A 57,671-nucleotide genomic window follows, 5' to 3' on the forward strand; every position below is an offset into this window, starting at 1 on the left:
GTGTGGGCGAAGCGCCACGACGTTAGTGGCCGCAGGCCATAAAGTACAAAAGTACAAAGCAAAAATAACACCTGGATTCCGGCTCAAAAGCATTGCCGGAATGACGCCGTATTTTGCCCGTGCAGGTTGGAACCTTGCGATCTTACTTCAAACGAAGTTTGAAAATTCTGGTGTGGGCGAAGCGCCACGACGTTAGTGGCCGTTGGCCATAAAAGGGTGACAATTCATATGATCAACTAAGATGGAATTGAACCTGCTATCTCAATCCAACGAAGTTTGGACATAAGGTTGACCTTTTTGCCAACCCACAGCAAATCCATCAACCTAAAGCAAATCTTTCATTCTGTGATACAACATGCCTGCTGCTAACAATGGCGAGCGCAACATTGGGCCGCCAGGGAAAGTCATGTGCTTAATGTTATTAAATACATCAATACGTTGTGATTGTTGGCTAATTGCTTCAGCTATTAATCTAGCAGCCATATGGGTGGCGTTTACACCATGACCTGCATAGGCTTGGGCGAAGTAGATGTTGGCTGCGTCGGGTAAACGACCGATTTGCGGCATGCGGTTGGCGCCAATGCCCATCATACCACCCCATTCATAATCAATTTTAATGCCTTTTAATTGTGGGAACACTTTTTCAAGATTAGGCCTTAACTCGGCTTCAATATCTTTTGGGTCTTTACCAGAATAAGTGCATAAACCGCCAAACAATAAACGGCGGTCTGCTGATAAGTGGAAGTAATCTAATGCCACGCGCATATCGGCAAATGCCATATTTTGCGGGATAATACTGGCACATTGTTGTTCGGTTAACGGCTCCGTAGCTAATAAGTAGGTGCCTGTGGGGAGTACTTTTCCGCCAAGAAAAGGGCTTAATTTATTGCCGATATAACCATTGCCAGCCAATACGAGATAGTTACAAGTCACTTCGCCTTCAGCGGTAATCACTTTGGGTTTATTGCCTTTAATGATTTTTTCTGCGGCGCTGTATTCAAATAATTGTGCGCCAAGCTCGCGAGCAATTTTTGCTTCACCCAAGGCTAGATTAAGTGGGTGCAAATGTCCGCTGCCCATATCAACTAATGCGCCTTGGTAAAAGTCTGAACCGATAACTTCACCTATTTGCGAACGATCCAGCAGTTTGATTGATTTTTGATAACCTTGGTCTTTTAGATCTTGGTATTCTGCAGCTAAATCATCCATATGTCGTGATTTTACGGCTAAATCGCAATAGCCCATATGCAAGTCGCAATCGATTTTATGATCGGTAATTCGCTGCGTGACGATATCAACCGCTTCAAAACCCATTTGCTGAATGGCTTTTACGCCTTCATCACCAATTTCATTGCGGAATTGAGTCGCGTCATGGCCTATGCCACGGATCAGTTCACCACCATTACGCCCAGATGCGCCCCAACCAATGCGTTTAGCTTCGAGTAATACCACACTGTAACCACGTTGTCTGAGTTCAATAGCGGTATTAATCCCGCTGAATCCACCCCCCACAATACACACATCTGCCGTTAGATTTTCGGTCAGTTTTGGGTGCTGATAAAGCTCTTTTGCTGTCGCGACATAAAAGGAATCTGGGTACTGTTGGCTATGAATCGGGGCATTACGTGGCATATACTCTCCAAGCTATTGATTGTATTATAATAATAGATTTTAAATAAATAGTTAGATGCAAGGTGACACATCTAGAGTGTGCATTTTATTTAACACTTATTTAGTGTAAAATACAATTGCTTTGATTTAAGTAAGTTATCATGCTTAATTAGTACAGATTTTTGGTAAAGTGTTAATAATCTGCAACACTTAGTCGCAGGCTATCAGTCAAGATTTAATAGGGGAATAAATTTGGATATTGGTACAAGCCTAAAAGCTGTTCGCAAATTGAAAGGGTTATCTCAACGCGAGTTGGCCAAGCGTGCAGGGGTGACCAACAGTACAATTTCAATGATTGAGAAAAACAGTGTCAGTCCTTCGGTGAGTTCACTGAAAAAGGTCTTATCTGGGATCCCGATGTCATTAGTCGATTTCTTCTCAATTGATGACGGTTCTGTTGGAGACCTGAAAGTGGTTTATCGCAGTAATGAGTTGCTCGATATTGGTACTGGTGAATTAGTCTATAAGCTAATTGGCCGAGATTACCCCAACCGAGCAATGTCAGTGATGAGTGAAACATACCCAGTGAACGCTGATACCGGCGCTGAAATGCTGCAGCACAAGGGTGAAGAAGGCGGTATCATTGTCTCTGGTAAACTTGAGCTTACTGTGGGTGAAGAAGTTTTTACTCTTGAAGAAGGTGACAGTTATTATTTTAACAGTGAACAACCACACCGTTTTCGTAACCCATTTGAGCAAGCTTGTAAGGTTGTAAGTGCAACGACCCCCGCTGATTTTTGATGGTTTATCATTCATTTCTTTCTGCTTATATCGACTGTTTTTGTTTAAGGGAATAGCGCAAGATCATCCATTAATCTAGCTATTCCCACCTATCAAAAGTAAATAATGAGTCTACTTTTTGCTGTTACAGACTCTCCTCCTAGCATGTGATTATTGTTTTGTGTAAAGAATATTAAGCAACAAATTCCCTTTTATTGTGCATTCATCTCCCCATTTTGGCGCATTTTATCGTGTTAACTCATCAATGTTGATGAGATGATTTTTTTATACATCTTGGTTAATTTAAAGTTAATGTGATGTATTTAAAGTGTTTTAATTTATTTTTATTAAAAGTTATTTTTATCCTCCGTTATCCTCTTGCCTAGCTAAAAAAATCCGTGTAGTGTGTGAAAAAATGAACACGTAAAACAATAAGTTCATCACATTCTTTGCTAAAGGTGAGATATGTCTCAGTCAGGTATTCCCCTCATAGGGGTAGTAGCGTGCAATCAGCAAATAGGTCTTCATCCATTTAACATAGTGGGCGAAAAATATTTGTTGAGTGTGGTCAATGGCGCAAAAGGTTTTCCCTTAGTTATCCCATCGCTTGGTGTCTATGCGCCTATTGACGCTATTCTTGCTCGTCTTGACGGCATCCTTTTCACTGGCTCACCATCAAATGTTGAACCTCACCACTACCTAGGGCTCCCTAGTGATGAGGGCACTCATCATGATCCTAAGCGTGACGCAATAACCTTACCCATGATAAAAGCTGCGATTGATGCCGGTATTCCGGTATTGGGTATTTGTCGTGGTTTTCAAGAAATGAATGTGGTGTATGGTGGCAGTTTGCATCAAAAGCTACATGAAGTTGGCACGTATATTGAACATCGTGAAGATAAGAAAGCCCCTTTAGATGAACAATATGGTATTTCGCATCAAGTAAATCTTGTTGCTGGCGGGCTTCTTCACGATGCATGGGGCTGTAACACCGCAGAGGTTAACTCTGTTCATACTCAAGGCGTTGATCGTCTTGGTGAGGGGTTACAGCCAGAAGCATTCGCTCCAGACGGATTAGTCGAAGCATTTTCTGTTAAAAATGCTAAAAATTTTGCATTAGGTGTTCAATGGCATCCAGAATGGAAAGTAACTGAAAATGCATTCTATACTGCTATTTTCGAAGCATTCGGACAAGCCTGTAGACATTATGCGGCAACACAAGTGAGATAAAAATGGATAAGTTAATCGCTTTTTTGAAAGACAAAAAAATTACCGAAGTTGAATGTGTTATCAGTGACATGACTGGGATTGCACGTGGCAAGATAGCCCCAGTAGATAAGTTTGTATCAGAAAAAGGCATGCGTTTACCTGAGAGTGTGTTGTTACAAACAGTGACTGGTGATTTCATCGATGATGAGATTTACTATCAACTTCTTGATGATGCCGATATCGATTTTGTTTGTGTGCCAGACGAAAACGCTGTTTTCATGCTGCCATGGACTGTTGAAGCTACCGCTCAGGTTATTCACGATTGTTATGATCGTATGGGCAACCCGATTGAACTGTCACCGCGTAATGTATTGAAGAAAGTACTAAAGCTTTATGAAGATAAAGGCTGGGAACCGGTTATTGCCCCAGAAATGGAATTCTACCTCACCAAACGCTCTGACGACCATGATTTACCGCTTAAGCCACCTATTGGTCGCTCTGGTCGCCCAGAAGCTGGACGTCAGTCTTTCTCTATCGACGCTGCTAACGAATATGATCCTTTGTTCGAAGACATGTATGACTGGTGTGAAGTTCAAGGCCTTGATATTGATACCTTGATCCATGAAGACGGTCCGGCACAAATGGAGATTAACTTCAGCCATGGCAATGCATTGTCATTAGCCGATCAAGTGTTCATTTTTAAGCGTACATTGAAAGAAGCTGCGTTAAAGCATGATGTGTGTGCCACATTTATGGCCAAGCCAGTTACCGATGAACCTGGTAGCGCAATGCACATTCACCAAAGCGTGCTTGATATTAAAACCGGTAAAAACATTTTCACTAAAGAAGATGGTACTCAAAGCAAATTATTCCTTAGCTACATTGCGGGCTTACAACAATACATTCCAGAATTGTTACCGTTAATGGCGCCAAGTGCTAACTCGTTCCGCCGTTTCTTGCCTGGTACATCTGCACCCGTAAACCTTGAATGGGGCGTTGAAAACCGTACTTGTGGCTTACGTATTCCAGAATCATCACCACAAAATCGTCGTATTGAAAACCGTATTCCAGGTGCCGATGCTAACTGTTATCTCGCGATTGCTGCCAGCTTATTATGTGGTTATATCGGTATGGTTGATGATTTAAAACCTTCTACGCCTGTGACCGGCAAGTCAAATGAAAGCCGTACTAATAATGACAACTGCTTACCTTTAACCTTAGAAGAAGCGTTAGTTGCGATGCAAACTAGTGATGCTTGTATTGAGTATCTAGGCCAATCATTTACCACAGGTTTTGTGGCGGTAAAGCAAGCTGAGCTTGAAAACTTTAGACGCGTTGTAAGTTCATGGGAACGTGAGTTCTTATTATTAACCGTGTAATGATAGTTGAGAACGTTAACTTAGATTACTAATGTTTGTGGATAACAACAGGTAGCAAATGGACATTAATTTGTTACCTGTTTGTAAGGATACCAGTATGCCAAACCCATTACCGACAGATGCGATGAGCCAGCAACATGAGCTTGAGCGTCTGCAAACTGCAGATAAACAACATTTTATTCATCCATTCACCGACTCAAAGGGGTTAGCCGAAAAAGGGACTCGGGTGATTGAACGTGCAGATGGCGTCTATTTGTGGGATGTAATGGGACATAAACTGCTCGATGCGATGGCAGGTTTATGGTGTGTCAATGTGGGATATGGTCGCCAGTCAATCGTTGACGCCGCCAGCCAGCAGATGCAGAAGCTACCTTTTTATAATAGTTTTTTTCAATGCTCTCATCCTCCAGCAATTGAGTTAGCTCAAAAAATTGCTTCTCTGGCTCCAGCGCACATGAATAATGTGTTTTTTACCGGGTCAGGCTCTGAGTCAAATGACACTAATTTGCGCATGGTGCGACGTTATTGGGATTTAAAAGGTAAGCCAAACAAGAAAACCATTATTAGTCGGGTGAATGCTTACCATGGTTCAACGGTTGCCGGGGCCAGTTTAGGTGGTATGTCTGGCATGCATGAACAAGGTGATTTACCTATTCCTGGTGTGGTGCATATTGCGCAACCGTATTGGTATGCCGAGGGCAAAGACTTGTCTGCTGAAGCATTTGGGTTACAAACCGCACAGGCATTAGAAGCCAAAATCATTGAGCTAGGCGAAGACAATGTTGCCGCGTTTATTGCTGAACCTTTTCAGGGCGCGGGTGGAGTGATTATTCCACCTTCAACATATTGGCCTGAAATAAAACGCATTTTAGCCAAATACGATATTTTATTTATTCTTGATGAAGTGATCAGCGGCTTTGGCCGCACCGGAAAGTGGTTTGCAGCAGAGTATTTTGATTTGCAGCCAGATCTCATCACTATCGCCAAAGGCATGACTTCGGGTTATGTGCCAATGGGCGGGGTGATTGTGTCAGACAAAGTGGCAGACGTTATTAAGCAAGAATGTGGCGAATTTACCCATGGTTTTACTTATTCCGGTCATCCGGTTGCCGCTGCCGCTGCATTAGAGAATATTCGTATTATTGAGCAAGAAAAATTAGTTGAACGTGTGGCAAATGATAGTTCGCCGTATTTACAGTCGCGCTTACAACAATTGGCCGAACATCCATTAGTGGGTGAGGTTCGCGGCATTGGTTTGGTTGCCGCCATAGAGTTAGTGAAAGATAAAGCATTACGGCAGCGATTTGACGCCAAGGTCGGTGTTGGAACATATTGCCGCGATGCGTGTATCACTCATGGTTTAGTTATGCGTTCGGTCGGCGACACTATGATTATTTCGCCACCATTAACCATTAGCCACGCAGAAATTGACGAGCTAGTGAGTAAAGCAACCCAAGCATTAAATGACACTTATCAACACCTAAATATGCTCAACTAATACATAATTACTGAATGATTATTGCGATATAGTGATTTTTTAACCAATTGCATTTAGCAGATCTAGTAATCGAAAATGTTTTTGATAGTATTCACAGTGAAAGGCGAAAGTGATGTTGCGTTAACCATACCGATGCATAGTTAAGTTGTAGCATTGGATAATTTCTTTCAATAGAAAGAAGATTTTACACGCTGTTAAGATCTAGCGAAAAAAACGAATGTCAGTACCATTCTGACCATTATCCAAAAGGGAGAAAGTATGAAGCTATTAAACAAACTATCCACAGTGGCCTTAATTACAGCAGGTGTGTTTGCTAGCACCGCTATTCAGGCTCAGGAAGTGGTTAAAATGTACAACTGGTCGGATTATATTGCCGAAGATACTTTAGCCAATTTTGAGAAAGAAACCGGTATTCATGTCATTTATGACGTGTTCGACAGCAATGAAGTACTTGAAGCAAAATTACTTTCTGGCCACAGCGGTTATGACATTGTTGTTCCGTCTAATCACTTTTTAGCTAAGCAAATTAAAGCGGGCGCTTTTCAAAAACTTGATCGCGCTAAGTTGACTAATTATGCCAACTTAAAGCCTGATTTAATGAAACAGCTTCAAAAAGCCGATCCCGATAACCAGTATGCAATCCCTTATTTATGGGGCACTAATGGTATCGGATACAATATCGATAAAGTCAAAGCGGTATTAGGTGAAGATGCGCCATTTGATTCTCTAGAGTTAATTTTTAACCCTAAGTACGCAGAAAAAATCGCATCATGTGGTTTTTCGATGTTAGATTCTGCTGACGATATGTTACCTCAAGCGCTGATTTATTTAGGCTTAGATCCTAACAGTAAAAATCCTGATGATTATGAAAAAGCCGCCGAAGTATTGGAAAAAGTACGTCCTTACGTCACGTATTTTCATTCATCACGCTACATCTCTGATTTAGCGAATGGCGATATTTGTGTCGCGTTTGGTTTCTCTGGTGATGTATTCCAAGCAGCTGCACGTGCAGATGAAGCCGGTAACGGTAATAAGATTGGCTATTCTATTCCAAAAGAAGGCGCCAACTTATGGTTTGATATGTTAGCTATTCCACAAGATGCCACTAACATTGATAACGCCCATAAGCTGATAAACTATTTACTTCGCCCTGAAGTGATTGCACCTATCAGTAACTATGTTGCTTACGCAAATCCTAACGCACCAGCACAAGCATTAGTTGACGAAGCTATCCGTAATGACCCAGCCATTTACCCACCTCAATCGGTAATTGATAAGTTATATATTGGTGATATTCGTCCATTAAAAATTCAACGTGTAGTCACACGTGCTTGGACTAAAGTGAAGTCAGGTCAATAACCTTTCTCGCTCATAACAGGGCGAGTTCCTCGCCCTGTTTTTTAAACATATTTATGTATTTATTGGCTAATTTAGCCATCTAACAGATTGTTACGTGTGCCCTGAAACAGACTTTTCTGTTGTGGTATGCACACTCCAAAAAGGCGGAGCAGTATTATGGTAAACACCTCGGGCGTCACCAATAAACCAATCACAAAGACGCAAGATAAAGTACTGCTTAAAATTGAGCGTGTGAGTAAAATTTTCGACGACGTCCGTGCAGTAGACGATGTGTCGTTAACCATTAATCGTGGCGAAATATTTGCGCTGCTGGGTGGTTCAGGTTCTGGTAAGTCAACTTTATTACGTATGTTAGCGGGCTTTGAAAAGCCAAGTGAAGGGCGTATTTTCCTTGATGGCGTCGACATAACTGATATGCCGCCATACGAGCGTCCTATTAATATGATGTTCCAATCATATGCATTATTTCCGCATATGACGGTTGAGCAAAATATCGCTTTTGGATTAAAGCAAGACAAAATGCCCAAGGCTGATATTGCCGTGCGGGTTAAAGAAATGCTTAAACTGGTGCACATGGAAAAGTACGGTAAACGTAAACCGCATCAGTTATCAGGTGGCCAGCGTCAGCGTGTGGCACTCGCTCGTTCGTTAGCGAAACGACCTAAATTATTATTACTTGATGAGCCAATGGGCGCATTAGATAAAAAGCTGCGTACGCAAATGCAGTTAGAAGTGGTCGATATTTTAGAAGCGGTAGGCGTGACTTGTGTGATGGTTACCCACGACCAAGAAGAAGCCATGACCATGGCTGGACGCATTTCTATTATGCATGAAGGGTGGATTGCACAAACTGGCAGCCCAATGGATATTTATGAGTCGCCGGCCAGTCGAATGGTGGCAGAGTTTATTGGTACGGTTAATTTATTTGATGGTGAGATCATCGAAGATGAAGTTGACCACGCAATCATTAAGTCTCCAACCTTATCGCAGCTGTTTTATATTGGTCACGGTATTTCAACCAGCCTTGAAAATAAACATGTATTTTTAGCTTTGCGCCCAGAAAAAACCATTATTAGCCGTCAAAAGCCCGAAAGTGATTACAACTGGGCTCATGGTGTAGTGCATGATATTGCTTATCTTGGTGGCTTATCAGTGTATTACATTAAGTTAAAAAACAATCAAATTGTCCAATGCTCAATGATTAATCGTGAACGCCGCGCCGATCATCCTACATGGGAAGAAGAGGTTTACATCAGTTGGGAAGACACCAGCGGGGTTGTATTAAACTCATGAAGAATCCATTGAAAATATTCAAAGGCCGACATCTCACCATGGGGATTCCATACCTATGGTTGTTATTGTTTTTTGCCTTACCGTTCGCCATTGTGCTAAAGATCAGTTTTTCTACTGCTGCGATTGCGATTCCACCTTACGAGGCAACATTTAATTATGTAGATGAGGCACTCAATATATTCGTTAACTTGGGTAACTATTTATTGTTATTGCAAGATTCGATGTATTACATGGCTTATCTAACTTCATTAAAAATGGCTTTCTTTGCCACGATAGGGTGTTTGGTACTCGGTTTTCCAATGGCTTATGCCATTGCCCGTGCTCCAGTAAAAATGCAGGCGGTATTACTGCTGTTGGTCATGTTGCCATCGTGGACTTCATTTTTGATCCGTATTTATGCCTGGATGGGTATTTTAAGCAATAACGGTCTAATTAATAATGCCTTGATGTGGTTAGGGGTTATTTCAGAACCGATACAAATGCTCAATACTAACTTTGCTGTGTACATAGGTATTATTTATGCCTACCTGCCGTTTATGATTTTGCCGCTGTACGCCACTTTGGTTAAATTGGATTTAAGCTTAATTGAAGCGGCATCAGATTTAGGCTCTAGCAGTCTTAATACCTTCTGGAAAATCACTCTGCCATTATCAAAGGGCGGTGTTATCGCTGGCTCTATGCTGGTATTTATCCCTGCAGTAGGTGAGTTTGTTATTCCTGAATTACTGGGCGGCCCAGACACATTAATGATTGGTAAGGTGTTGTGGCAAGAGTTCTTTAATAACCGCGACTGGCCTGTAGCGTCATCTTTAGCCATTGTGATGTTAGCGTTACTGATTATCCCGATTACCTTGTTCCATCGATATCAGTCACGCAACATGGAGAACGATCTATGAAGAATTTAAGTTTCTCTAAAGTGATGTTGTGGTTTGGATTGATATTTTTATATGCGCCAATGCTTATTTTGGTGATCTATTCATTTAATGAATCAAAATTGGTTACCGTATGGGGAGGTTTTTCACCTAAATGGTATGGCGAACTATTTCAAGATGAGCAAATATTAAATGCCGTCTGGACCAGTTTACGCATCGCCTTTTACAGTTCTACTATGGCGGTGATAATTGGTACGATGGCGGCATTTGTTATGACCCGTTTTAGACGCTCATGGGCTAAGTTAACCCTGTCTAATATGATTACTGCTCCTTTGGTTATGCCAGAAGTCATCACTGGTTTGTCGTTATTATTATTATTTGTACAGATATCAGAAACCTTTGGCTGGCCCACTGAGCGTGGCATGTTTACCGTGTGGATTGCTCACTCTACTTTCTGTGCGGCTTATGTTGCTGTGGTGGTGTCGTCAAGACTGCGTGAACTGGACTTATCAATTGAAGAAGCGGCGATGGATTTAGGTGCAACGCGATTAAAAACCTTCTTTTTGATTACCATACCCATGATAGCCCCATCTCTTATTGCTGGTTGGTTATTATCATTCAGTTTGTCATTAGATGATTTAGTGATTGCCAGCTTTACCTCTGGTCCGGGTTCTACAACCTTGCCAATGGTCGTGTTTTCGTCTGTGCGTTTAGGGGTATCACCTAAGATTAACGCGCTAGCGACAATTATTATTTTAGCTGTGTCCTTGGTTGCTTTCCTGTCTTGGTATTTAGCCCGCCGAGCAGAGAAAAAAGCCAAAGCTGCGATGGAATAACATCATTCAATAGACCAAGATTAAAAGCCATACTGACATCAGTATGGCTTTTTTATTCGCTATGTCTGTTACTCAAATGTTTTTACGCTATTCTGATTACGTGGGTGTTTAATATATTCTACAAAGTGTCAAAAATTTCATAGTAAATGCTAGTTTTTGAATTTGCTTAAGTGTAGGATGAATCAGTTGTTTTACGTTTTGAACCTATAAAGGAAGTGCTATGTCCGCCACACCTCATGCTAGTTCATATTATGCCGCGTCGGCTAATGATAAAGTTGAACGCCCTCGCTTAGAATCTATAATTGAAACAGATGTTTGTATCATTGGCGCGGGCTATACCGGGCTGTCTTCTGCGTTACATTTATTAGAAAGCGGCATGAAAGTTGTGGTGCTTGAAGCAGCAAGGATTGGCTGGGGAGCATCCGGTCGAAACGGTGGTCAAATCGTCAATTCTTTTAGTCGCGATATTGATTCTATTGAAGGTGTTGTCGGCAAAGAACAAGCTAAGTTATTTGGTAAAATGGCATTCGAAGGTGGCCAAATTATTCGTGATCGTATTGCCAAATACAACATTGATTGTGATCTAAAAGATGGCGGTGTATTTGCCGCCATGAACGCAAAACAAATGCGTCATTTAGAAGGTCAAAAATCCTTATGGGAAGCGCATGGTCATAACAACCATTTAGAGTTACTCGATCAAAATGGCATACGTAATGTCGTCAATACCGATTTATATGTTGGTGGTTTGCTCGATAAAAGCGGTGGTCATATTCACCCTCTAAACCTTGCTTTAGGCGAGGCTCGTGCGGTTGAATCTCTTGGTGGGCTAATTTTTGAAGACTCTGCTGTTATAAAGGTAGATGACGGTGCTTCACCGATTGTGCATACCGCGCTGGGCCAAGTTAAGTGTAAATACGTGGTAGTTGCAGGTAATGCATATTTAGGAAAGTTACTGCCAGAGCTGCAAGCTAAATCCATGCCGTGTGGTACTCAGGTGATCACCACTGAACCATTGTCTGACGAAATGGCCGCCAGTTTACTGCCACAAGATTATTGCGTAGAAGACTGTAATTACCTATTAGATTATTACCGCCTTACCGGAGATAAACGCCTGGTATTTGGTGGCGGCGTAGTTTACGGCGCACGCGATCCTGCTAACGTAGAAGCCTTAATTATGCCTAAGTTATTAAAGACCTTCCCGCAATTAAAAGGGACTAAGGTGGATTACGCTTGGACAGGTAATTTTTTAATGACCTTGTCGCGTTTGCCGCAAGTGGGACGTATTGGCGACAATATTTATTACTCACAAGGCTGTAGTGGCCATGGGGTTACCTACACTCATTTGGCGGGTAAGCTGATTGCTGAAATGCTTAATGGTCAAGCCACACGTTTTGATGCTTTTGCCGCATTACCTCATTATCCATTCCCTGGTGGTCATGCTATGCGTGTACCGTTTAGTGCCATAGGCGCTTGGTATTACACCCTTAGAGATAAGTTTGGAATTTAACCTGCTTTACGTACTGGTAGAGAGAGTGCGAGTAGGTTGAGTACAAACGTCAGTTTAGGAGAATATTGTGAAATTAATCGATCCAAGTTTATTACGTCAACAGTGCTACATTAATGGCCAGTGGTGCAATGCCGATAGTGGTAAAACGATTGCCATAGCGAATCCTGGCACGCATGAGGTTATTGGTCATGTTCCTGTGATGGGCAATGCCGAAACACTTGCGGCTATCGACGCTGCAAATGCGGCGCTACCAGCGTGGCGAGCATTAACCGCAAAAGAGCGCGGCCAAAAGCTGCGTCGTTGGTTTGAGCTCATGTTGCAACACAGTGATGATTTAGCACTATTGATGACCACAGAACAAGGTAAACCACTTGCCGAAGCCAAAGGTGAAGTGGCTTATGCCGCGTCCTTTATTGAATGGTTTGCAGAAGAAGCTAAGCGTGTGTATGGCGATACTATTCCTGGGCATCAAGCAGATAAACGTATTACGGTTATTAAGCAGCCTGTTGGCGTTACCGCGGCGATTACACCATGGAATTTCCCTGCGGCTATGATTACTCGTAAAGCCGCGCCAGCATTAGCTGCTGGTTGTACTATGGTCGTTAAGCCTGCGCCGCAAACGCCATTTACCGCATTAGCATTAGCCGAGTTAGCTGAGCGTGCTGGTATTCCTGCAGGTGTATTTAGTGTGGTTACCGGTGACTCAATCGCCATCGGTAAGGCCATGTGCGACAGCCCAATTGTGCGTAAGTTATCGTTTACTGGCTCAACACCAGTCGGCATTAAACTGATGGAGCAATGCGCACCAACACTGAAAAAACTATCACTTGAGCTAGGTGGCAATGCACCGTTTATCGTATTCAATGATGCAGATATTGATGCTGCCGTTGAAGGCGCAATGATTGCCAAATATCGTAATGCGGGTCAAACCTGTGTGTGTGCCAATCGTATTTATGTGCAATCGGGCGTTTACGATGAATTTGCGCAACGTCTCGCTGTCGCGGTGGCTAAGCTTAAAGTGGGACTAGGTACAGAAACGGGTGTAACCACTGGACCATTGATCAACGCCGATGCCGTAGCAAAAGTTCAGCTTCATTTAGATGATGCTGTAGCAAAAGGTGCGCAGATCCTTGCTGGTGGTAAACCTCATGATCTTGGTGGCTATTTCTTCGAACCGACAATTTTAACCGGCGTAACACGCCAGATGTTAGTGGCAACCGAAGAGACTTTTGGTCCTTTGGCTCCACTGTTTAAGTTTGATGATGTTGATGATGTGATCAAGCAAGCAAACGACACTGAGTTTGGTTTAGCGGCGTATTTTTACGGTCGTGATATTTCGTTAGTGTACAAGGTTGCTGAAGCGCTTGAATATGGCATGGTTGGCGTCAACACAGGATTAATCTCGACTGAAGTAGCACCTTTTGGTGGTATTAAATCGTCTGGGTTAGGCCGTGAAGGTTCAAAGTTTGGTATCGAAGAATACCTGGAAATGAAATATATCTGCATGTCAGTTTAAGAGAGTAGGCAATGACTAAAACAAATGATGGACTAATGGCACGTCGCCAAGCGGCAGTGGCTCAAGGTGTAGGACAGATCCACCCAATCTTTACTGAACGAGCGGAAAACGCCACAGTATGGGATGTTGAAGGCCGTGAATATATTGATTTTGCAGGTGGTATCGCCGTACTTAACACCGGCCATTTACACCCTAAAGTTAAAGCTGCAGTGGCAGCGCAGTTAGAGGCGTTTTCACATACTTGTTTTATGGTGCTTGGCTACGAAAGTTACATTGAAGTGTGTGAAAAACTCAATCATCTGGTACCTGGTGACTTTGCTAAAAAAACCGCGTTGTTCACCAGTGGTTCGGAAGCGGTCGAAAACGCCGTTAAAGTCGCGCGGGCTTATACCAAACGAGCGGGGGTTATTGCATTTACGTCTGGTTACCATGGTCGCACTATTGCTGCCCTGGCATTAACTGGCAAAGTCGCCCCCTACAGTAAAGGCATGGGCTTAATGTCAGCTAACGTGTTTAGAGCTGAATTTCCATGTGAAATGCATGGCGTGTCTGAAGACGATGCTATGGCATCGATAGAGCGCATTTTTAAAAATGATGCAGAGCCTGCTGATATTGCTGCCATCATTTTAGAACCCGTTCAAGGCGAAGGTGGTTTCTACGCTGTGACGCCATCATTTATGAAACGTCTACGTGAACTCTGTGACGCCCATGGCATTGTATTAATCGCTGATGAAGTGCAAACCGGTGCGGGTCGTACAGGCACGTTTTTTGCGATGGAGCAAATGGGCGTAGCAGCAGATATCACTACCTTTGCTAAGTCAATTGCCGGTGGTTTCCCATTATCAGGCATTACTGGTAAAACCGAAGTGATGGATGCCGTTACTGCAGGTGGTTTGGGCGGCACTTATGGTGGTAGCCCAATTGCTTGTGCTGCGGCATTAGCCGTTATCGAAGTGTTTGAAGAAGAGCAATTGTTAGCCCGTGCCAATCAAGTGGGTAACAAACTCAAATCAGCATTAACCGACATGCAGGCTAAATACCCGCAAATTGCTGATGTTCGAGGCTTAGGTGCAATGATCGCTATTGAGCTGATGGAAGACGGTGAGCCTGCGCCGCAGTATAGTGGCAAAATTTTAGCTGAAGCGCGAAGCCGTGGGCTTATTTTATTGTCATGTGGCACCTACGGTAACGTTATTCGTGTATTAGTTCCGTTAACAGCGCCTGATGCACAAATTGATGCCGGTCTGGCGATTATGGATAGCACATTTCAAGCGGTGTTTAAATAACCAGTCTTTTTATGATCTAGAATAAATAAAATCCTGCTTTTGTGGGATTTTTTTTGGATTAAACAAACTTAATTTTTAAAGCTGACTACACTTTATTTATATCTAAAAATCATACTAAAGCAGGAGCCCACTTGAATGAAGGAATTATCCATTAGGTCAAAGTTGTTATGGATCACCTCGACATTATTTATTGTCACAGTAATTTCACTTTCTCTAAGTCTCTGGCTGGGATTAAAAGAAAAAAATGCTGAGTTAGCCACACAAGTAGAGATAGCGCTAAAGCAAGAGATTAACGACAAACTGTCAGCAAGAGCCGGGGAATATGGCGAACGAGTGGCGGGATTTATTAATGAGGCCTATAGGATCCCTTTTTCATTTGCTGGCTTACTTGAGCAAAGCTCAAAAAAAGATCCTTTAAGTCGTGAACGTGTTGAGTTGTCTGTCGCTGCAATACTACAAAAAAATAGCCAATTGTCATCTATGTACGCGCAATTTGAACCAAATGGTTATGATGGTCTTGATAGTGAATACACTCAAGGTGCACCTCACAGTGTCGTGAGCTCGGGCACCATGGAAATATATTATACTCGCAATGATGATGGCACTGTTGAGCAGAACCAAGTTGATGATGCTGCTGAAAAATATATTACGACGTTAAATGAGTTTGGTATGCGCGAAGCAGAGTGGTACTTATGCGCTAAAGATACTAAGAAGCCTTGTTTAATGGAGCCTTATTTATACGAAATCACCCCAGGTAATACAGCGTTAATGACCTCGCTAACCGTGCCTGTGATTGTTGATAACCAATTTAAAGGTTTAGTTGGTGCAGATATTAATTTGCCGATATTTCAAACCATGATCATGGAATTATCTAAAAGCTTATATGGTGGAGAGGCCAAGGTGACCTTGGTGAGCCAAAAAGGATTTGTGGTCGCTGCCAGTCATTATAAAAAACTTGCTAGACCCTTGAGTGAGTCTGTAGGGCCAGAATTGGCCAAAAAACTGTTGGCGTTAAACAATTCATCGGGGTTTGTTAATGAGCCCAATACTATCGCTGTGGCTTATCCTATTAATATTCCTATCGCCAATGCGACTTGGTCATTGATTATTGAAGCGCCAAAAAGTAACGCATTTATGGCGGTTGATGATATGAACACTGCCATGAATGAGATGGCAACGTCGCTGGGAAGTTTACTGCTAACCATAGGCATCATAGTTACCGCTATTGCTGTATTGATTATCAGTCTGGTGATTAAGAGCATTATTTCGCCGCTTAATATGATCCAAGCTAGGGTTGAGAATCTTGCCAGTGCAGAAGGTGATTTAACCCAATCGATTGAAGTTGAATCTCATGCGGAATTAATTGCCCTTGGCAGTGGTATCAATGCCTTTATTGCGAAATTGCGTTATCTGATTTCCGAACTAAAAGTGCTTGCAGACCGCTCACAGCAAGAAAGTATTAAGTCGGCAGACATCGCTAAGCACACTCGCGAAAGTGTTAATCGTCAATATGGCGAAATTGAAAGTGTGGTTACCGCGGTCAATCAAATGAGTGCTACCGCGCTAGAAGTGGCAAAAGCTTCTGAGCAAACGGCAATGGAAACCGAGTCAATGACTGTCAATGTTAAAGATGGTCAGACGCGTTTAACCCAGGCTATGGTGTTTGTTGAAGGTATGTCGACAGATTCTGAGCAAGCTCAGAAAGCGGTGGGCATGGTGTCGCAAAGTAGCTCCAATATTAGCCGTATTTTAGAGGTGATCAGTTCGATTGCTGAACAAACTAATCTATTAGCACTAAACGCAGCGATTGAGGCGGCCCGTGCCGGAGAACAAGGTAGAGGTTTTGCTGTTGTTGCTGATGAAGTGAGGACTCTAGCATCTAGAACGCAAAAGTCGACTAATGAAATTAGTACCTTAATTGAATCGTTACAAAAAGAAGTTAAAAATGCTTCGAGTATTATTGATAAAGGCGCTCAAGGTGCACAAAAAGCCGTAGAGCAAACTCAGCTGGCATTGCAGTCGCTTAATGCCATTGTAGAACAAATTAACGAGGTGTCTGGTCAGGTGACGCATATTGCTACCGCCGCAGAGGAGCAGAGTGCGGTAACCGAAGAGGTTAATCGTAATATTACTGGTATTTCTGATTCTGCATCAGAATTGTCACAGCTTGCCGACAGTGCTCAGCAAAGCAGTGACAGTTTAGCCAAGCTCGTGGATGAGCAGCATCAGCAGTTGGCAAAATTACGAACTTAATTCAGTATGCTTTTGTGTGAATATGAAAAAAGGTGGCTTATTAGCCACCTTTTTTATTGTTATCCCGCTCAAGGTAGGACATCTGCTAAGATGTCACTCATTGGGTATGGCGACTACGATATGGTTATCACAAATATCATGTTACTAAGATATGATGGTTATTAAGATATGCTGACGAAATATTATGACTGAATTTATTGCGCCACCTTGTGATGGAATTATTGATGTTTTATACCAAGATGAACATCTACTGCTTATCAATAAGCCAACAGGTTTATTGAGTCTTTCGGGGAAAAATCCATTAAATAAGGATTCAGTACACTATCGTTTAGTGCAAGACTACCCTACGGCAACCTTAGTACATCGACTTGATTTTGGTACCTCTGGCATCATGCTGGTGGCATTAAACAAAGTCATCAATGGATTATTAACAAAACAGTTTCAGCAGCGCACTATTACTAAACAGTATACCGCTGTACTTTATGGCGATGTAGTTAACGACTTTGGTGATATTAGGTTACCGATAGCAAAAGACAGCGAGCATTTTCCGTTAATGAAAGTGTGTCACCACCATGGCAAGCTCGCTCACAGTCAATACCAAGTAATAAAGCGACATCAAGAGGGGATATCTACCCGAGTGGAATTTACCCCTATCACTGGACGTACACACCAGTTACGTTTGCACAGCCAACAAATCAGTCATCCTATTTTAGGGTGTGACTTGTACTATAATGAACATTCTCAGCAGATGTCGAGTCGCTTGATGTTACACGCTAGTGGATTATCTTTTACTCATCCAGTGACCGAACAAAGGATCGATTATGTTTGTCCAAGTCCCTTTTAATGAGTGAGCTATTTAACCGCTCAACAAACAAACTGATTTTAGCATGATGAAATCTAATGCATAATCAATCTATTATTTATTATTACGCGGGTTAATCAGTATGGTTATGTCTTGGTTAGATGCGCTAGCGTTAAGTGTATTTTTGGTCAGTTGGATCGGTTATACCAGTTTTGCCAAACGTAAAGCGAAAAACACCAACTGTATTGCGCGAGTGATGCATCAGCAGCGCATACATTGGATGTCACAAGTTATCGCCAAAGAAATACGTGTGGCCGAAGCGGCATTGTTGGCTAATTTAGAGCGTAATATTGCATTTTTTGCTTCCACAACCTTACTGATCATTGCGGGGGTATTAACGCTTTTTTCTCAAGTGGAAAAGCTTGAAACTGTTATTGGTTCTATTCCTTTTACCTCATCGCCTAACCATGCCTTGGTGCAAGTCAAACTGGCTCTTTTAGCTGGTATCTTCGTGCTAGCTTTTTTCCAATTTACTTGGTCTATGCGTCAATATGGTTTTGTGAATATCATGATTGGTGCTGCGCCATTAGATAAAACTGGCACCGATAAAAATGCGCTCGGTTACGCAAGGCAAATGGCTGTTGTGCAAGATCAAGCAGCACATTCATATAACTATGGCCTACGATCTTATTATTATTCCATGGCCGCATTGTGCTGGTTTATGCATCCTGGGATATTTATTTTGGCCAGTTTATTTGTGGTATACACTTTGTACCAACGCGAATTTAATTCTAAAGCCGTGGTAGCCATTACCGCCGCCCAAGCCTTCCTAGAAAAAAATCCGGCCTATATCCGTCGAGACTAGGGCAGCAATGTCAACTTAGCCACTCTCGTGAGACGCTCATGCAAATGAGTAAATGCTATTGTGGCTTAGATATATTCTAAATAACCTCAACGTGGGATAACAAACGCCCTCAAACAGCCCTTTGCCTTGCCAGCAGCGTTGAATGAACCTGCAATAAAGTCGCTATTGACGCGACTATATCGCTTTGTGAATAACATAAATGACAAGTGTGAGAGTGGTTAACTTCTAAGCTTTGATTCTTATCATCATACCTCTATCCCTTATCCCTTATCCCTAGTTCAGAATAAATAGAATCAGGTGACTCATCAATCATGGCTGTTTCTATACATGGGTCTTTGCAATAGGAAGCGTTATAGCTGCAATATTGCTGTTATCAAATACTTTATCTCGGTAGTTTATTCTTGCTTAAATTCACAAGTATAACGGGTACCTTTACAGTAGCAGTGCGAGTCAGTGGAGTTAGACGTTAAGGAGTAGACTATTTGAAACCAGTGCTAGAATGTACTGGTTTTTTTATGTTGGTTCTATTTACTATTTTTTGTAGCCAATGATATGTACTCACTCGCTTTGTAAATACCACACAGCCACATAGAAGACAGTACAAATAGAGAAATCTGAATATAGCCTGTAATCTCGTTATGTTTAGCGATAGCATAGGCATAAACCCCTAAACAAATAACCAGCAAGATAATAGTGATACCAACAAAGATAATCATGCCACTTGAGCTAACTTTTTTATTACCAAAATTATCGGAAACAATTACCCCTATGCTCTGGGCTATGATCATAAAACTTGCTATAGACCAATCTGTCGACACTAATACATCTTCTGGCTTCGACATAACCAGTTTGGTAACAATCAGTACTACGAATGGTACTAGAATAAAGATATAACTCGCAAAAAATCGCTTCATTCAAACATGTCTGCCTGATCTTTAGGAGATAGAAATTTTCCTGGCTCCACGTTGTTAACATTAGTTATCTTAGCATTTACATTTCTGGCATTTCCTGAGTTTGAAGTTACTACGTCACAAACTAAGTTAACACTAATTAAATCATTTGCACGGACAACACTCATTCTTCCAGATTGATACTTAGTTAACCATTCTGAGTCTTCTATCCTTACGAAAAACTTTCTCTTAGTTACTACACTTTCGACATACCATGATGAATATCCTACATTACATGGTCTGAGTGCGATAATTGTATCTGGACCATTAAAAGGCTCAGGCTTTGACTTTTTAAGATCGGATATTGACACATGCGAACGAAATTCAGGCTCAAATTTAATGACATTCTTCGGCAAAGAATCATCGCTTTCCTCTATAACTTCAAAGTGTTCTTTAGGCATCAGTAATTGACCGCCATCAGATATATCTTTCATAATCTCGGCTAAGGTAATACGATCAACATATGGGTCATGATGACCTATAAGATCTTTGTCTGAGGCATCGCCTAATTTACGGATAAACCCAGCGGTTTCAGTTTCCAAAACTTGAGCTTTTGACTCAAGATTTTCATCAGTTGCATCGTCAACTAAAAGCTTCGTTAGCATAAAACCAATGAAGTTAGTGATACTGGGCTTGTAGCCAACTTTATTTTTTAACTTAACAGAACCTTCTTCTATGTGGTCTAGCTGAAACACAGCCAAAGACTCTGGTTCTATCTGCTCGCCAAGTAACTCTACAAACTTCCGATAAGCCCTAGTGTAGCAGTGAAGAGCCAAAATCATATCTTCTGGGCAATTACGCATTTTTAAGTGTTCTAGCCTAAGCGTAATATCGTGTAACTGCTGTGGTTCTTGAGGGGACGTCTTGTTATTTATCATCAATAGTAGACTACTTGAAGTTATTGGAATGCTTTCTTTATCAGCATGATACACTGTTGCCTGCTGATTAATCCACCCCCTTAGGTTAACACCCAATTCATACCTAGAACGCCTAAATCCTAGATCGCTGGGTCTGTCACATTTGTCAGGTCCACGATTACACTCCAATGCTTTACATCAACTGGCTTCTAGCATAATTTTTCGCCGCTAATATATTGTCGTCGACGCTCCTGTCACATTTCTGTCTTCGCTTTTCAATCTAGGCTAGTTTCGACGACAACGACAGCAGATGTATTCAATTTTTGTAATTTAAAGTCTGATTTTTTTGGGGAATTGGTACGATTTGATTCAGTCGAGGTCATCTCCTAATCACTATCAAATTGCCTCTGATATGCGCTGTAGCAGTAGAGTTAACGATATAAGTATGAATATCAGTCGGGGTTAGTTCGTCTTATTCAAGCTTGTGTTTAGTGGCAAATGTAACGACTGACGAGATGGTTTTATATGATTTTATTTAGTTTTTTTGTATCTGTAGGTGAACTTGATATTTTTGATTACTTCATAGGTGGGTATGAGTGATGATGTCAGGTTTATAATTCAAATAGGCAATTTTTTTGGGGGAATTCTTCCTGATGCTTTTCTGAGATTGACCAGCTAGGAGTGTTACCGGATATGGACCGGACCTTAAACGAAAAAGACCCTCGAATTTCTCCGAGTGCCTTATCTGAATTGGTGGCCCCTCACAGACTTGAACTGTGGACCTGACGATTATGAGTCGTATGCTCTAACCAACTGAGCTAAGGGGCCGACTTAAGCTAGTCGTCACTAACAAAAGCGTGTGCAGTATACGAAGTTTATTTGTGCTTGTCACCTCTGATGTTGCAAGAATTCTATTGAAATGATTCAACTGGTTATCTGTTAATCAGTACAACTAAATATCCATAACAAGCTTGCAGGTATTTGGCGCACTTTAATGTCAAACAGAGAGGTTGATCGCAGTTACAGCGGATGACTTTTTTGTCACAACGTTACCCCGTGATGACTTGTGCTATTCAGCCTGAATCTCAGTGGTGATTTTTTTGTAAAAGTCCGTCCAAATGACAACTATCCTCATTGCCCCTCATTGCCAGGTCGTCGGCGCCATTTGGCCAAAAATGCTAACGCTTCCTCTATATCCCAGTGCTGTAGCGCATATTTAATCCGATTCTGTGAAGGCGGTATGTGTGCTTGGTTTTGTTTTGTTATTTTCTGTGATCAAGTTGACCAATAACGTTTTGATATCAGGGGGTTGTTCACGTTAATAGTACAAATTTCGAGCTGATTTAAAGGTTGAGATTAAGGTCTAAAGTATTTGCAGTATGTTGCGTTTAACTCTGCTAAAAAGGTAGACAAGGTATTATTACGTCAGTCAGTAAACCCATGTACTGCACCATAATAATGTGTTCTTAATAACGAGAATCGTTTTGGCTGCAAGTTACAATTATTTCTATTTTGATCCCAAATGGCTTTAGCTTGAAATCAAGGTAACAACAATACAAGCACGAGTATAAATTGGCAGTCTTAAATAGTTGGGGCAAATATTTGCATGATATTAGTCGAAATCAACATGCAGGAATGTCTGACCAAAATGCTTATCTTGGCTATGTCGAGGTCATCAAGTTACGGTGCAAAGTCGGCATAACGTTTTAGATGGAGTCTTCTAGGACTCTGTTCACATATAGATGACATGAATGGGGATACAAACATGTTGCAATCTAATTTGACCGTGCTTGCCGATAAATTAGGCCAACTCCTTGAGCCTTCTCGAGTTCATACCGATTACATACGCCGCGTAGCTTGGGGTACAGACGCTTCTTTTTACCAAAAGCGCCCACAAATGGTTGTCCACACTAAAGATGAAGCTGAGGCGTCAAAAGTATTGGCGCAATGTTATCAGAGTGCTACTCCGGTAACCTTTAGGGCTGCAGGTACAGCGCTTTGTGGTCAGGCTATTTCTGATTCAGTTTTGATGGTTGCAGGCCTTCACTGGAATCGCTTTAAGGTGTTAGAAGCGGGCAAGAAGGTACAAATGCAGCCCGGAGTCATAGGTTCTAGACTGAATAGTGCGCTGGCGCCTCTGGGATGGAAATTTGGGCCAGATCCGGCCACCATAGCCTCTGCAATGGCGGGTGGGATTGTGTCTAACAATGCTTCTGGAATGAACTGTGGTACGCATCATAACTCTTATCAATTAATCGACTCTGCACGAATCATCTTTGCCGATGGCTCGATTTTAGACACCGCAAATGCGCAAAGTCGTGAAGCATTTAAGCAACAGCATCCTGATATGATCAAAGGTATCGAAGCTATTCGTGACGAAATCATGGCTAATCAGGAACTCGTTAACCGTATCAAGCGTAAGTATTCTATTAAAAACGTAACGGGTTTTGGTATGAACTCTTTCGTTGATCATCACGATCCTATCGACATTATTTTACACTTGATGGTTGGCTCTGAAGGTGCCCTAGGGTTCTTATCTGAAATCACCATGAACAGTGTGGTTAAAAACAATTTTTCTGCATCGGCAATGGTGTATTTCGATTCACTTCGTGGAGCTTGTGAGGCCATTGTTGAGCTGCGACGAGATGCCTTCAAAGAAACCAACGCTGCCGAGTTATTAGATAACTTTGCCCTCAAGGCTGTTGCTCAATCTAAGTATCAAACGCCAGACTTTCTAAAACATGTTCACAAAGATGTGACGGCGGTATTATTCGAGACCTTTGGCGACAGCCAGGAGCAGATTGATGCGAACGTTGCTAAAATGTCAGTGATTATGGCTAAGCACGGTTTGTATCGTGATGTCGAGTTCACCCAAGATCCAGCAGTTGTCACTAATATGTGGGCCATTCGTAAAGCAATTTTCCCGCTGGCGGGTTCAATGCGCCCAGTCGGTACGTCTTGTATTATCGAAGATATCGCCTTTCCTATTGAGGTGTTGCCACAAGCCACCATAGATTTACAAAACTTATCTTTTGCCCATGGTTATGATGATGCGGTGATCTATGGTCATGCCCTTGAAGGTAACTATCACGTTATCTTTGCTCAAGACTTCTCTACTAAAGCTGAAGTGGAACGTTTCGAAGGCTTTATGCAAGCAATGGCTGATCTAGTTGTTGGATATGACGGATCGCTTAAAGCTGAACACGGTACAGGCTTTGGCATGGCTGCATTCGTTGAAAAAGAATGGGGGAGCGCGGTTTATGACTTGATGAAGCGAGTTAAGAAAACCCTGGACCCAAACGGTATTTTAAACCCAGGAGTCATCATTAACGATGACCCACTCTGTCACGCAAAAGGCTTTAAGCCTATGCCAAAAGTGCATGATATTGTAGATAAATGCATTGAGTGTGGATTTTGTGAACCGCATTGTGTGGCCCATGGCTTAACCTTGTCTCCACGTCAACGTACTGCTGTTGCGCGTGTCATGAAAACCTTAGAAGCCACAGGTGATGAGCCTGACGTCTTGGCTGACCTAAAGAAGAACTATCCTTACTTTGCCATCGACACCTGCGCTGCAGATGGCCTGTGTAAACTCGGTTGTCCAATGGCAATTGATACCGGTAAATATATGAAAGTATTGCGGGCCGAAGGGGCCAGTAATATGGATAAGAAAATTTCTGATTTTACTGCCGATCGTTTTGGTAGCATGGAATCTGTGGCTCGATTTGCGCTAGGTGCCACTGACATTAGCCGTAAAGTGATTGGCGAATCAGGTATGGGGGCAATCACTAAAATCGTTCGTAAGATTATGCCTAGCATGCCGATCCCATTGTGGACTGAAGGTATGCCGACACGGGGCAAAGCTTTACCAACGGCTAAAACCTCTGGTGACATGAAAGCCGTTTATTTCCCTGCATGTTTGAACCGTATGATGGGCACCAGTGCTAAACATGATGATCAGCGCTCTTTGCCTGAAACGATTGTGAGCTTATTCGAAAAGGCTAATATCGAGATGATTCTAGGTGAGAAGACCAAAGGCTTATGTTGTGGTCAGCCTTGGGAGTCTTATGGTCACGACGAAGCGGCTGATCGTAAGTCTGATGAGCTCTCTGTGTGGTTATTAAAGGCGTCTAACAATGGTGAATACCCAATTTTAGTTGCCACCACTGCCTGTCTTGAGCGGATGCGCCGAGCTTGTGATAGCCGTTTACAGATGTATGGCCCTGAAGAGTTTGCTTTTGAATTCTTGGTTGATCGTCTACACATAAACAAAGTTGTCGATAAAGTGGCTGTTCATCCAACCTGTACCACTCGTAAGCTTGGTATGGCTGGTAAGTTAACTGAGCTTGCCAAACTTTGTGCTACCGAGGTTGTGGTGCCTGAGAAGGTTGGTTGTTGTGGTATGGCGGGTAACCGCGGTATGAATTACCCTGAGCTTAATGAGCATGGTCTTCGTCATTTAAAAGAGGAGACTAAAGATCAAGGTTGTACTCATGGTTACTCAGTATCAGCAACCTGTGATGTTGGGTTAACGACCCACTCAGGTATTCCGTATAAAAATATCTTAACGCTACTCGATAAAGCATCTAGCAAAAAACAGCACTAATACGCTTATATTGATATTCATTAGCCCACGAAATAGCGTGGGCTTTTTTTTTAGCTTTACGGATGTCATACCCATGTTATTCACTACCTGAACCGTTTATCGAGTGGCAAGCTTGGCAATCTATATAAAAAAACCCAGCATATGCTGGGTTTTTATGGTCTTGCTATAGAGCGTAAACCTTACGTTTACTCGTCTAAGAACGACTTTAAGATTTCTGAGCGAGAAGGGTGACGTAATTTACGTAACGCTTTAGCTTCAATTTGGCGAATACGTTCACGTGTCACATCAAACTGCTTGCCCACTTCTTCTAACGTGTGGTCGGTATTCATGTCAATACCAAAACGCATACGCAGTACTTTTGCTTCACGGGCTGTTAGGCCTGCTAGGACTTCGTGTGTAGCGTTCTTTAGACTTTCGCTTGTGGCTGAGTCTAATGGTAGCTCGAGGGTAGTGTCCTCGATAAAATCACCTAAATGCGAATCTTCATCGTCACCGATTGGGGTTTCCATTGAGATTGGCTCTTTAGCGATTTTCAGTACCTTACGAATTTTATCTTCTGGCATCATCATACGTTCTGCCAATTCTTCAGGAGACGGCTCACGGCCCATTTCTTGAAGCATTTGACGCGAAATACGATTCAACTTGTTGATGGTTTCGATCATGTGTACTGGAATACGGATCGTACGCGCTTGGTCAGCGATTGAACGAGTGATTGCCTGACGGATCCACCACGTTGCATAAGTCGAAAACTTGTAACCACGACGGTATTCAAACTTGTCTACCGCTTTCATCAAACCAATGTTACCTTCTTGAATCAAATCCAAGAACTGTAAACCACGGTTGGTGTATTTTTTAGCAATAGAGATAACCAAACGTAAGTTAGCTTCAACCATTTCTTTTTTGGCACGGCGAGCTTTCGCTTCACCGATAGACATACGACGGTTAATGTCTTTGATGCCTGCGATGGTTAAATCTGTTTCAACTTCGATAGCACCTAACTTAGTTACACAACGTGTGACGTCATCAGTGATCATACGCAAGCCTTCAGCGTAAGGCTTGGTGCTGGCTTTTTCTTTGTTGAACCAATCTAAGTTTGTTTCGTTGCCAGTGAATGCTTTAATAAAGTTTTTCTTTGGCATTTTAGCTTGTTCAACACACAGTTTAATGACCAAGCGTTCTTGAATTCGAACGCGGTCCATCATGTTGCGCATGCTTTTAACTAAACGGTCAAACTGTTTTGGTACTAAACGGAATTCTTTGAATAATTCACCAATAACAAATAATGAGCCAATCGCTTCAGGATGGTCACGGCCTTTTGTGGCAATGATCGCTAAGCTTTTTTCGTAGGCTTCTCTAAGTTGAGTGAATTTTTCTTTAGCTTCTTCAGGATCAGGCCCTTTGTTGCCTTCTTCCTCTTCTTCATCGTCGTCATCGTCATCATCATCGTCATCTTTTTTAGAGTCCGCTAATTCAGAACCAATGTTGGTGGCGGTAGGGGCGACGTCATCGTCGTCAGGATTGATAAATCCAGAGATAATATCAGACAAGCGCAATTCTTCAGCTTCATACTTATCGAATTGTTCTAAGATCATTGCAATCGCTTGAGGGTACTCACTGACAGAACTCTGTACGGTGTTGATACCTTCTTCGATACGTTTAGCAATAACAATTTCGCCTTCGCGGGTAAGTAGCTCTACCGTGCCCATCTCACGCATATACATGCGCACAGGGTCTGTGGTTCGGCCTAACTCACTTTCTACGGTTGCGAGAGCTGCCGCTGCTTCTTCTGCAGCATCTTCGTCTGTGTTGTCTTCCGACATCATCATGTCATCGGCATCTGGCGCTTCTTCAAAAACGCGGATACCCATGTCATTTATCATCTGGATAATATCTTCAATCTGATCGGAATCGACCATGTCTGCAGGTAAGTGGTCGTTCACTTCTGCATAGGTTAAATAACCTTGCTCTTTACCTTTAGCGAGCAACAGTTTGAGTTGCGACTGCGGAGTGTGATCCATAGATATCATCCAATTTTGGGGAACTGATAAAACGATAGGCCAGTTAGCTATGCTAAGTGGCACGCAAATCGTCAATTATAGCTGTGTGGGCTAACCTTAGCTAGTCCATGGCAATGTTTGTTCGCATATTCTTAACGAATAAGCTGCGAACTACTTCGCTATGCCTTTCATTATAGAAATCAGCTTAGTTAGCTGTATTTTTTCAACTTTCGTTAAAGCCTGTTTCAGGCTTAACTCCTGATATCGTTGTTCAATATATTGGTTGTTTAACCAAATCAGGGTTTGTTTAAACTCTGGCAGTACGTTTTCATCCGCCACTTGATGATCCCATTGGGCTAGCTTAATTAGAGTGCTTTTTTGGTCATGCTCTCTATGCATTTCAAGTAGTTGTGCGCTGTTTAACGTTTGCTCTCGAGTTATATCTAACAAATGATTGAGCAATTCTATGCCGGTCATTTGTAATCGATTTAGTGCTGGCTGCTTTGCCAAACCAAAGCCTAAGCTGGGGGTTTGGACTAGGAGCGCAATGGCCAATCTTAATGGCGTGCCGCGACCTTGTAAGCCTTTAGCATTTAATGGTTTTACTTTTTTTACCGTAAAACCTAATTTTTTCCTTAAATCATCGGCACTGTTCATGCCTAATTTATGGGCTAAATTTTCTAACAATAAATTCTGTAGGACGGTATCTTGTACCTTTTCAATTAGCGCAATGGCTTGCTTGGCTAATGCCCCTTTGTCTGTCCCGTGGTTAGCACTCAATGTGTCAAATAAAAACTCGGGCAGTAACATGGCTTGTTGCATTAAGGCTTCAAAGGCCTCTTTGCCAATTTTGCGTACCATAGTGTCTGGGTCTTCACCTTGCGGCAGAAACATAAACTTGACCTGGTCACCTGGTTTTAACAGTGGTAGTGCTGTTTCTAGTGCGCGCCAGGCGGCTTCGCGGCCGGCGCGATCACCGTCATAACAACAAATCACTTGCTTTGCACTACGCACTAAAAGCTGAAATTGTTCAGCCGTAGTCGAGGTACCTAAGGATGCGACGGCATAATCAACCCCAAACTGGGCGAGGGCGACAACATCCATATATCCTTCAACAATTAATACATGCTGAGGGTCACGGTGCTTTTGTTTTAGCTCATATAAACCATAAAGCTCATTACCCTTATGAAATATGGGCGTTTCTGGAGAATTCAAGTACTTTGGGGTACCGTCACCCAAAACTCTTCCACCAAATCCAACCACACGACCACGACGATCGCGTATTGGGAACATTAATCTGTCGCGAAAACGGTCATAGCGTTTACCGCTATCATTGGCAATTAACATGCCTGCTGTCAGTAATTTATCTTGGGCGGGCACATTTTGCCTGTAACGACCCAGTAAACCATCCCAACCGTCGGGAGCAAACCCAATGCCGAACTGCTCAACAACTTCAGTCGATAATCCGCGAAACTCAAGATAGTCGATAACTTTCTGTTTGTCTGTATGCTGCCTCAACTGGCTTTGATAGAAGAGGTTGGCTTCTTCCATCAGTTCGTATAAATCTCGACTTAATCCTTGATCAGGTCTTTTTCCTGTGCCTTGCTCTCGTGGGACTGCAAGACCAAGCTGACCGGCAATTTCTTCAATGGCATCAACAAATTCTAGGCGATCATATTCCATGACAAAATCAATAGCATTGCCATGGGCACCGCAGCCAAAACAGTGGTAAAACTGTTTGTCTCTACTGACGGTAAAAGAGGGTGATTTTTCGCTATGAAAAGGACAACAAGCCGAATGGTTCTTACCGGCTTTTTTCAACGGCACTTTACGATCGATTAGATCGACTATGTCTACTCGAGCTATTAGCTCATTGATAAAATCACGAGGTATCGCCATTGATTGCTGTTGTTCTCGAATTTACTTTATCAACTGATTTAAACAAACAAGCCGTGCAAGTGCACGGCTTATTCAACATTAAAAATTGATTACTTCAATTTAGCGCGGATCATTGTACCAATGGCACTCATATCTGCACGGCCTTGAACTTTAGATTTTAATGCTCCCATTACTTTACCCATATCCGCCATGGTTCCAGCACCAACCTCAATAATTGTTGCATCGATAATCGCTGCAACTTCATCTTCGGTTAGCGGCGTAGGCAAGAAGTTTTCGATTACTCGAATTTCTTCTGCTTCTGCCTCTGCCAACTCCGGACGATTCGCTGCTTCATATTGAGCAATCGAATCGCGGCGTTGTTTAACCATCTTGGTTAATACAGCTATTGTCTGTTCATCAGTCAGTGTTTCGCGGGTATCCACTTCAATCTGTTTGATGGCAGAAAGAGCCATACGAATTGTTCCTAGGCGCACTTTTTCTTTAGCGCGCATAGCATCTTTCATTTGGTCTTTTAGCTGTTCGGTTAAGTTCATAATGAGATTAATATAAACGTACGCGACGTGCGTTTTCGCGAGAAAGCTTCTTAGCTAGACGCTTAACTGCAGCTGCTTTTGCACGCTTACGGGCAGTAGTTGGCTTCTCGTAAAATTCACGAGCACGCACGTCAGCTAGAATACCTGCTTTTTCACAAGAGCGCTTGAAACGACGAAGAGCTACGTCGAATGGTTCGTTTTCACGTACTTTAATAATTGGCATACGCCATCACCCCTTAGGTGTAGTTATGCTGGATGACTAAATCGACTAAACTTTTTTAGTGATTTAACTCAAACCAAAGGCTATTTAAAATGGTGCGGAATTTTACACCGAGCGGTGACCATTTGTAAACCCCCTGACTTGATTTTCTCTTTAGGGAGCGGCTCATCGTGCTATTTTGTGATAGTGAATCAAAATGTGGTCATCTTGGATAACTGCGCCGCATCTGCCTTAGTCTCAGAGCAGTATGGTCTGCGTTAAATAAAGCGCATCATGATTAGCGAAATTATCGTCACCTAATGGTTAAATTGAGCATTAGGTTTGTATAAAACAAGCTTATAACTTGGATTTGTTAACCGAAACTCTTATTCATCGCTTGTGTTATTTAATCCTGAAATATTGGAGTATTGACGCAGAGACGGGTAGAATTGGCGGCCTTATTTTAATGAAGACGAGAGATTATGCGCGTTATTGGTATTGAGACATCCTGCGATGAAACTGGGATAGCAGTCTATGATGATAAATTAGGCTTAATGTCACATGTGCTGTATAGCCAAGTTAAATTGCACGCCGACTATGGTGGTGTTGTGCCTGAGCTTGCCTCTCGTGATCATGTTCGTAAAATTGTGCCTTTAATCAAACAGGCCTTAGCGCAAGCTAATTCGAGCTTAAATGATATCGACGGCGTAGCGTACACTAAAGGTCCTGGCCTCATTGGTGCTTTACTTGTAGGAGCCTGTGTAGGGCGATCGTTAGCTTATGCTTGGAACAAACCTGCTGTTGGCGTACATCACATGGAAGGGCATTTACTGGCGCCTATGTTAGAAGATGATGCGCCAGAATTTCCTTTCATAGCCTTGCTAGTCTCTGGTGGTCATTCAATGTTGGTACAAGTTGAAGGCATTGGTCGTTATCAAGTGTTAGGTGAGTCTGTAGATGATGCGGCCGGTGAAGCTTTTGATAAAACAGCCAAGTTAATGGGATTAGATTATCCTGGCGGCCCTCGCTTAGCCAAGTTAGCTCAAAAAGGCTTATCAGTAGGCTATAAGTTTCCGCGCCCAATGACCGATAGACCTGGGTTAGATTTTAGTTTTTCAGGCTTAAAAACATTTACCGCAAACACGATTGCTAAAGAGCCTAACGATCCGCAGACTCGTGCCAATATTGCCCGTGCTTTTGAAGAAGCCGTTGTTGATACTTTAGCGATTAAATGTAAACGAGCTTTAAAGCAGACAGGTTATAAGCGATTAGTGATCGCTGGCGGTGTGAGTGCTAACACTCGTTTACGTGAATCATTAGCCGAAATGATGACTAATCTAGGTGGGCAGGTATATTATCCTCGCGGAGAGTTTTGTACTGATAATGGTGCCATGATTGCTTATGCTGGATTACAGCGCTTACGTGCTGGACACACTGAAGGACTCGCGGTTAAAGGCCAACCAAGGTGGCCTTTGGATACCTTACCTGCAGTCGATTAATCGATGAGTTTATGCGACTGGTAGCTAGTCTAGTGAGTGATTCTACGATTGCTATTAATGAAAACCTGATACTATTTGGTGTCGGGTTTTTTAATGGATTTTTTTCGTGAGACTTTGCTTTCTTCACCGTGACGTAAACGGCCAATATTGTCTTTGTGACGAATTAAAATTAGCGTTGATAGCATAGCGACAGGAAGGATGAAGCGTTCATCTAACCACCAAGTGTAAAAAGGCGCTAAGGTGGCCGTTGCCATAGCAGCCACAGATGAATAGCGCGTTAACAGCACAAATACAATCCAAGTCAGGATTAGGCAAAGGGCTAAATCTCCACCAATGGGAGCCATTGCACCAAAAGCGGTCGCGACACCTTTACCGCCTTTAAAACCAAAAAAGATTGGCAATATATGCCCTAAGCAGGCGCTGACAGCAATGAAGCCTAATGATGCCGCATCAAGTCCCATTTTATAGCCAAGGTAAGAAGGCGCAGCGCCTTTGAGCATATCAAAAAATAATACTAATACTGCCGAACTGACTCCACCGATGCGAAGCACATTGGTGGCCCCAGGATTGCCGGAACCGCTGGTTCTTGGATCGGGTAAACCTCTTATTTTACAAACCAGTATGGCACTTGAGATCGAACCCGCTAGGTAGGCGGCAATGATCATCAACACGGTGACAGTAACGGCGTTCAAATTGGTTTCCTTACTCTTCTTAGGGTATCATCGCGCATTGATTTGTTGGGCAAGTGATTTTCAGTATCCTCTGAAGCCACCTTTGCGTTAACATTAACCATTTCGTTGATATTAATTGCACAATAGCGCCTATCCTACTGCTTTAACTGATTAGGAAAAAGCTTAAATGTGGATTATTAAGCATATAATCGATAATTAAGTTTGATTAGGATGTTCTTGAAAGTTTTTATGTCGATTAAGGTAGGAATTATATGGATAAAGTACTCATCCGTCAGCTAGCGATAGAGACCATAATTGGTATCTATGAGTGGGAAAAAAAGATCCATCAAACATTACTTATCGATTTAGATATGGCATGGGACAATCGTCTTGCCGCTGCTAGTGATAGTTACGAAAATGCTTTGTGTTATGAAACCGTATCGAATCGTTTAATCGCACTGATCACTGAAAATCCGATTGAGTTGATTGAAACTGTCGCTGAAATGATTGCCCATTGTTTGCAACAAGAGTTCAATGTGCCTTGGGTTAAAGTGGTCGTGATGAAGCCCGGGGCAATACCTCATGCGGTTTCTGTTGGTGTTGAGATTGAACGCGGTAACATTTAAGTGTTATTTTATTTTTTCGTTTAGCATTAGGTCAGTCAATGGCACGTATTTACATTAGCTTAGGCACCAATATTTCTCCTGAGCAACATCTTAAAGCCGGTTTGGTTGATTTACAGCAATATTTTGGCCCATTACAATTATCACGCGTATATGAGAGTGAATCGGTTGGCTTCAAAGGCACTAATTTTTTAAACATGGTTGCCGCTGCTGATACTGAATTATCGATTGCACAGGTTGTGGCAACGTTTAAGAAAATTGAGCAAGACAACGGCCGTATCAGAGGTGAGAAAAAATTTAGCCCTAGAAGTCTTGATATTGATTTGCTGCTCTATGACGATGTGATTTGTAACATTCCGGTAGAACTTCCCCGCGGCGAAATTTTGTTTAATGCCTTTGTTTTATGGCCTTTAGCTGAAATTGCCCCTGAGTTACTCCATCCGGTGACGCTACAGACCTATGATGCGCTTTGGCAAGACTATGACAAGCAACGCCAGCAGTTATGGCCTATTACCTTCGAGTTCCCAGCCGAATTATTACCCGTTAAATATTAATTATTCATCAATAAGTTAATTTCTTACAAAGGAAAGATATGGACACGTTACAAGTTATTTTGCTGGCATTAATCCAAGGGCTGACTGAGTTTTTGCCGATTTCTAGCTCGGCACATTTAATTTTACCGTCGCAAATTTTAGGTTGGGCTGATCAAGGATTATCATTTGATGTTGCGGTAAATACTGGCTCTTTATTTGCGGTAGTGATTTATTTCCGTCATGAGATAGTGGCACTGGCTAAAGCTTGGTTTATCAGTTTAGTCGCTAAGCAACAAACGCAAGAAAGTAAACTCGCTTGGTGGATTATTTTAGCCACGATACCTGCGGTTATTGTTGGCTTTACCGCCAAAGATTTTATAGAAACCCATTTTCGAAATACCTTAGTCATTGCTATCACAACAATCGTGTTTGGTCTGTTGCTGTGGTTGGCCGATAGAATGTCGAAAGCGCAGTTAAACGAATTTCAAATGGGCTGGAAAAAAGCGTTGCTTATTGGTTTAGCTCAAGCGATGGCATTAATCCCTGGGACCTCACGTTCAGGCGCTACCATGACAGCTGCACTGATGTTAGGGCTGACCCGTGAAGCTGCTGCACGATTTTCATTTCTGATGTCTGTGCCGGTAAGTTTTGGTGCAGCGTTATTGGTGACCAAAGACTTAGTGACCAGCCCAGCACCTATCGATTACCAAGCGCTTGGTTTAGGTATTGTTGTATCCTTTGTTGCGGCCTATTTATGTATTCATTTCTTTTTAAAGTTTATTAGCCAAATAGGCATGACACCGTTTGTATTATACCGACTGGTTCTTGGTGCGATATTGCTTGGATTACTCTATCTTTAGGATAAGCCTTTAAGCGACCTTTGTTTGCAAAACGGGTTGGTATCAACCCGTTTTGTTTTATGCTCTTTTAATTAACTATCAGTGTAATTATGACGTTATCTTTATTATGTCCAGTGTGTTCTGCTCCACTCAAGCAACATCAAGCTTCATCGGGATTTTATTGCGACAATAAGCATCATTTTGATAAGCATCCTAATGGCTATTGGCCACTACTGAGCAACACTAAGGCTAAGTCTAAGCCACAAGTGGAGTCTCGCCAGCAAATGCGCGGACGACATTTTTTATTAGAGTCAGGTTTGTTTGCACCGCTAATTAAGCAACTCCAAACCGTGTTGTTGGATTTGTGTACCTCACGTGGCGAAACCCAATTACAGCATATCGATTACCAGTGTGCTGATGGCTTCTATTTACGTCAGCTTGTTCCAGCTGTAGCTGAAGCAAATGTGTCATGTGAGCATTGGGGAATTACCGATGCTGAAAATGCTATTTTCGCAGCCGCTAAAGCTGAAACACCAGCTAATTTATTATTGTTAGCATTAAAAAAATTACCCTTTGAAGCGCAATCAATCGACATTGTCACAGTACTTGATTCACCTCTAAAAGGTAAAGAGTGCATTCGAATTTTAAAAGATGATGGACGTATTGTGCTTTTACAGCCGGGTGTTCGCCATTTATGGCAGATAAAACAACAAGTTTATCCCGACTTAGTTGAGAAGCCGCTTCAACTCAATTTACCCAACGATGTTGAAATTGAATCGCAGCAACAAGTCGTATTCGTTCAATCTGTTACTGGTGAGCAGGCATTAACATTACTTGATATGTCGGTCTTTGGATGGCGTGCAAATGATCAGCTAAAGCATCAAGTGAAATCGACTGCGATTGCCGATTTAGAGCTTAATTGGCAAATTTTAGTCCTAAAAAAACGTTTATAAATGGTCGAAAAGGTAACGAGCGAGAAGGCTGATAACAAGCGATAATGACAACCATGCGCTGAGAGCGTTAAAGGGCTAGTGCGCTTAGTGATTAGGCGCTATAAGTGCTAATACGAGGGTTTGGAATAGATGGCTTTCAAAGGCTAAATGGTTGAAGGCGATATAGATTTAATCGTAAAAAATTTGCTGTCGAGAAGACGTAGGTGTTTAGATTTTTCGCTTGATACCGCTTGATACCGCTTGATACCGCTTGATACCGCTTGATACCGCTTGATACCTCATTTTAAATAAGCACAAATAATTAAGGCTTGATGTTGAAATACTACAAAGTAGTGGAATCAACAATCAAGCCCTAATAATCAACCTATTAAATAAGCTAATTTTTAATAGCAGTTCTTACTTTTTGTAAGAAGAAGCCATGTTGTCTAAACGGTCATTAGCACGTTTAGCTTCGGCTTGTGCGTCCATAGAAGCAGCTTTAGCACCTTTAACATCGGCAGATAGCTTGCTTTGCTCAGACTTTAAAGAACCAACTTCTGCTGATAGTTGATCAACTTTGTTACCTAGGTTTGCTACGCTTTCTTCTAAAGCAGTAGTGTTAGCACAACCACCTAATAAAGCAGTCATCGCAACACCAGCAATCATCAGTACTTTCTTGTTCATGGGTAAATCCCTTAATATATAGGTTGTTAAATAGTGCAACGGCATGTGCCTTTGCAACGGCGTAATTATGTCACAGATTTTTTAATTTGCTATAGGCAAACTTAACATTGTTTAATTAAAATAGCGAAATAAAAGAAAATTGCAAGCTGGCTGGGCAAAAAGCATCATTATTTATCGATTTTATATAAATCTTAGTGATTTATTGCTTATTCTCCGCTAAAAATTGCATTTTTCCGCTTTTTTACATAAAAACCTAAATAGGCGATTACTGATGTAACTATTATTGTTCAATTCTTTGTTTTATATAACTATTAACTGTTTCTGAGCGCGTTAGTTGAAGTTGGCTTTTAATTTGCGATCCTTGGTAACCCGCGCTAATAATTGATTGCACATCTACGTTGCTGGCCAACTCATAGCAATGTTGTAAAAATTCAGCTTGCGGATAGCTTGCTTGTTCAAATCCAGTTCGTCCTCTTATGTCGCCATGACAACATAATAAAAGCTCTGTTAACCGTTGCGGTTTACGCCAGAAATCACCTTTATCAAACAGTTTAACGATGGTTTCAGCCCTCAGTTCAAAAGCATTATGAATATTCTGATGTTGATCGCTGACCAATAAGGCTAAATCACGGTATTCATTAGGCACGCGTATTCGTTGGCAAAGTGCTTTAATGATGCTTAAGCCTTTTTGGCCGTGACCATGATGTTTCGGCCACTCTTGTTTTGGGGTTAACCCCTTGCCCACATCATGTACTAATGCTGCAAAGCGGACCGCTTTATTACTGCTTAGTAGGCTGGTTTGCTCCAGAACCATCAGCGTATGGACGCCAGTGTCTATTTCTGGGTGCCACTTTGCTGGTTGGGGGACGCCAAATAACGCATCAATTTCTGGAAATAACACGGTTAATGCTTGGCATTGCTTTAAAACGGCGAAAAATATTTGCGGACTTTGGCTGCTTAATGCTTTATCGCATTCCTGCCATACGCGTTCTGGCGTGAGGTGCTCTAACTCTCCACTATTGGCGATATCGGTCATCAACTGTAAGGTTTCAGCTGCAATGGTAAAACCTAAGTAATGAAATCGAGCCGCAAATCGGGCCACTCGCAATACGCGCAAGGGATCTTCAATAAAGGCGTCGGATACATGGCGCAGTACTTTGGCGTGGATATCATCAATGCCATGGTAGGGATCATAGAGTTTACCTTCGCTATCTTGTGCAATGGCATTAATGGTTAAATCGCGGCGCAGTAAGTCATCAGCAAGAGTGACATCTTTATTAGCATCGCAGCTGAACCCTTGGTAACCCTTACCTGTTTTACGCTCTGTTCTCGCCAGTGCATATTCTTGTTGAGTTTTTGGGTGTAAGAAAACCGGAAAGTCCTTTCCGACTTGCTGATAGCCTTGAGCCAACATTTCGTCAATACTGCTGCCAACGACCACATAGTCTTTGTCGACAACAGTTTGTTTAAGAAGTGTATCGCGCACGGCCCCGCCGACTAAATAAATCTTCATGGCGTACCACAACGTGTAATAATAAGTTGCTTAAATCTTATCAGAGTTAGATTTTTACGGCTAACTTTTGACAAGCTGTTGCACAAGCATTAACGTGAGCCGTCAGTTTCAAATAAGGATTTTTGGTCGAATGTATAAAGCCTTCTATGGATTAAACGATAATCCATTCTCTATTGCGCCTAACCCTCATTATATGTTCTTGAGCGATCGTCATCGCGAAGCGCTGGCACACTTAACTTACGGGTTAGGTGAAACTGGTGGATTTGTATTGTTGACGGGGGAAGTTGGTACCGGGAAAACTACCGTTTCGCGTTGTTTATTACAACAAATACCGGAAAATACAGATACGGCATTTATTCTTAATCCATCACTTACCGAGTTAGAGCTTTTGGCGACATTGTGTGATGAGTTGGAAATTAAGTATGGCGAAAATCCGACCTTAAAACAGCTGACCGATCTCATCAGTACTTACTTACTCACTAATCATAAAAATGCCCGTAATACCGTACTGATTATTGATGAGGCGCAGCATTTGCGTTCTGAGGTGTTAGAGCAGTTGCGTTTGCTGACTAACCTTGAAACCAATACCAAAAAACTGTTGCAGGTCATTTTGATTGGCCAACCAGAGTTACAGCAACTGTTAAAACGCCAAGATCTTCGCCAGTTAGCACAGCGGATCACCGCTCGTTACCATCTATTACCATTGAATAAAGATGAAATTGGCTTATATGTTCTGCACCGTTTACAAGTAGCGGGTCGGCACGAGCCTTTATTTACCCGTAAAGCGATAGCCGCGTTACATAAGCACTCTGGCGGTATTCCACGCTTGACTAACCTATTATGTGAACGAGCGCTAATGGCTGGTTATGGTCAAGCTAAGGTGCCGATTGATCACAAGATGGTTAATCAAGCCGCCGTTGAAGTGTTAGGTGATATTGATGCTCCTAGCGATAAGCGTTGGCCATTTGTTGCAGCAACCGCGCTGGTATTGGCATTTGGTTTGTCGTTTTATCTGTTTAATCGCTCGGCTAATGACGATAGCCTTAACTCCAATACAGCATTAGCTAGCAATCAAACGCAGCAGTCTGTTAATCCGCCAGCGTTAGCCACTATTCCTAGTGCCACAAATCAATCTATTACAGCATCGACATCGCAACTACAAACCAGCCCGCCAGTTGTTAACGCGCAGCAACAGATTTTGCGTCAAGCTATGTTACAAAGCAGTAGCATTGATAATGCTTTTGCCGGGTTATTTGGTTTATGGAATAAACAACCTATCATTGGTTTATCTGCCTGCCAGGCTGCGCAGCAACAAGATTTAGCCTGTTACCAGCAACAAGGTAATTGGTACAGTATTATGCGGCTAAATTATCCTGCGGTGGTGTATTTACAAGATGCTCAGGCGAATGTGTTTTATGGGGTGATTGTAGAGCGCCAAGTGGAGCAAATTTTATTGCAATTGGGCGAGCAACAATTCTGGGTAAACAAAGATTGGTTTGATCGTCATTTTAGCGGTACCTTCGAAATTCTTTGGCAACCAGATGGTGTATTACCCCGTGAAATCGGTCAGTCTTCGAGTCTGGCGCAAGTACAGTGGTTAGAAAATAGCTTAGCGTTAGTCAATAAACGCCGAGCACGCTTACTGACACAATTCGATGGTGAATTAGAACAGCAATTAATGCAATTTCAGCGTCAGCATGGCCTAAAGCCTGATGGTATTGCTGGCAATCAAACCTTAGTACAACTGAACTTATATTTAAGCCAGCAAGGCCCGCGTTTGAGTGCATCTTCGGAGCGCAGTTAATGTCAATTCTATTAGACGCTGTTAACCGTAAAAAGCAGCAACAAGAAAATATTGTTGATGTTATTTTAACGCCCAGAGCCAATTATTCTCCGCCGCCGAAAATATCAGCCAACACCCGAAAATTCACTCTGCTGGCGTTATCTATTGCGTTTGGTGTTGGTGCGGCTTGGAGCATGAGTTTGTTGCTACATCCTGCAGTGCCTGGTGTGCAAACTGTTGCCTTACCCGTTGAGCGTTACAATGCACCGTTAGCCGTGGCTGATACCGTGGCTGTAGCCCAATCAACCCTATCTGCTGATGCGGTAGCTGCTAATGGATCTCGTGAGCTGCCACGCGGCAATCAGAGTGCCATAGATCAAGGCCATGATGGAGTGCGATTAGCCGGTAAAGTGGCTTTGCCGATTGCGCAACCTCTTGCTCAAAATAGTTATCAATCCTTGGGTACTTTGCAACGTAATGTTGAGAATACTGCTGCTGAACCTATGGGGTCAGGTTATCAATCGGCATCAGATGTTGAAGCGCGTAATCAGGATTGGGGTCGTAATGACGATGCTCAGGCATTAACTCAGCAAACTGACGATCAACCCCATCAAGTGTCGGGACGCAGTGCGTCTTCTAATCTGACAGATAATGCCGAACCGATTATATTAGGCGCCAATGCGAATCGACGTGGGCAAGCTGAACTAGAAGCATTAAGGCTGCAAGTTAATGCTGCGGCTGAAGAGGTCGATTTTGCTTCGGTAAAAGAGCCCTCAATTGATGAGCGCAATAACTTGTTAGCCGCATTTCAAACCGCGCTAAAAGATGTTGAATATGAGCAGTCTGCAAATCAGCAAGTGACGCAGGAAAAGCTCGATCCTATTCCTCGACCTACCAATCAACAAATTCCTAAATATGGTGATCTACCTGCCAGTGTACAGTTACAAGTGCCTGAGTTTAATATTAATGCCCATGTATACTCATCTGAACCAAACAATCGTTGGCTAAATGTCGATGGTGTTGAATTACAGCAGGGCGATATGATTCAGAATAAGCTTACCATTGTTGAGATAAGGCCTAGGGATATAGTGTTAGAAATTAACGGTGAACAATTTAGAGTGCCGGCTATTTAGATGCTGCTTTAGCACAAGTATTTCAATCTTGGTTTACCATACTTACCTTAACAAACCTATCGCAACTTCGTTATGTTATTCGTTAGTCTCAATCGATAAATAACACTAAGGCGCTTATTGCGCCTTAGTGTTATAGGTTGAATTAACTCGCCATATTAACCATGAATGTTATTGGCTAAAAACAAGGTTAATCCATAACCGATGCAATAACATAATAGTAATGCTGGTACGTATTTTAAGTAGCTGACAAATGTGAGCTCTTCCACTTTACTCATGGCAATGATGCCTGATGCAGAACCTATGATTAATAACGATCCACCGACACCAACAGAGTAAGTCAGTCCTAACCATTGTGCTGTTGTGAGAACCGGATCGGCTTTTAATAACGCTGCGGTTAATGGCACGTTATCTAACAAGGCAGAACCCACGCCAGTGAAAAAGTTAGAAATACTAGGGTTATACATGCCGTACACTTCGGTTAATAAATGTAAGGTGCCAATTTCTTTAAGCATGCCAACGAGTAACAAGATACCTAAGAAGAACAATAGAGTATCGAATTCAACCTGACGAATATATTCTAATACTTGAACTTCTTCACTTTTACTTTTATTGGTGCGGCCCACTAAGAACATCACCGATAAGCCGAATAAAAAGGTCAATACTGGCGGAATACCAAACAGCACGTTAAGTACCATGGTTAATACTATGGTAGTAAAGAAAATGACTCCGATGACAATATCAACCGTATTGTAATTTTGCTCGATAGGCGTGGTGCTTACATGTCCTTCGGCTTTAAGTGAAAACAATACTGCTAGGACCATGACGCTAATTCCTGCTGGAATAAACAAGATTAACAATTCTGAGATATGCACTTTACCGGCGAGGAAAATCATCAAGGTAGTCACATCACCCGTGATTAATGCCACCCCACCAGAGTTTACCGCAAAGATAATTAACACGGCCATACGGCGGCGCATTTGCTTATCTAAATTAAAGGTTGTTAGTAAACCTAATGACACCAGAGTGGCAGTGACGTTGTCACAAAAAGTCGACAGTACTAATGAGAATAACCCGACTTGCATCATCAACATTCGCACAGAGACTTGCTGCGGAAATATTTTTTGAACCAATACTTGGATCATGCCTTTAGCATTAAGATAGGCTACAAAAGTCATGGTCGACATTAAAAATAACCATAATGTAGCAATTTCTAATAAGTTTTCGTTGAGGTTTTCGCCCACGATTTTACTTTTTTCTGGGCTACCAGAAGCTATGAACAAGGTAATCCAAGCTATACAGCCAAGGAATAGGGTGGTTTTTGCTTTATTTATATGGGTAACTTCTTCGAACACGATACTGAGCAATGCAAGTACCGCAAGTGAGATAAGAAAAGTATGTAGCATGACTGCAATTCCAACTTTGTGTTGTAGGTAATCAACATCATTACCATGAATTTTTGCTAACCTAATTTGGCCCTAGCGTTAAGGTTTAATTAAGCTTTCCGTTTGGCGGGGCGATCACATCACACAACGAGGGATTTCGCAACTGAGATCACAGTTATTTTGTCAATAATCGACCAAAGTAGCGTATAAAAAAGCAATACAGTGAAAAGAAATTGGAGTTTGTTAACACAAATGAAAAGAGGATAAATAACGTGGTTATTTATCCTCTTTATTGTTACCAAAAGACTGCTTAGCTTGAGCTGTCTGTTGATTTATTTCATTGCAGCAAAAATACGATCAACAGCGGCCAGAGTATATTCAATTTCAGCATCGCCGTGAGCCATTGACATGAAACCCGCTTCATAAGCACTTGGCGCTAAATAAATACCTTCATCTAACATGGCATGATAGAAATGACGGAAGTGTTCCATGTTGCATTTTGTGACTTGGGCAAACGAGGTCATTGGCGTGTTATCTTCAGTAAAGAAGAAACCAAACATACCACCCACATAAGTAATATTTAATGGAATACCGTGTTTGTCTGCAGCGGCTTTAAAACCTTCTGCAACGCGTTTCGTTTTATCTGCAAGTGCTTCGTATAAACCGGGTTCACACAATGCATCCATTTGGGCTAAACCAGCAGACATCGCAATTGGGTTACCAGATAAGGTACCGGCTTGATAGACAGGGCCAGTTGGTGCAATAAACTGCATGATATCTTTACGGCCACCAAATGCGCCTACAGGCATGCCGCCGCCAATAACTTTTCCAAGTGTGGTTAAGTCAGGTGTTACGTTGTAGTGACCTTGTGCGCCACTCATAGAGACGCGGAAACCTGTCATCACTTCATCAATGATTAATAGTGCACCAAACTCATCACACATGGCACGTAAGCCTTGTAAAAATCCTTCGACAGGTGGAATACAGTTCATGTTGCCCGCAACGGGCTCAAGGATGATACAGGCGATACTGGTTGGATTTTGTTCGAAGATAGCACGCACAGAATCAAGATCGTTATAGGTTGCTGTTAACGTGTGCTTAGCAAAATCTTCTGGAATACCAGGTGAGCTTGGTTGCCCTAGGGTTAACGCGCCAGAACCTGCTTTAACTAATAAGCAGTCAGCATGGCCATGGTAGCAACCTTCAAATTTTAAGATATTGTCACGGTTAGTAAAACCACGTGCTAAACGAATCGCACTCATAGTGGCTTCAGTACCTGAACTGACCATTCTAACTTGTTCTATTGATGGCACCATTGATATGACTTTTTCAGCCATTTTAACTTCAAGTTCCGTTGGTGCACCAAACGACAAGCCATTTTCAACGGCATCTAACACTGCTTGGCGAATTTTAGGGTGGTTATGGCCTAAAATCATCGGTCCCCATGAACCAACATAGTCGATATACTTTTTACCATCGGCATCAAAAATATAAGCACCATCAGCTTTTTCAATGAACAAAGGTGAACCACCTACACCATTAAAAGCTCGTACAGGCGAGTTAACGCCACCAGGGATGGTCTTTTTAGCCTGTTCAAATAAAACCTCGGAACGGGTCATGTCTAATCCTTAATATTGTGTGCCAATTATCTATCGGCTTTACGTGAATACCAGTTTACTGGGCACTCATACTTTTCGAGTTGGTCTTCAACCCCAAGTGTTAATGCAAAAAGTGCCATACGTATAAGTAAGCCGTTATCGGCTTGTCTAAAAATAGCCAAACTTGGGTGGCTGTTTAAATCATTGTCGAGTTCATTTGCTTGCGCGCGTGAATCACGAGGCAATGGATGCATAATCACGGTATTTGACTTGCAGTGTTGCGTATAAATATTGTGATTTAAGCGAAACTTACCTCGGTACTTATTGGCTTCTTCCTGTGATGGGAAGCGCTCTTCTTGAATGCGTGTCAGATATAAAATATCTGCATGATGCAAATTGCCTTCAAGTTGCTCGGTTATTGTGATCTTATGGCCAGCATTTTCAATGTCAGCGATCACATAGTCAGGCATTGATAGTTCACTTGGCGATATCAAGGTGAATTTAATATCTTTATGCATGCACAGTAAGCGTGATAGTGAATGCACAGTACGACCATATTTTAAATCACCTACCATAGCGATATGCATACCGTCTATACCCATACCTGAGTGGCTTAACTCTTTCTTGATGGTAAATAAATCGAGTAAGGCTTGAGTAGGGTGTTCATTCGGTCCGTCGCCACCGTTAATTACAGGTACGCGACTGCCTTCGGCAAATTCTTTAACTGAGTATGCGTCTGGATGACGCATGGCAATCACATCCGAATAAGTAGAGAGTACTCTAGCCGTATCGTAAAGTGATTCGCCTTTGGATAATGACGATGATGCCATTCCTGTGGTTTCTCGAACATGTCCGCCAAGTAAATTGAAGGCACAGCCAAAGCTGACACGAGTTCGGGTGCTGGGTTCAAAAAACAGATTGCCTAAAATGGCACCTTCTAATACTTTGGTGCGTTTTTCACGCAAAGCATAAGGTGTCATTTTATTCGCGACGTTGAAAATAGTGTTAATTGAATCCAGATCTAACTGGCTTACTGAAAGGATATGTGAACCTTCGAACTGCGTCATCAGCCTAATTTCCAAAGTTTAGGGGCAAAATATTCACCAGAACAGCATGCTATTTTACCGTATTATTATATAGGGTGTTATAGAGATTATGTCTAGGGTGGCTGAGGCAAAATTGTAGCAGAAAATAACCGCCAGATAAATATAATAACCGTGCTTAACACAGAGATTCACTTGCTGTTATCAAGAACATTGACATGATTTTGGCCGTTAACTTAATCGTGTTTGAAAGACTCATTTATTTGCTCGTGCCGCAGCGAATTAGCCTTAGAACCACTGAGATAACATCTGAAGCTGTAATTTGCTCAAGCACCTCATATGGAGCGACAAGTGAAGATTAAGCCGCACTTTGTCACACTATTGAGGACTAATGAGATCAAAGAGGTTGAATTAAATTTGCCCTGAGCGAATTTCTTGCAATAAATTCGCCCAACTGATCACCCCAACAACTTTTTGCGTGTTATCACGATAGATATACACTTCGCCAGATCGTTTTGGGAGCAGTGCTTCATAAGCCTCATTTAAGGTGGCGCTATCAGGTAATCCGGGCATGAGATGACGCGATAGGGTGGTTGAATCTTCAAAGGATTGCATTTCAAGTCGCAACATTTCAATTTCGCCTTCAGCATTTCGAACTAATACTGGGCGGCCAGCAGCGCGTTTAAGTACTTCAAGCAGTAGTTCGTCATCATCGTTAACAATCACGAAGCGTTTATCCATCAGTACCCTAACACCTTTCTTTTGTAACCCTTGATTCAGTGGGGCAACCTTATAGCCTAAGCCCATAATATCCAGTTGTTTAAGTAGGATAGAATGAGTATTAAATCCCTGGTATGCCACTAAAAATGCTGGAATGGTGACAAACATCGCCGGTAAGATAATCGACGCATCGTTGGTTAATTCAAGCAGCGCAACTAATGCAGCTAGAGGGGCACTCAGACAAACCCCCATCATTGCTGTCATGCCAATGACAGTATATAAACCCACATAAGGTGCAATGGATGGAAACAGTAAACTGCTGACTAAGGCTAAGATAGCCCCAACTAATGCGCCAATACCATAGAGTGGACCAATTAATCCGCCGGGGACACCAAAGCCAATAGCAGCGATGGTGGCCAAGATTTTTGCCAACAACAGTGCAATTAAAAACAGTAAACTAGGATGCTCACTAATGGCTTCTTTAATCGCCAGATCACCAGAACCTAAAGCTTGTGGCAGCAACAGCGCCACAAACGAAGTAATAACACCCGCAATAAGCAGCCGATAAATTAACGGCCATTGCTGACCTGTCGCGGTTACTTTTAGCAGTGAATAGTTAAACAACGCAGCGACACAGCCTAAGGCAAGGCCGCCAATCAGCAAAATAGGATATTGATCCAGTGGAATATGAATGACATTAATCAATTCATATTCATGAATATTACCAAACACCAATTGACTGGATACCGCGCCGCAAATGGCTGAAAGCATGATTGGGAAGAAATAATGGATTTTGTATTCGCGTACAATCACTTCAAATACAAATAATACCGCAGCAAGCGGTGCATTGAAGGTTGCAGCAATGCCAGCGGCAATACCGCTGGCACACATAATGCGCACGCTATTGTCTGGTAATGAAAACTTCTCGGCCATAACACTGGCACTTACCGCACCTAAGTGAATTGCGGGGCCTTCTTTACCGACAGAAAAATTAGCCATTAAGGCGATTAATGCTTGAAAAAACTGTCCAGCAGCAGATTGAAGCGGTACCTTACCGTAATGTAATTTGAACCGGTGAAGTACATAGGCAATCCCCATGCGCCGATAGCGTTTTGAGCCCAATAAAGACAGTAACCAAATGAGTAATGCGCCGATTATCGGTAAGTAAGATCGCCAATTAGTTAAGGTTGAGCTTAAGGTTAAGCTATCTGAATGCAGGTATTGATCTGCCCACACTAAACTTAAACGGAATAAGATAATCACCACAGAAGCTATGATGGCAAACAGCAGCGCCAGTGCACAAAGTTGCACACTAATTTTAGCCTGAGATAACTTATCTCTAAATTCGTTACGTAGATATTTGCGCGTCGTTCTTTTGGCGTGAATAATAGCGGCTTTATTTATCTTAAATCGCACGGTTTGACTCTAAGGCCTGTTGATATGTTAAGGGTGTTTTGTGCAGCTGTTTATTGATCGTTTGATAACGCGCTAGTGTCATGTTATTACTCTCCATCAATAGGACTAACCGCTTAATACATGCTGGCTGCATATCTGATTTAACACAGTTAATAGGCTAAAAAGGGTTATTGGGCTCGCTAAATATTAGCATTATAACCTTGTGTCATACGGGTATGATTTGCACAAAACGTTAACTAGGGCACAAAAATAAACCCAAGAAAAATATGCTTCGCCAAGCATACTGTATTTTATTAAAAGGTTGTAACTTAATGTTAAATTATCACCGTTGGTTAGATAGACTGCAAGTTTTAGAACGTAAAAATAGGACATCAAGCATATACTTGATTGGTTTAATGTTAGTGTGTTTTTTATTGGGAGCAATAAGTTTTAATTTATGGCTTTCATTTGCACCAGAGGCTACGCCGAATAGTGCCAGTGGCAAGCGTAAATTGTTACAACAACTGGAGGAACAGGCACAAGTGCTTGCCAGCCGTAATTTAGCATTAAGCATTGCTGAAAATGCCAATAAAGAAATGCAAGATATGTTTAGCCAACAACTATCAGATCAAAAAGCGTTAGAGAAAGAATTAGCGTTTTATCGCAGTATAATGGTGACTGATTCTGGTGTTGAAGGCGTGTCTATTCATGGGGTGGAATTAGCCCTGGGTGTGACGGCAGGTCAATATCAATTGCGATTAATTCTCACTCAGTTGCAAAAACACCAAGTTAAAGTGAAGACGAGTTCGACGGTATTGTTGCTGGGTACACAAAATGATCAGCCAGCTGAGCTGTCTTTGAGCAAATTAATCAATAAAAAACTGGATTTTGAATTTAATTATTTTCAAATTATAGATAACAATTTTGAACTTCCAGTGGGATTTAATCTTCAACGAATCATGGTCAAAGTGAAGGTGGCTGCTCGTCGTGGTGTCAAAGGTGGCGAGATTGAGCAAGTCTATAATGTACCAGAGCTGTTGATGGGTGAAAAAGAACTGCGGGTAATACTTGAACAAAATAGTCAGGTAAAGGATAATTCTCCGCAGAAACCGAAGTAAGAGGTAGTAATGACTGAACAAGTTGATACAGCAATGCCGATCCAATTTACCGATGCGGCGGCGATAAAAGTAAAAGGTCTGTTAGAAGAAGAACAGAATCCTGAATTAAAACTGCGTGTGTATGTAACAGGTGGTGGTTGCTCTGGTTTTCAGTATGGCTTTACATTCGATGAGAAAGTCAACGAAGGTGATTTCACCATTGAGAAACAAGGTGTGCAATTGGTTGTTGATCCAATGAGTCTTCAGTACCTTGTTGGTGGTGAAGTCGATTATACATCGGGTCTTGAAGGTTCACGATTTTTTGTTAAAAATCCTAATGCGACCACAACATGTGGCTGCGGAGCGAGTTTCTCGGTGTAATGCGCGTTATTACAGTGATTAACCTGTCTGGGGACATGTAATCGAATAGCTAACAAAAAGCCGTCTTTCGACGGCTTTTTTGATGTCTATAGTGTACCGATACACCCAAAACTAACTGCTCATAATATTAAAATTCATCCGCGGTTTAAACCACGCCTTCACTTTTGCATTAAAGCTAATCCACACTTGAATGATCCCCAGCGCAATAAGCACAGAGTAGATAACCCAATCAGCAACAACGGTTTGAAACAAACCAAAATCAAACGTGGTTGGACCGGCAACTAAATTGTCGGGGTCATACATAATGATTGGCAGTACGCTATATAACAAAAGTTGCAGTACGCAATACACCCGCAGAAGATATAAGCCTGCTTTTTGGCGGCCGATTATTGCGAGCACCATCATTAAGGTTAATATGCATAGCATTGCACTTAACTCAGACAAGGAGTTGGCAGCATATAGCCCGCTGATGGCCGACAAGGTATAAACGATCATCAAGCCAATTAGCCGTTTTGGTAAATGTGGCTTTGCAACGCTGTGAGCCTGGTCTGCGTGGTTGGTTTCAGAGTTGGTATCGGTCATTACAATTAATGCTTTTGTTGTTTCTTTGGCAAAATTCGCTCATTCATTTCAAAAGGAGGAACCACAACACCTAAGTCTTCTTGAACGGGGAAAACTGCGATAAATAAGTCATCATCTTCCATACCGCTTACCCAACGTTCTTGAAACTCGTCAAGTGGAATCGCTAATGGCTCGCAGTCTTTCCATTCATCAACAGCCCATAGTGCGGCAGTCTCTTCAGATGGCCACATTGGAATACAGTCTTCATCTTCAGTGGTCAGCATGACACAACCATCTTGATCTTGAAGTGTCCAAATAATTTTTTCAGCTTTAATCTGATCAACCATATAATCATAACGACCTTCTGGAGTTAGATTCATTAGTTCAGATACAGTTTTGGTTTTATTGCTCATATTGACTCTCATCTTAAGTTTTGGCTTTGCTCAATTTTAAACAATTAAGCAAATTTGTGGGCATCATAACATTGAGGCCACAATTGCAAAAGTAAACCACGCATTTTGGTGTGTTTATCTCGCCTTGAAACGCCCACCTAGCACAGCAGCGCGTGACGCACCCGTAACAGCGGGTAAGTTAGCGGGTAAATCATGGTGATAACGCATGGCTAACCAGGCAAAGGCAATGCCTTCAACCCATTTTGCATCCACACCTAACGCGCTGGTGGTAGCGACTTTATAATGGGGAACCAAGATGGCTAGTCGTTGCATTAAGGCTTTATTTAATGCTCCGCCACCACAGACAAATAATTCACCTGTCGGTGCCAGTTTATTTATGTCGTTGGCAATACTGTGGCAGGTAAGGTCAAGTAGGGTAGATTGAATATCTTCTTGATCTAAATGACTATAGTCAGCGATTTGTTGCTCAAGCCAAGCTTGATTAAACAGCTCTCTACCAGTACTTTTTGGGTAAGCTAACGAAAAGTAAGAGTGCGATAATAGCTGTTTGAGTAAGTCAGGATTACTGGTTCCTGAGTCTGCCCAAGCACCATCCTCATCAAAAGGAAGGTTCAAGTTTTGTTGAATAAAGGCATCGATTAGGTTGTTACCCGGACCGGTATCGAAGCCTAATACTTGCTCACTATTACCAGGTAAATAGGTTACGTTGGCAATTCCACCTATGTTTAAAATCACTCTAGAGTGACCTTGGCGAGCAAACACTTGCTGGTGAAATGCTGGAACTAACGGTGCCCCTTGGCCGCCAAGGGCGATATCTTTACGTCTAAAGTCAGCAATGACATCGATATTAGTTTCAATAGCAATGGTATTAGGATCGCCAATTTGCAATGTAAAACCCATTTCTAAATTAGGCATATGACGCACAGTTTGTCCGTGTGATCCTATGGCTATAACCTCATCGGCAGTGACAGTTGTTTTAGCCAATAAGTGATTAACCGCTTGTGCAAACAGTTTACCAACGCTGCGATCGAGTCGACCGAGGCGGTTTATTTCATCTGTTGCTGGCTGGCATAAACGTTGTAAACCACTTAATAAATGTGCTGGTATTGCTTCGGTATGGCTGGCAACTAAAATAGGATGATCAGTTGAAAAATCAACCAACACCGCATCAACACCATCCATGCTTGTGCCTGACATTAGACCGATAAAGTATTCTGGCTTAGACATGAGGTAACTCTCTGTGAATGGCAATATTAGGCTATTAATTACTTGCCAATTGCTGTTGTTGATTTGATTTTAGCTGAGCCATCAATTGTTTACTGAGTGCCGTAAATTTATTTTTCTCTTTACGATCAATCGGCATTGATTTAGGTAAGTCGATGGTTCGTGGATTGCGATGAACGCCATTTACAATGAATTCATAATGTAAGTGAGCACCGGTGACTCGGCCTGTTTTACCTAAGGTACCGATTATTTGGCCTTGTTTAACCGTTTCACCACGGTTTACTTTACGCTTAGTTAAATGCAAATACTTAGTGGTGTAGGTTTCGTTGTGCTTAATGAATACATAGTTGCCATTAAACTGGTTATAACCGGCCTCAACCACTTTACCTTTACCCGCGGCTTTAATCGGTGTACCAATGGCGGCCACATAGTCTACGCCGCGGTGGGCTTTAATTTGCCCCGTTACTGGGTGTAAACGACGAGGATTAAAGTTAGAACTGACATATTTAAAGTCTACTGGCGAGCGTAAAAATGCTTTGCGCATACTACTGCCATCTTCTGAATAATATTCTCCGTCGGTATACCGTACGGCGGTGTAACGCTCCCCTTGGTTAAAAAACTCCGCAGCGAGAATATTGCCATTACGTAAAAATTGGCCATCGGCGTATTCTTGTTCAAACAATAATGAAAAATGATCGCCTTTACGGATATCAAGCGCGAAATCGACGTCCCAGCCAAAGATATTGGCCAATTCCATAATGTGATTACCCGATAAACCGGCATCCGCCGCAGCATTCCAAAAGTTACTTTTAATATTGGCGGTAATAAATGAGGTACGATTTTCGATTTCTTTGGTGTTGACGGTTTCTTTATATTGCTCATTGTGATGACTGATCACTAATGTCGACACTTTGTCCATTCGATAGGTTAATTCTTGTAATTCACCTTGGGCATTTTTACTAATGGCAATTTCTTCGCCGGGCATAATCTTGAGCAAATTCTTTTTGGCTAACGGTAATTGGGTAATGTCGTAGACGTCTTTAGCGCTGAGTCCAGCACGACTAAATAAGCCGCCCAATGTATCGCCTCTAACAACTTCATAGTATTCAACGCTATTATCACCGTTAGCGACCTCTTGCTTTAACTTGGCTTTTTGATTAGCCACTTGCTGGTCGATATCATTGATCATACCGTCAATATCAGAAGTGCTGGTTTGCAACATCGAAAGGTGTTGAGCAAAGGCTTCGTCATCTGCCGTTTCACCGCTGATGGTAGTGTCGCTGTCATCTTTTGATATGAGTTCATCAGACTTTTCGGCATCATTATTATTTGGTGCTGTAGGCGTACGAAAGGCAAGTGGAATGGCATAACGCTTGTTGATTTCTATGTCTGGTTGCTCAGTTGATTGGCTCATCAATTGGGTTTGTTTAGATGCTTGAGCGTCTTCCGATGGGAACATCAGAATAAATGTCGTTAAAATCACTAATAAAGATAATGTGATTTGATGTGCTTTTGGCAGCAATGTGAATAAAGTAAGAAGCTTTGCCATTGACTCTGTTACCAATTTCTCTATCTCGTTGTTATCTGCTAAGTGTACACTCTTTCATTTGCTGTGGCTAACAAGTAACATAGAGCTCTTTATTTTTTGTGCAAGCCCTGGGAGTTGCAGTAGAGATGGCGAATTTAGATCAAGTATTGGCAGAGATTAAGCGCGGTACCGATGAGATATTACTTGAAGCGGATTTGCTTGAGAAACTGAAAGAAGGGCGCCCATTACGCATCAAGTTAGGCGCAGACCCTACCGCTCCAGATATTCACTTAGGTCATACGGTTATTTTGAACAAAATGCGTACTTTTCAAGAGTTAGGTCACGAAGTGATTTTCTTGATTGGTGACTTTACCGGTATGGTCGGCGACCCTAGCGGTAAAAACAGTACTCGTCCGCCATTGACCCGTGAGCAAGTGCTTGCTAACGCAGAAACCTACAAAGAACAGGTTTATAAAATTTTAGACCCAGCAAAAACGCGTATCGAATTCAACTCTAGCTGGTTAGAGCCATTAGGTGCCGCGGGTATGATCCGCTTAGCTTCACAGCAAACGGTTGCTCGTATGATGGAGCGTGACGATTTTAAAAAGCGCTATGCATCAGGTCAATCTATTGCGATTCATGAATTTATGTATCCTTTATTGCAAGGTTACGATTCAGTTGCATTGCAAGCCGATGTTGAATTAGGTGGAACCGATCAAAAGTTTAACCTGCTTATGGGTCGCGAACTGCAAAAGTCAGAAGGCCAAAAACCACAAACTGTTATCATGATGCCATTGCTTGAAGGTTTAGACGGCGTTAAAAAAATGTCTAAATCGGCCCACAACTATATAGGTGTGAGTGAGCCAGCTAATGAAATGTTTGGTAAAATCATGTCGATTTCAGATGATTTGATGTGGCGTTATCTTGAATTATTGTCATTCCGTCCATTAACTGAATTAGCCCAGTTTAAACTAGACGTTGAAAATGGCACTAATCCTCGCGATATCAAGATTTTATTAGCCAAAGAAATCATTGCTCGTTTCCATGATGAAGCCCAAGCAGAAGCTGCACATCAAGCGTTTATCGATCGCTTTCAAAAAGGTGCCATTCCAGATGACATCGAAGAAGTCATTTTAGAAGCGGGTGAAGGCTTAGCGATTGCTAACTTACTCAAAGATGCAGGTCTTGTCGGCTCTACATCTGATGGTATGCGGATGATCAAGCAAGGTGCGGTTAAAATGGATGGCGAAAAAGTGGAAGACAGTCGCATCAGTTTTAATGCAGGTCTTGAAGCGGTATTCCAGGTTGGTAAGCGAAAATTTGCTAAAGTTATCTTGAAATAAGTTTTATGAAATCAATAAAAAACGGCTTATTAACTAAGCCGTTTTTTTATGTCTGATACTTAATGAAATCGATATCACTGAAGCCATATAACACAGCCAATTAAAGCGCTCGCGGCGCGCAATTGACTCTGATTTTATTACTGAGCCGCAAGTTGGTCAGTCATGGTTTGATAATCCATTAAATCCATTTGCTCCACTAGGCGCTCAGTATTGCTATCAAATTTAAGGGTTGTGACACCGGGTACGGCAAGGTCGATAATCTTTCCAGGTTTACCATACTGATCGCCTGGACCGCGTAAGCGATAACTACCAATGATTACCACCAATGAGCCAGTATTAAACATGTGTTCTACGTTTAAGCGGTATTCTAATACCCCTTCATGTGCTCGTTGTAAAAACGCAATAATGTGCCGACCACCTTTGTAGGTCGTATTGGCTGTCTTATCGTAAAATACTGTTTCGCGTGAATAAAATCGACGTAAGACGGTATAATCGTGATCAGTGAGTGCTTCCATGTATTGCATCGCAAGTTGTTGTTCTCGCGGCATGTCACCAATATTGGCTTTAGTGGGAAAGCTCAATAGCAAACAGCATAATATGAAGATTATTCGCACATTAAATTCTCTTAGTTTTCAAATCAAAAGCCGGTAAAGATAAGTGCCAGCGAATAGCACTCAGACGGATGATTAGCGTACTGAACATAGCGATCAGTAATGATGTCATGCTATCCATGCCGACAAATATACTTAAGGTATAACAGATGCCTCCAACGATAGAAGCGGTTGCGTAAACTTCTGTTCGCAGCACCATTGGAATTTGTCGACATAATAAATCACGAATAATCCCGCCGCCGACGCCGGTGATTAAGCCCATGACTACCGCGACCATACCAGACAATCCCATTAGTAAGGCCTTTTCTGCGCCAATAACGGTAAATAATGCCAAACCTAATGCATCGGCTATGGGCAGTGTGCGTGCAGGTAATTTATGGGGTTTACGCACCAACACTAAGCACGCCACTACGGTCGCAAGAATGACAATAATATAATTCGGATCGCGGATCCAAAATACCGGTGTCGCGCCGATTAAGGCATCACGAATACTGCCGCCGCCAATAGCTGTAACAGATGCTAATACAATAACACCAAAAGGATCCATGCGGTGCTTACCAGCAGCTAACGCTCCCGAAAGGGCAAATACAGCGGTACCACATAAATCAAAAAAGTAGATCCATTGACTCATTTACTTAGCTCTTTGAGATGAATTGTGAGGGCATCTACTGAAATACGGATTTCTATTACCGATAAAATCAACGAATACAATAACAGCAGTAAACTCAATCCAAACACCAATGAGCCAACTTGATTAAAGCCAACGTAAATCAAAATCATACATAACACACACAAGGCAAAACTGCTGACACCAGCTTCTTGCATTTTGCGAATAATAATAATTCGCTGGCGTAAATTTTTAATTTGATCGCCTTGTACCGGTTTTTTATCGTTACTGAGTTGACGGATCAATGCCGCTAATGAAAAAAATCGATTGGTGTAGGCCAGCAATAACAATGAAATAGCCGGAAACAGCAATGCTGGTGTGGTTAATGATACATGTAAATGGTTGAACAAAATGGCATTCCTAAACTGGTTTTCATGCAGCTAATAATTAGTTATAGAGGATTTATGTTACAAAGATATAAGCCATTTGCCGGCATAATTGACCTATGTTAACAACGAGTGGTGACATCAGGTTGTAACAGGCCTACATCAAACGCACACGAGTCCATAATCGCTAAATGATAGCCTGTTTAAAACAAGATTTATATGGTTTAAATAAATCTTAATCCGGTCCAAATAAGCGGTAGTAGCAAGGTTAGGCTGATCCAAAAAAGATTGGCTGTGTGCGTGACGGTTATGGCTTGGCTAATGTGGCGATGATCCGGCAAGGGCCCTGATTTTACTTTGGGTAAATCTACCCGAATGGTGTTGCCATTTTCAATAAATTGCTGTGGCCCGCCTAATTCTATTTTTAATAATTTGGCCGCTAATGCGTAACTCGTGTAATGGTTATTGAGCTGATCTTTATTCACTGTTGTCGATATTGGTTGTGAAAAAATAGACTTGATACCCAATTGGCCAAATTGAATGGCGATTGAGCAGTGCCAAAGTAACGTCGGGATGAAAAATATGACTCTATTTAACTGGCCGACAAAACTTGAAAAAATATAAAAATGTGGATGATAAGGCGGCCAGCAATGTTGTAGTTGTCTTAACATACGCACCACTAATGTCATCGTAGCGCCGCCTATGCTGAAAAATAGTATGGTTGCTAAGGTGCCGTAAATGGGAGTAGTAAACAGTTTCTCTATGGTTGTTTTACTTAACCCCACCTCTGATAACGCTTGGGTATTTTGTCTCACCCAAGGAGCCAGAAGTTGTTTGGCCTGTTGTTTATTACCGGTTTTTATGGCATCAACCACTTTTTGTGCCACAGGCTTAAAAGCGGAATCACATAAACAGAAATACAAGATGATCAGTTCAAAAAACCAAGGATAAGCAGCAAGGCTGAGTAAAAAGCTCACGATAATCCCGCTAGGCACAATTAAAATGAGTGTCGCTAAAATCCCTGCAATAAGTTGCTGGCTCACCGCTCGCTCTGGATGATTTACTTTGATGGCTATCAAGGTGGCTAAGCGGTTGAACCATAATAATGGCTGTAGATCTCTAGGAATGGGCGCAAATCGAGCCAAAATTAAGGCACAAAATAAAATACAACAGCTTTGCAGTAACCCGCCATCTTGGCTAAGTAATTGAGGATTAAATAATTGATTGACCATAGACACTCAATAGTTAGGCTGTTGTTAACCTAAGGTTGCTCAGTACAGAGACCATGAGGTCATTGTCTCTGTACTGATTCTAGAAGGTTTATAGCTGTTGTAACAGTGCGATCACCATCATGGCAGAATGCAGGCCTGCTTTAATAATATAAGAGTCAAAATCAACCGGTGAGTCATTGTTGGCATTGTCTGATAGAGAGCGGATAACCACAAAAGGTACTGTAAACTGGTGACAAACTTGGGCTATAGCTGCCCCTTCCATTTCACAGGCTGCCATAGTCGGAAAGTTTTCACGCATCAATTTTGTCCGTACCGGGTCGCAAATAAAGCTGTCGCCAGTGCAAATTAATCCTTCTATTGCGTTTACTTCACCTAATGATGCTACAGCTTGTTTGGCCGCATTCACTAGGTTGATATCAGGCATAAATGCTGCTGGTTGCTGGGCCATTTGGCCTATTTCGTAACCAAATGCAGTGACATCTACGTCGTGGTGACGTACTTCTGATGAAATCACAATATCGCCGATAGCGAGAGAATCCACAAAACCGCCTGCGGATCCTGTGTTAATCACATGGGTTACGGCAAATTTTTCGATTAATAATGTGGTCGCGATACTGGCTGCCACTTTACCGATCCCCGAGCGAGTGACGACGACATCTTTGCCTGCAATGCTACCGCTAATAAATTCGATTCCGGCAATAGTGCTATGCACAGGCTCAATGATGGCTTGAATTAAATGAACAACTTCTGGCTCCATTGCGCCAATAATACCGATTTTCATGAGTGAACCTTAACTGAATAAGCAAATTTGAATGGCTGCTAATATATCACGAGCACGATAAATGTGTGCAAGCTGACAGTGATTTTATTGATCCATGGGTTGGTTATTTGCACCAGGGCCTCGAGTTAAAACTATTTTATTATGGGTGATTTAATTCATGGTTATTGGAGGTCACAGCTTTTTTACACCTTAATTACGCCACAATAACGTCAATTTAAGACAGCCTGTCTCAGGATTGCCGATTAAAGCGTCATAGCTATTATTGTAGAGGCAAAATCATGCAACACGATATGACTTACTATGCAAACCGCGCCAAGGCGTTAAAGCCTTTAATGCCAGTAAAAAATCCCAGCAGATAAGATTGAAAAGATTAAAGCGTTACTTGGATTCTCAGCTTCGAGCGTTAATGCTAAACCCAGCAAGACACGTTTATCCCATGCTGTTATGTTGACTGGAATCTAGTTTCGAGCAACAAGCGACTCACACCAAACCTCCTTTACAGATTGGTATAAATGTTTACGCTTTTATTAAACTGTCCTGATGCTCAAACTTCAGTCCTTTCTTACTGACATGGGCAAAAAATTGTTCAGGCGTCATGGGTTTTGAAAAATAAAACCCTTGAAATTCTTTGCAGCCCATATCCGCCATAATGCTTACCTGTTCCGCAGTTTCTACACCTTCAGACACACACTTGATATCTAGTTCTTCACACATATTATGGATCGCTTTTACCAAGCTTTGTTGACGTGCTGAAGAGGTAACTTGGCTGATTAATGAACGATCTAATTTGAGTTTATTAATTGGGTAGTCAGCCAAACGAGCAATATTAGAATAACCGACGCCAAAATCATCTACCGAAATGGTGAAACCCCACGCTTGTAGAGTTTTCATTAACATTAACGAGTGGGCTTGATTCGCTTCTAGTGAGGTTTCGGTTAACTCGAGTTCTATTTGTTTTGGGCTGACAGTAAAGTCAGCTAAATACTTAACTAACTTGGACATAAAGTCGGTTTGAGTGAAATCAATTAGTGAGATATTAATCGCCACAGGTA

50 protein-coding genes and 1 tRNA gene (1 of these 51 running past the window's edge) are annotated in these 57,671 nt (G+C 42.1%); 26 read left to right on the forward strand and 25 right to left on the reverse strand.

Annotation, left to right across the window (positions count from 1 at the left end; translation table 11 throughout):
- Positions 1–196, forward strand: a 196-nt coding sequence (locus GW828_RS04740) for a hypothetical protein (protein WP_273057544.1), incomplete at its 5' end; no start/stop codon positions are given.
- 128 nt (positions 197–324) lie between these two features.
- On the opposite strand, the gene GW828_RS04745 is transcribed toward GW828_RS04740, so the two are convergent.
- Positions 325–1,632: an NAD(P)/FAD-dependent oxidoreductase gene (locus GW828_RS04745; RefSeq protein WP_273057547.1), complete on the reverse strand. Its 1,308-nt coding sequence runs from the start codon at positions 1,630–1,632 to the stop codon at positions 325–327.
- Positions 1,633–1,863: 231 nt separating this feature from the next.
- Between GW828_RS04745 and GW828_RS04750 the strand changes: the two genes are divergently transcribed.
- The 14 genes from GW828_RS04750 (at position 1,864) to GW828_RS04815 (ending at position 19,066) form a co-directional block, all read left to right on the forward strand.
- The gene (locus tag GW828_RS04750) at positions 1,864–2,412 is read left to right on the forward strand and encodes a cupin domain-containing protein (protein ID WP_124017033.1); all 549 of its coding nucleotides are present in this window, start codon (positions 1,864–1,866) and stop codon (positions 2,410–2,412) included.
- 444 nt (positions 2,413–2,856) lie between these two features.
- The gene (locus tag GW828_RS04755; protein WP_273057551.1) at positions 2,857–3,621 is read left to right on the forward strand and encodes a gamma-glutamyl-gamma-aminobutyrate hydrolase family protein; all 765 of its coding nucleotides are present in this window, start codon (positions 2,857–2,859) and stop codon (positions 3,619–3,621) included.
- A gap of 2 nt (positions 3,622–3,623) precedes the next feature.
- Positions 3,624–4,979, forward strand: coding sequence for a glutamine synthetase family protein (locus GW828_RS04760; RefSeq protein WP_124017035.1), 1,356 nt, complete (start codon positions 3,624–3,626; stop codon positions 4,977–4,979).
- A 97-nt stretch (positions 4,980–5,076) separates the two neighbouring features.
- Positions 5,077–6,477 (forward strand): aspartate aminotransferase family protein, encoded by a 1,401-nt coding sequence (locus GW828_RS04765; RefSeq protein WP_124017036.1) that lies wholly within the window; start codon positions 5,077–5,079, stop codon positions 6,475–6,477.
- A 258-nt stretch (positions 6,478–6,735) separates the two neighbouring features.
- Positions 6,736–7,836, forward strand: a complete 1,101-nt coding sequence (locus GW828_RS04770) for a polyamine ABC transporter substrate-binding protein (RefSeq protein WP_124017037.1) — start codon at positions 6,736–6,738, stop codon at positions 7,834–7,836.
- A gap of 156 nt (positions 7,837–7,992) precedes the next feature.
- Positions 7,993–9,129 carry a polyamine ABC transporter ATP-binding protein gene (gene potA, locus GW828_RS04775; protein WP_124017038.1) on the forward strand — a complete coding sequence of 379 codons (1,137 nt, stop codon included), beginning with the start codon at positions 7,993–7,995 and terminating at the stop codon, positions 9,127–9,129.
- Positions 9,126–10,025, forward strand: coding sequence for an ABC transporter permease subunit (locus tag GW828_RS04780; protein WP_124017039.1), 900 nt, complete (start codon positions 9,126–9,128; stop codon positions 10,023–10,025). Before potA ends, GW828_RS04780 begins: the two co-directional genes overlap by 4 nt.
- Positions 10,022–10,837: an ABC transporter permease subunit gene (locus GW828_RS04785; protein ID WP_124017040.1), complete on the forward strand. Its 816-nt coding sequence runs from the start codon at positions 10,022–10,024 to the stop codon at positions 10,835–10,837. Before GW828_RS04780 ends, GW828_RS04785 begins: the two co-directional genes overlap by 4 nt.
- Before the next feature lie 220 nt (positions 10,838–11,057).
- Complete coding sequence (locus GW828_RS04790) at positions 11,058–12,344, forward strand: NAD(P)/FAD-dependent oxidoreductase (RefSeq protein WP_124017041.1); 1,287 nt, start codon at positions 11,058–11,060, stop codon at positions 12,342–12,344.
- 67 nt (positions 12,345–12,411) lie between these two features.
- On the forward strand, positions 12,412–13,860 hold the full coding sequence (gene gabD, locus GW828_RS04795; protein ID WP_273057558.1) for an NADP-dependent succinate-semialdehyde dehydrogenase: 1,449 nt from the start codon (positions 12,412–12,414) through the stop codon (positions 13,858–13,860).
- An 11-nt stretch (positions 13,861–13,871) separates the two neighbouring features.
- On the forward strand, positions 13,872–15,146 hold the full coding sequence (gene gabT / locus GW828_RS04800) for a 4-aminobutyrate--2-oxoglutarate transaminase (RefSeq protein WP_124017043.1): 1,275 nt from the start codon (positions 13,872–13,874) through the stop codon (positions 15,144–15,146).
- A gap of 135 nt (positions 15,147–15,281) precedes the next feature.
- Positions 15,282–17,399: a methyl-accepting chemotaxis protein gene (locus GW828_RS04805; RefSeq protein WP_124017044.1), complete on the forward strand. Its 2,118-nt coding sequence runs from the start codon at positions 15,282–15,284 to the stop codon at positions 17,397–17,399.
- Positions 17,400–17,583: 184 nt separating this feature from the next.
- Positions 17,584–18,243 carry an RluA family pseudouridine synthase gene (locus GW828_RS04810; RefSeq protein WP_124017045.1) on the forward strand — a complete coding sequence of 220 codons (660 nt, stop codon included), beginning with the start codon at positions 17,584–17,586 and terminating at the stop codon, positions 18,241–18,243.
- Between the two features lie 100 nt (positions 18,244–18,343).
- Entirely contained in the window at positions 18,344–19,066 is a 723-nt protein-coding gene (locus GW828_RS04815) for a DUF599 domain-containing protein (protein WP_124017046.1), read from the forward strand.
- Between the two features lie 524 nt (positions 19,067–19,590).
- Here GW828_RS04815 and GW828_RS04820 read toward each other — a convergent pair.
- From GW828_RS04820 to GW828_RS04830, 3 genes are all read right to left on the reverse strand, one after another.
- Positions 19,591–19,980, reverse strand: a complete 390-nt coding sequence (locus tag GW828_RS04820) for a hypothetical protein (RefSeq protein ID WP_273057562.1) — start codon at positions 19,978–19,980, stop codon at positions 19,591–19,593.
- Complete coding sequence (locus tag GW828_RS04825; RefSeq protein WP_273057564.1) at positions 19,977–20,990, reverse strand: hypothetical protein; 1,014 nt, start codon at positions 20,988–20,990, stop codon at positions 19,977–19,979. The genes GW828_RS04820 and GW828_RS04825 overlap by 4 nt, the downstream gene beginning before the upstream one ends.
- Positions 20,991–21,624: 634 nt before the next feature.
- A tRNA-Ile gene (locus GW828_RS04830) sits at positions 21,625–21,701 on the reverse strand.
- 937 nt (positions 21,702–22,638) lie between these two features.
- Between GW828_RS04830 and GW828_RS04835 the strand changes: the two genes are divergently transcribed.
- On the forward strand, positions 22,639–25,479 hold the full coding sequence (locus GW828_RS04835; protein WP_273057566.1) for an FAD-binding and (Fe-S)-binding domain-containing protein: 2,841 nt from the start codon (positions 22,639–22,641) through the stop codon (positions 25,477–25,479).
- 185 nt (positions 25,480–25,664) lie between these two features.
- Here the strand turns inward: GW828_RS04835 and rpoD are convergent, their stop codons facing one another.
- The 4 genes from rpoD to rpsU form a co-directional block, all read right to left on the reverse strand.
- The gene (rpoD, locus tag GW828_RS04840; RefSeq protein WP_273057567.1) at positions 25,665–27,497 is read right to left on the reverse strand and encodes an RNA polymerase sigma factor RpoD; all 1,833 of its coding nucleotides are present in this window, start codon (positions 27,495–27,497) and stop codon (positions 25,665–25,667) included.
- Between the two features lie 150 nt (positions 27,498–27,647).
- The gene (gene dnaG / locus GW828_RS04845; RefSeq protein ID WP_273057569.1) at positions 27,648–29,375 is read right to left on the reverse strand and encodes a DNA primase; all 1,728 of its coding nucleotides are present in this window, start codon (positions 29,373–29,375) and stop codon (positions 27,648–27,650) included.
- Positions 29,376–29,464: 89 nt separating this feature from the next.
- Entirely contained in the window at positions 29,465–29,908 is a 444-nt protein-coding gene (locus GW828_RS04850; RefSeq protein ID WP_124017052.1) for a GatB/YqeY domain-containing protein, read from the reverse strand.
- A 7-nt stretch (positions 29,909–29,915) separates the two neighbouring features.
- On the reverse strand, positions 29,916–30,131 hold the full coding sequence (gene rpsU / locus GW828_RS04855) for a 30S ribosomal protein S21 (RefSeq protein WP_006080725.1): 216 nt from the start codon (positions 30,129–30,131) through the stop codon (positions 29,916–29,918).
- A 458-nt stretch (positions 30,132–30,589) separates the two neighbouring features.
- Between rpsU and tsaD the strand changes: the two genes are divergently transcribed.
- Complete coding sequence (gene tsaD / locus GW828_RS04860) at positions 30,590–31,606, forward strand: tRNA (adenosine(37)-N6)-threonylcarbamoyltransferase complex transferase subunit TsaD (protein WP_182698996.1); 1,017 nt, start codon at positions 30,590–30,592, stop codon at positions 31,604–31,606.
- 71 nt (positions 31,607–31,677) lie between these two features.
- On the opposite strand, the gene plsY is transcribed toward tsaD, so the two are convergent.
- Entirely contained in the window at positions 31,678–32,271 is a 594-nt protein-coding gene (gene plsY, locus GW828_RS04865) for a glycerol-3-phosphate 1-O-acyltransferase PlsY (protein WP_404717023.1), read from the reverse strand.
- A 278-nt stretch (positions 32,272–32,549) separates the two neighbouring features.
- Between plsY and folB the strand changes: the two genes are divergently transcribed.
- The 4 genes from folB (at position 32,550) to GW828_RS04885 (ending at position 35,225) form a co-directional block, all read left to right on the forward strand.
- A complete protein-coding gene (folB, locus tag GW828_RS04870) occupies positions 32,550–32,903 on the forward strand; it encodes a dihydroneopterin aldolase (protein ID WP_124017055.1) in 354 nt (117 codons plus the stop codon).
- Between the two features lie 38 nt (positions 32,904–32,941).
- A complete protein-coding gene (gene folK, locus GW828_RS04875; RefSeq protein WP_182698997.1) occupies positions 32,942–33,454 on the forward strand; it encodes a 2-amino-4-hydroxy-6-hydroxymethyldihydropteridine diphosphokinase in 513 nt (170 codons plus the stop codon).
- A gap of 38 nt (positions 33,455–33,492) precedes the next feature.
- Positions 33,493–34,293 carry an undecaprenyl-diphosphate phosphatase gene (locus GW828_RS04880; protein ID WP_273057673.1) on the forward strand — a complete coding sequence of 267 codons (801 nt, stop codon included), beginning with the start codon at positions 33,493–33,495 and terminating at the stop codon, positions 34,291–34,293.
- Positions 34,294–34,382: 89 nt separating this feature from the next.
- On the forward strand, positions 34,383–35,225 hold the full coding sequence (locus GW828_RS04885; RefSeq protein ID WP_273057674.1) for a putative RNA methyltransferase: 843 nt from the start codon (positions 34,383–34,385) through the stop codon (positions 35,223–35,225).
- A gap of 396 nt (positions 35,226–35,621) precedes the next feature.
- On the opposite strand, the gene GW828_RS04890 is transcribed toward GW828_RS04885, so the two are convergent.
- Together GW828_RS04890 and GW828_RS04895 are read right to left on the reverse strand one after the other, a co-directional pair.
- The gene (locus GW828_RS04890; RefSeq protein ID WP_124017059.1) at positions 35,622–35,888 is read right to left on the reverse strand and encodes an Lpp/OprI family alanine-zipper lipoprotein; all 267 of its coding nucleotides are present in this window, start codon (positions 35,886–35,888) and stop codon (positions 35,622–35,624) included.
- Between the two features lie 280 nt (positions 35,889–36,168).
- Positions 36,169–37,401: a multifunctional CCA addition/repair protein gene (locus GW828_RS04895; RefSeq protein WP_273057675.1), complete on the reverse strand. Its 1,233-nt coding sequence runs from the start codon at positions 37,399–37,401 to the stop codon at positions 36,169–36,171.
- 130 nt (positions 37,402–37,531) lie between these two features.
- Between GW828_RS04895 and GW828_RS04900 the strand changes: the two genes are divergently transcribed.
- Entirely contained in the window at positions 37,532–39,205 is a 1,674-nt protein-coding gene (locus GW828_RS04900) for an ExeA family protein (RefSeq protein WP_182698307.1), read from the forward strand.
- Positions 39,205–40,317, forward strand: a complete 1,113-nt coding sequence (locus GW828_RS04905; protein ID WP_273057676.1) for a general secretion pathway protein GspB — start codon at positions 39,205–39,207, stop codon at positions 40,315–40,317. Before GW828_RS04900 ends, GW828_RS04905 begins: the two co-directional genes overlap by 1 nt.
- A gap of 155 nt (positions 40,318–40,472) precedes the next feature.
- Here the strand turns inward: GW828_RS04905 and nhaD are convergent, their stop codons facing one another.
- The 4 genes from nhaD to GW828_RS04925 all read right to left on the reverse strand — a co-directional run bounded on the left by nhaD (position 40,473) and on the right by GW828_RS04925 (position 46,476).
- Complete coding sequence (gene nhaD / locus GW828_RS04910) at positions 40,473–41,720, reverse strand: sodium:proton antiporter NhaD (protein ID WP_124017063.1); 1,248 nt, start codon at positions 41,718–41,720, stop codon at positions 40,473–40,475.
- A gap of 311 nt (positions 41,721–42,031) precedes the next feature.
- Entirely contained in the window at positions 42,032–43,318 is a 1,287-nt protein-coding gene (gene hemL, locus GW828_RS04915; RefSeq protein ID WP_124017064.1) for a glutamate-1-semialdehyde 2,1-aminomutase, read from the reverse strand.
- Positions 43,319–43,344: 26 nt separating this feature from the next.
- On the reverse strand, positions 43,345–44,364 hold the full coding sequence (locus GW828_RS04920; RefSeq protein WP_124017065.1) for an aspartate carbamoyltransferase: 1,020 nt from the start codon (positions 44,362–44,364) through the stop codon (positions 43,345–43,347).
- Between the two features lie 387 nt (positions 44,365–44,751).
- Positions 44,752–46,476: a chloride channel protein gene (locus tag GW828_RS04925; RefSeq protein ID WP_124017066.1), complete on the reverse strand. Its 1,725-nt coding sequence runs from the start codon at positions 46,474–46,476 to the stop codon at positions 44,752–44,754.
- A 311-nt stretch (positions 46,477–46,787) separates the two neighbouring features.
- Here GW828_RS04925 and GW828_RS04930 point away from each other — a divergent pair, with 311 nt between their 5' ends.
- Positions 46,788–47,573, forward strand: a complete 786-nt coding sequence (locus GW828_RS04930; RefSeq protein WP_273057677.1) for a DUF6776 family protein — start codon at positions 46,788–46,790, stop codon at positions 47,571–47,573.
- Positions 47,574–47,582: 9 nt separating this feature from the next.
- Positions 47,583–47,933: an iron-sulfur cluster insertion protein ErpA gene (gene erpA, locus GW828_RS04935; protein ID WP_124017068.1), complete on the forward strand. Its 351-nt coding sequence runs from the start codon at positions 47,583–47,585 to the stop codon at positions 47,931–47,933.
- Positions 47,934–48,044: 111 nt separating this feature from the next.
- Here the strand turns inward: erpA and GW828_RS04940 are convergent, their stop codons facing one another.
- The 4 genes from GW828_RS04940 to GW828_RS04955 form a co-directional block, all read right to left on the reverse strand.
- Positions 48,045–48,515 (reverse strand): hypothetical protein, encoded by a 471-nt coding sequence (locus tag GW828_RS04940; RefSeq protein ID WP_124017069.1) that lies wholly within the window; start codon positions 48,513–48,515, stop codon positions 48,045–48,047.
- A gap of 5 nt (positions 48,516–48,520) precedes the next feature.
- Positions 48,521–48,907, reverse strand: coding sequence for a DUF2750 domain-containing protein (locus tag GW828_RS04945; protein WP_165870124.1), 387 nt, complete (start codon positions 48,905–48,907; stop codon positions 48,521–48,523).
- Between the two features lie 114 nt (positions 48,908–49,021).
- Positions 49,022–50,134 carry an anhydro-N-acetylmuramic acid kinase gene (locus tag GW828_RS04950; RefSeq protein ID WP_182722513.1) on the reverse strand — a complete coding sequence of 371 codons (1,113 nt, stop codon included), beginning with the start codon at positions 50,132–50,134 and terminating at the stop codon, positions 49,022–49,024.
- 34 nt (positions 50,135–50,168) lie between these two features.
- Positions 50,169–51,680: a peptidoglycan DD-metalloendopeptidase family protein gene (locus tag GW828_RS04955; protein ID WP_273057678.1), complete on the reverse strand. Its 1,512-nt coding sequence runs from the start codon at positions 51,678–51,680 to the stop codon at positions 50,169–50,171.
- 125 nt (positions 51,681–51,805) lie between these two features.
- Here GW828_RS04955 and tyrS point away from each other — a divergent pair, with 125 nt between their 5' ends.
- Positions 51,806–53,002 carry a tyrosine--tRNA ligase gene (gene tyrS, locus GW828_RS04960; RefSeq protein ID WP_124017073.1) on the forward strand — a complete coding sequence of 399 codons (1,197 nt, stop codon included), beginning with the start codon at positions 51,806–51,808 and terminating at the stop codon, positions 53,000–53,002.
- A gap of 137 nt (positions 53,003–53,139) precedes the next feature.
- On the opposite strand, the gene GW828_RS04965 is transcribed toward tyrS, so the two are convergent.
- From GW828_RS04965 to GW828_RS04990, 6 genes are all read right to left on the reverse strand, one after another.
- On the reverse strand, positions 53,140–53,550 hold the full coding sequence (locus GW828_RS04965) for a nuclear transport factor 2 family protein (protein WP_235781991.1): 411 nt from the start codon (positions 53,548–53,550) through the stop codon (positions 53,140–53,142).
- 67 nt (positions 53,551–53,617) lie between these two features.
- Positions 53,618–54,244 carry a trimeric intracellular cation channel family protein gene (locus tag GW828_RS04970; protein ID WP_124017075.1) on the reverse strand — a complete coding sequence of 209 codons (627 nt, stop codon included), beginning with the start codon at positions 54,242–54,244 and terminating at the stop codon, positions 53,618–53,620.
- Complete coding sequence (locus GW828_RS04975; protein ID WP_124017076.1) at positions 54,241–54,630, reverse strand: DUF2721 domain-containing protein; 390 nt, start codon at positions 54,628–54,630, stop codon at positions 54,241–54,243. Before GW828_RS04975 ends, GW828_RS04970 begins: the two co-directional genes overlap by 4 nt.
- Positions 54,631–54,830: 200 nt before the next feature.
- A complete protein-coding gene (locus GW828_RS04980; protein ID WP_124017077.1) occupies positions 54,831–55,838 on the reverse strand; it encodes a cobalamin biosynthesis protein CobD/CbiB in 1,008 nt (335 codons plus the stop codon).
- Between the two features lie 88 nt (positions 55,839–55,926).
- Positions 55,927–56,619: a 5'-methylthioadenosine/adenosylhomocysteine nucleosidase gene (locus GW828_RS04985; protein WP_182754315.1), complete on the reverse strand. Its 693-nt coding sequence runs from the start codon at positions 56,617–56,619 to the stop codon at positions 55,927–55,929.
- Between the two features lie 516 nt (positions 56,620–57,135).
- A protein-coding gene (locus tag GW828_RS04990; RefSeq protein ID WP_273057679.1) for a putative bifunctional diguanylate cyclase/phosphodiesterase crosses the window boundary here: on the reverse strand, positions 57,136–57,671 show its 3' end. 1,729 nt of this gene lie beyond the right edge of the window; 536 of the gene's 2,265 nt are visible here — the last part of the coding sequence; the start codon falls outside the window, past its right edge; it ends in the stop codon at positions 57,136–57,138.

It is taken from the genome of Shewanella vesiculosa (assembly GCF_009994065.1).
GTDB lineage: Bacteria > Pseudomonadota > Gammaproteobacteria > Enterobacterales > Shewanellaceae > Shewanella > Shewanella vesiculosa.

Coding starts and splice junctions, on each gene's coding strand:
- tsaD (WP_182698996.1), top strand. CDS start 30,590: ATGCGCGTTATTGGTATTGAGACATCCTGCGATGAAACTGGGATAGCA.
- GW828_RS04890 (WP_124017059.1), bottom strand. CDS start 35,888: ATGAACAAGAAAGTACTGATGATTGCTGGTGTTGCGATGACTGCTTTA.
- GW828_RS04765 (WP_124017036.1), top strand. CDS start 5,077: ATGCCAAACCCATTACCGACAGATGCGATGAGCCAGCAACATGAGCTT.
- hemL (WP_124017064.1), bottom strand. CDS start 43,318: ATGACCCGTTCCGAGGTTTTATTTGAACAGGCTAAAAAGACCATCCCT.
- GW828_RS04980 (WP_124017077.1), bottom strand. CDS start 55,838: ATGGTCAATCAATTATTTAATCCTCAATTACTTAGCCAAGATGGCGGG.
- GW828_RS04770 (WP_124017037.1), top strand. CDS start 6,736: ATGAAGCTATTAAACAAACTATCCACAGTGGCCTTAATTACAGCAGGT.
- GW828_RS04805 (WP_124017044.1), top strand. CDS start 15,282: ATGAAGGAATTATCCATTAGGTCAAAGTTGTTATGGATCACCTCGACA.
- GW828_RS04970 (WP_124017075.1), bottom strand. CDS start 54,244: ATGAGTCAATGGATCTACTTTTTTGATTTATGTGGTACCGCTGTATTT.
- dnaG (WP_273057569.1), bottom strand. CDS start 29,375: ATGGCGATACCTCGTGATTTTATCAATGAGCTAATAGCTCGAGTAGAC.
- plsY (WP_404717023.1), bottom strand. CDS start 32,271: ATGATCATTGCCGCCTACCTAGCGGGTTCGATCTCAAGTGCCATACTG.
- GW828_RS04850 (WP_124017052.1), bottom strand. CDS start 29,908: ATGAACTTAACCGAACAGCTAAAAGACCAAATGAAAGATGCTATGCGC.
- GW828_RS04760 (WP_124017035.1), top strand. CDS start 3,624: ATGGATAAGTTAATCGCTTTTTTGAAAGACAAAAAAATTACCGAAGTT.
- rpsU (WP_006080725.1), bottom strand. CDS start 30,131: ATGCCAATTATTAAAGTACGTGAAAACGAACCATTCGACGTAGCTCTT.
- folB (WP_124017055.1), top strand. CDS start 32,550: ATGGATAAAGTACTCATCCGTCAGCTAGCGATAGAGACCATAATTGGT.
- GW828_RS04930 (WP_273057677.1), top strand. CDS start 46,788: ATGTTAAATTATCACCGTTGGTTAGATAGACTGCAAGTTTTAGAACGT.
- GW828_RS04885 (WP_273057674.1), top strand. CDS start 34,383: ATGACGTTATCTTTATTATGTCCAGTGTGTTCTGCTCCACTCAAGCAA.
- GW828_RS04895 (WP_273057675.1), bottom strand. CDS start 37,401: ATGAAGATTTATTTAGTCGGCGGGGCCGTGCGCGATACACTTCTTAAA.
- GW828_RS04820 (WP_273057562.1), bottom strand. CDS start 19,980: ATGAAGCGATTTTTTGCGAGTTATATCTTTATTCTAGTACCATTCGTA.
- GW828_RS04755 (WP_273057551.1), top strand. CDS start 2,857: ATGTCTCAGTCAGGTATTCCCCTCATAGGGGTAGTAGCGTGCAATCAG.
- GW828_RS04985 (WP_182754315.1), bottom strand. CDS start 56,619: ATGAAAATCGGTATTATTGGCGCAATGGAGCCAGAAGTTGTTCATTTA.
- GW828_RS04965 (WP_235781991.1), bottom strand. CDS start 53,550: ATGCCGCGAGAACAACAACTTGCGATGCAATACATGGAAGCACTCACT.
- rpoD (WP_273057567.1), bottom strand. CDS start 27,497: ATGGATCACACTCCGCAGTCGCAACTCAAACTGTTGCTCGCTAAAGGT.
- tyrS (WP_124017073.1), top strand. CDS start 51,806: ATGGCGAATTTAGATCAAGTATTGGCAGAGATTAAGCGCGGTACCGAT.
- GW828_RS04745 (WP_273057547.1), bottom strand. CDS start 1,632: ATGCCACGTAATGCCCCGATTCATAGCCAACAGTACCCAGATTCCTTT.
- GW828_RS04955 (WP_273057678.1), bottom strand. CDS start 51,680: ATGGCAAAGCTTCTTACTTTATTCACATTGCTGCCAAAAGCACATCAA.
- erpA (WP_124017068.1), top strand. CDS start 47,583: ATGACTGAACAAGTTGATACAGCAATGCCGATCCAATTTACCGATGCG.
- GW828_RS04835 (WP_273057566.1), top strand. CDS start 22,639: ATGTTGCAATCTAATTTGACCGTGCTTGCCGATAAATTAGGCCAACTC.
- potA (WP_124017038.1), top strand. CDS start 7,993: ATGGTAAACACCTCGGGCGTCACCAATAAACCAATCACAAAGACGCAA.
- GW828_RS04920 (WP_124017065.1), bottom strand. CDS start 44,364: ATGACGCAGTTCGAAGGTTCACATATCCTTTCAGTAAGCCAGTTAGAT.
- nhaD (WP_124017063.1), bottom strand. CDS start 41,720: ATGCTACATACTTTTCTTATCTCACTTGCGGTACTTGCATTGCTCAGT.
- GW828_RS04950 (WP_182722513.1), bottom strand. CDS start 50,134: ATGTCTAAGCCAGAATACTTTATCGGTCTAATGTCAGGCACAAGCATG.
- GW828_RS04810 (WP_124017045.1), top strand. CDS start 17,584: ATGACTGAATTTATTGCGCCACCTTGTGATGGAATTATTGATGTTTTA.
- GW828_RS04785 (WP_124017040.1), top strand. CDS start 10,022: ATGAAGAATTTAAGTTTCTCTAAAGTGATGTTGTGGTTTGGATTGATA.
- GW828_RS04940 (WP_124017069.1), bottom strand. CDS start 48,515: ATGACCGATACCAACTCTGAAACCAACCACGCAGACCAGGCTCACAGC.
- gabT (WP_124017043.1), top strand. CDS start 13,872: ATGACTAAAACAAATGATGGACTAATGGCACGTCGCCAAGCGGCAGTG.
- GW828_RS04880 (WP_273057673.1), top strand. CDS start 33,493: ATGGACACGTTACAAGTTATTTTGCTGGCATTAATCCAAGGGCTGACT.
- GW828_RS04945 (WP_165870124.1), bottom strand. CDS start 48,907: ATGAGCAATAAAACCAAAACTGTATCTGAACTAATGAATCTAACTCCA.
- GW828_RS04790 (WP_124017041.1), top strand. CDS start 11,058: ATGTCCGCCACACCTCATGCTAGTTCATATTATGCCGCGTCGGCTAAT.
- GW828_RS04900 (WP_182698307.1), top strand. CDS start 37,532: ATGTATAAAGCCTTCTATGGATTAAACGATAATCCATTCTCTATTGCG.
- GW828_RS04905 (WP_273057676.1), top strand. CDS start 39,205: ATGTCAATTCTATTAGACGCTGTTAACCGTAAAAAGCAGCAACAAGAA.
- folK (WP_182698997.1), top strand. CDS start 32,942: ATGGCACGTATTTACATTAGCTTAGGCACCAATATTTCTCCTGAGCAA.
- GW828_RS04780 (WP_124017039.1), top strand. CDS start 9,126: ATGAAGAATCCATTGAAAATATTCAAAGGCCGACATCTCACCATGGGG.
- GW828_RS04815 (WP_124017046.1), top strand. CDS start 18,344: ATGGTTATGTCTTGGTTAGATGCGCTAGCGTTAAGTGTATTTTTGGTC.